Here is a 57,671-nt window from a genome sequence, read left to right as displayed (position 1 = left end):
GGACCAATAAGATTAATAATCATCGTACGGATTTCTTGCAGTTTGCTTGTTGCTTCTTGATCAATAACATTCAGCACCGCACCATCAAGCATGATACCTTCTTTTTCCATAGCATATAATATTTGAACAAGCGGCAATTCAATATCATAAAATAACGCTTCTTGTTCATATTTTTTTAATTCGCTGTGCAAGAGCGGCACTAGTTGAAACGTTTGGTGGGCATCGGCTGCTGCATATTCAACGGCCTGGTCATAGGGTACTTCTGCAAAGTTTTTATATCCCTTTTTTTTAACAATATCATCAAAAAAAATCATCTCTTCATTCAAAAATGATCGTGATAAATACTTAAGGCCAATCCGCTGCCAGTCTTGCGTCACTAAGCTTGCCGCTACTAACGTATCAAAAACAATATTATGTACTTCCGCACCAGCCTTATAAATGACCAGTTGATCAAATTTTGCATGATGAAAATATTTTTTAATGGACATGTCTAAAAAAAGCGGTTTCAATGCTTGCATTACAACATTTTTTTCAAGTTGAGGCCCACTGTTTTTATGATCAATGGGGATATAAAAAGCAGTACCTACTTGTACACATAGAGAAATACCAACAATGCGTGCTTGTAATGGATCTAAACCATCAGTTTCTGTATCGATAGAACATACTTTATGCGTTGCTATAAGAGCACACAGTTTATTAAGTTGCTCGTGCGTTGTAACCACTTCGAAAGAATAGTTTTTTTTCTCTGATAATGGTAGTTGCACCTGCTCATGCGCTGGAAAATCTTTGAGTAAAGATTTAAACTCAAGCTTTTCAAAAAAAGCACGCGCATTAAAAATCGTATCACGATTAAACAAAAAATCATCGCGCTTAAGATGTAATGAGTAATACCGTAACGCAAACAGTTGCTCGCTTAACAATGCATTATCTTGGGCTGCTTGCAATAATTCCCGCGTGCGCTCTTTAGATACTGTATCAATGCGTGCATACAATTGTTCTAGAGAATCAAACTGGACAACAAGATCATGGGCGCCCTTTGGACCAATGCCACGTACCCCAGGAATATTATCAGAGGTGTCGCCTATTAAGGCAAAATAAAATACGAGTTTTGATAATGGAAATCCATATTTTTCTTCTAATAATGTTTGTGTTAAAAAAATATCTTTAAACGGATCAAAAATAACAATATCTTCGGTGACTGCTTGTCGCATGTCTTTATCAGACGTTATAAACACTGTCGTATACCCATGCAGATGAAAATCTTGTGCGATTGAATACATAAGATCATCGGCTTCAATACCAGCAACCTGCACTTGCTTGAGGCCTATAATATCAGCGTATTCTTGTATCATTTTTTTTTGTTCAAAAAGATCGCTCGGCGGCGCTTGACGCGTTGCTTTATATTCCTGAAATAATTCGTGACGTACTGTTTTTTGAGGCGAGTCCCATACAACTGCAATGTTTTTTGGATCAAACTGTTTAATTAATTTTAATATCATACGGCAAAAGCCATAGACCGCTTGTATTGTTTGCCCCGAGCTTGTATGCATAGGCTTAAGACCATAATAAGCCCTATACAAAAAAGAAGACCCATCGATAACAAAAATTGTTTTTTCTTTAATAAATTTCATAAATACCTTTGTGCTAATATATTTCTTTATAGTATATAGAGTGTGCTTTAAAACGCAGTACTTATATTAAGCCAATAAGCGTATATTTTGGTATTAAATCTTTGTGCATGACCTATATTAAAGCCTGCGCCCAACAATAGTGGTATTTTTAACACAGGAAATTCTTTAAACATGCGACTATACGTTGCATATGCACTTTGACGTATAAATAAATGTGTTGTTATTTTTTGAGGCGGCACAACAACCGCTTGATTGCTAAACAACGTTACGTTATAACCTGTTTCAAAAATATTTTTACCTCTTCTGTACTGTACAGAAGCAAGAATATCGGTGAGGTTGCCCGGTTCAATTTGAGCATTGCATGGTAAAATGGGATACCACTTTCTATTGAAAAAATGCACAAATCTTGCCTGACCTATCATAATTAAAGATTGCTGCACGCTTTGAATAATGGCATAAGAAGCTTCTGCCCCAAGACCCAATCCAAAAAACCTTGTGCCCACCAATGTATCATATCTTTCTGCTAGCGTAAGTTTTCTGCGCGTCGGAAAACCCGCAAGCCCATATACTACATATTGTGTTTTTTTATTGGGGAAAAATGCCCGTCCACCGGACAAAATAATGTCATCAATACCGAGTCGAGAGGCGCAAATATTTGTTGTTCCGTGTGATTGCACGCGTTCCTTTTCTAATCCGGTGGTAATTTCAAACCACCATGACTGTTGCGGCCCAATATAACGTAGGTTAAAAAGCGATCCCCCGGCTATCCTTTTATCATAAACATTAACACCCAACGCCGGATCAACAATATGCCTACTTCTGGTATAGGCTATGGGAAGAGCCGTGGCGATCCATACCGGCTTATCTTTTTTACCCAAAATTGCAGAAACATTAAATACTCTTCTGATTTTCATGTTATACACAAGCGTAACTGCATGCATATGCAAACTGGAGAAACTCAGTACAAAAAAGATAAGTTTTTTCATGTTCATATAACTACAATAATCCTTCTAAAACCAACAAATCCCTATATAACATGGAAAGCACTCTATCTACTTCTATACCTAAAGCAAGCGGCGATAACAACTTAACAATTTCATCACGCGTAAAATCATGCGGTATGTTTTGCAGCGAATACACATGTTCAGCGATTTCTTTTTTGCTTATATCTTTTAACAATTCTATTAAAAGATAATCTCTGTCTTTAACCATTTTTTCAATAAGTTTCCTACTAAATAAATTTAAGACTCCATCTAATAAAAAAAACTTCTTATTCAATGTTGTTTCAGAATTTTTATCAAAATAATGCTGTATCATAATAAGCATAGTAAGCAATTTGTAATAATTATTTAAATTTCCTTCAGATTCTTCTTGGTCTGACGATTGGGCATTTAGATAATCCGGCAATAATAAAAACTTAGTATTATTGATACTTGTTAGCTTTTCCAATAGCTCCGTATCTTGTTTAAAAAAAACATATTGAGCCTTTTTCTCATTTTCCTGTATCATATTCCTCAGTGCGCGCTCCAAGCTATTGTTAAGCTTAAAAATGGTTCTGAAACTAGTCATAAAATAAAGGCTTATATAAATTTTGGCATAAACAGGCCTAAATGTATTTAAAAGCGCTTTCCGCATAGACGCGTTTTGTGTATTTGAAATTATTTTTGCTATTTTATTTTTATATTCCAATTCTTTTTTCAGTTGAACCAAATAACCATCATGCTGGAAATCAATCCATAAAATTCCATCTACAAGACCATGCAGGAAATTTTCATATTCAGCGGGCGTTGTAGGGGGATCAAACTGCTCTGATGGTTCGCCTTGCTGTGCATTCCTTAACGATGCCGCAAGATAGAATAACCCAGAAGCACTTTGTTGACACATAAAAAAACTGAATAATAATATTTTTATTTTCATACAGTCCCTCATAAAATTACAACCAAAATGCTTTTTTATTTTAAATAGGCAAACACGAAATATGCAAGAAATTGACAAGATATACAGTTTATTTACTTATCAATTATTTTTATTGAATGCTTATAATAATTATCAAATGTATAGAGAGAAAATTATGAACAAAAATATTATCTATTTATTATCCATAACATGCTCATCACAATTATTTTGCGCACAGGATAAAGAAATTCTAGTGATGATTGATCATGTGGTGCAAAAAATTAGCCCGCAGACGACCTGCGCTGTTACAGAATGGGCAAACAAGCTAGAAAATGCATGCATATGTTGCTTGGTTAAACAGGCGCCTCTACTCGCAGAAAAAACAATTACCGCTTCAGAAATTATCAACAACTGCATAACCAATGGCCTGTGCAATGAAACTATTATTGATACACTTTCTGAAAAGCATGGCGGAGCCAATAAAACAGAAGATGTTCTTAAAAAATTAATTATGGATCTTTACGAAAAATCAGTAATGATAAAAGAAATAGAAGCAACCGATACGATGGTTGATAAATTTTTGGGAGGCTATTTTACGCCAGAAGGCCTCAAAATTTTTTTAGAGACAGCACATGCAACAGGCAAATTACCTAATCCAGACTTTAAACAAGTTGCATGTCTCAACACTAACAATATTCAAGACGCCGAAGCGGGCAAATTTACCAATCAACTGTTTTCTATAACATCTTCTTGCAGCGTACCATCCGGCAGGCAATATATTCTTAAAGAAGTTGGCCCTATTGAAGGCGATATAATCGCCGAACCATACGCATTATTACAAGCATCGCTTATGCCGGGCATACAAGAATTTGTGTATTCGCATGACAAAAAAGATAGCAATAAAAATTTCCCATCTATTGTTTTACCTGAAGCTTATTTTTCTTACACGTATGATAATATGCTGCATATACTCGAGCTTATGCCAAAAGCTCCGGGAATTCGTTTGTATGATTATCAAATTAATTTTGCAAACAACACTGCAAAAGCGGCTCATGCGTATAAAACGTTGGGCTCGCAAATGGCGCACTTTTATAAAAAATTTATGCAACATGAGCCAGGTAAAATATTGGGACCTACTATCACGCATGGAGACTTTCACAATAAAAATATATTTTTCGATGAAGCGAGCGATAAAATAAGTCTTATTGACAACGTAAATCTTATACTGTCAGCAAAGAAACATAGAGATATAAGCGAAGATATCGCCAATATATTTTATACATTTATGAACATTAAGAAGAAAGACGAAAAAAATTTATGGTTTTATACAATTACCAAGAATTTTATTGAAGGTTATCTACAAGCTTATGAACAAGAACCTATTACCACCAAAGAAAAAATAGTTGATGAATTACATAAAAAATTGCACAGCAAAAAAGATCAATATTCTATGTATAAAGAATATATAGATCGAGCCGTTCAGGATGTTTTGGCAAGTATGCAACCGAACATTCCATTTGATGTGCAGCCATTAGAACAATGTGCTCAGGATCTTGCACTATTAGCAGAAATACTTACCGTATCTTACTCTGCATAAATAGGGAATGCATCACACAAACGAAGTACGCTTTGTTTAATTTTTGCTAAATATATTTCATCAGTGTGGTGCTTAATAACGTCATCAATAAGATCAACCATGGCAATACATTCTTGTTCACGCATGCCACGAGTTGTAATAGCAGCAGAACCGATTCTGATCCCACTCGTTATCCATGGCTTTTCAGGGTCTCCCGGAATACAACTACGACTCACACTGATTCCAGCTTTTTCTAAAGCAACTTCTGCAGCACGTCCAGTAATATTTTTATTGCGCAAATCTATAATAAAAAGATGATTATCTGTTCCACCAGTCACTATGACATAACCACGATTGATAAATTCACGCGCCAATAATGCACAGTTTTTTATCACCTGTTGTTGATACGTAATAAATGCCGGAGTTAAAGCTTCTTTAAAACATACCGCCTTTGCTGCAATAACGTGCATAAGAGGCCCACCCTGCGTACCAGGCATAATTGCTTTATCGATAGCTTCTTTAAAATTATTTTTACAAAGAATAAATCCACCACGTGGACCACGCAACGTCTTATGAGTAGTACTTGTCACGCAATCAGCATACGGCACCGGAGATGGATGAACGCCAGCCGCTACGAGGCCAGAAATATGTGCCATATCAACTAATAATAATGCGCCAACTTGTTGAGCAATCTGGGCAAATTTTTCAAAATCAATAATCCTAGAATAAGCAGACGCTCCGGCTATAATTAATTTTGGCTTGTGTTGATCGGCCAGTTCATAGATAGCTTGATAATTCAAAAGACCTGTTTCTAAATCAACACCATATTGAATAGCGCGATAAACAGACCCAGAAAAATTAACCGCATGTCCATGAGTTAAATGACCGCCAGTCGCCAGACTCATTCCCATAATAAGCTCTCCCGGTTTTACAAGGGCAGTATAAGCAGCCATATTTGCCTGAGATCCAGCATGCGGCTGCACATTAACATGTTGAGCATTAAAAAGCGTTTTGCATCGTTCTATGGCAAGCAATTCCGCCTGATCAACTACCTGGCATCCACCATAATAACGCTTGCCAGAATAACCCTCGGCATATTTATTAGTAAGAATTGAACCAGTAGCTTCTAATATTGCCTTACTCGTATAATTTTCTGAAGCTATTAAATTTAACTCGTGCTCTTCACGCAATAATTCATGAGAAACGATAGCTGCTATTTCTGGATCATTTTTTATTAAATATGACATATGCCCACCTTGTAAAAATTTTTTTTAGTTTATCTTAAAGATCCAAGAATTTATAGTTTTGCTCAAATATTGCATTAATTATTAATTTTTTTTTATAATAAAAATAAAAGCATTATGCAGGATACATAATATGAATATGATAAAATTTTTTTTTACAATTTTTATACCATGCACTGCAATGATCGTGAACTGCTCTCCAAAATACATTGGAATAAAATCGCTTGCAAAAGACCCTCAGGCATTGCGCATCATGTCATTTAATATTAGGCGCGATGGTGCAGAACCAAAACTTGAATATACATGGAATAAAAGAAAAAACGTCTTGATCGAACTCATAAGAGATTTTGATCCTGATATTATCAGCCTACAAGAAGCAAAAAACAATCAAATTAAAGACATTATACAAGCCTTCAATCAAAAATATGATTGGATCGGCGAAGGCAGAAAAGATAAAAAATGGCTTATTTTTTCTGAACCAGGTGAGCATGCACCCATATTATATAAAAAAAATATATGTAAAGTCGCCAATTCAGGGACCTTTTGGTTAAATAAAGATCAAAAAAAAGGAAAACCGGGATGGGGAGCCACCCTCAATAGAATTTGCACATGGGGAAAATTTACTCTTAAAAATCAGCCACAACCTCTCTTTGTTTTCAACACACACCTTGACAATAGCTCCCAAGAAGCACGAACACAAGGATTACAGCTCATTTTGAATTTTATTGATGCAAAAACAAGAGGAGCTGATCCACTTATACTGACGGGTGATTTTAATGAAGATCGTGTCGCTTCAAAATATAGTACTATCATAAAAAATAGAATATTTGATACCGACCATCTCGCCGATCTTAACAACGCCGCATTTGGGGTAAGCGGGTCATTCGGATGGGGCAAGCCGAGACCAGGCATTATCGACTATATTTTTATTAATAATAAGAATTATTTTGATGTTTTACACAGCATGAGAGTAAGCAGAACAGATGAACGCCCAGTAAGTGATCATAGCGCACTGGTTGTTGATGTTGTTATTAAAAAGTAATATACAGGTTTTTATTGCTTTTTCACCGAGTCTTTTTATACTTAATATAATGCGTATTACTATGAATTTTAAGCGTTTCTGAGGATAAAAATATGGTTTCTGCATCTGAATTTAAAAGAGGGACTAAAATTCTTTATAAAGAAGAGCCCTATTCTGTTTTAGAATATGTGCACGTCAAGCCTGGTAAAGGCGGTGCGTTCATGAGAACAAAAATGAAAAATCTAATATCAGGATTGGTACATGAGGAAACGTTTAGATCTGAAGAAAAGTTTCCATCTCCTGATTTAGAACGCCACACCATGATCTATTTGTATGATGAGGATGGGCTATATCAGTTTATGGACCAAGACAGCTATGAACAAGTTGCTCTCAGCAAAGATCAATTGCAGGACGTCCTCGATTATCTTAAAGAACAAGTGGTTTACGACATTCTTTATTTCAGAGACCGACCTATAGCAGTTACCTGTCCAGTTCATATGGAACTCAAAGTTAAAGAAACACTTCCTGGCGTTCGTGGAGACACAGCTCAAGGTGGTGGCACAAAGCCGGCAACTTTAGAAACAGGTTTAGTTCTACAAGTTCCTTTATTTGTTAACGAAAATGATATCATCAAAGTTGACACCCGTGACGCTCGTTATATAGAGCGAGTAACAAAAAAATAAGGAAGATATTCATGGATAGGCCAGAAGACAGTTTATTTGAAGCTTCTGGAGAGTTGGATGCAAGCAAAGAAATTATTATAGAAAATTTGTCAAAGCGCGATGAAAGAATTTTTATTTTTCATTTATTATACGCAATGGATTCTTTTGACTATCAAGCAAGTCTCGAATCAATTGTCGATAATTTTTGTCGCGAATTTAATCTTTCTGTGGCAAGAGATGGCTCGGTCATAGAACAGGTTCGCTCAATTGTTGATAATCGCCTTGCGCTTGATGATCAAATAAAGCCACTTCTTGATAACTGGCGCTTTGATCGTTTGGGCGTTTGTACGCGACTCATTATTCGGCAGGCAATTTGGGAATTGAGAAATACGGATATAGATTCTGCTATTATCATTAACGAAGCGATAGAACTTTCTAAGTGCTTCGCTGAAGATGACGCATATAAGTTTATTAACGGCTTACTTGATGAGTGGGTTAAAAAGAACAAAACGGCTGAATAAGATTATTCACTTTTTAATAATTTATTTTTTTTCATAAACCAATACGTACGGCGTATTGGTTTTTTCGTCGCCGATTTGCAACGAATGCATCGGCGTCACTATTTTGTCATCATCACAAAAATACCACCGTTCCTGTTTCTTAACCAGCGTTACGCAATGACCACGATTTGTATCTGTACCGTTATGCAAGATCACACTCCTCAGCTCATATGATTTTTTTTCTTGCTGATTAGACATAGTATCTACATAGGCGCCAAGATCTAAAAACGGTGGTATTTTTACCGTATTTTTAATTTTTTCTGGATTGCCATTATTTTTATCATACGCATATGGTTTCAATGCAATAACAAAAGAATGCGGCATTGCATTAATACTTAACTGAGTGCTTTGCTCTGTTTTTTGCTTGCAGTGATCACAATCAGCTTTATCATTCGATTCTAAATTTTCAATTTTAAAATTGCTCTCTAAGCAATCCAGCAAATTATCATGGTCAGCATTAACTGCCACATGCAGAATATTATGTTGAGTTAATTTACGCTTAGTAATCTTGCCACATCCCCCTCCTTTGCATCGAGTGGTTTGCCCGAGCAAGAAATGAAATGGTGCTACCATTCTAGGACTACATTTCTCAAAATCTTCAAACATAATACCGATAGCCTCTGCTGGGTCACCCTGCGTGTGAATTGATATCTGATCTTGTCTTTTTTTACCATTGTTATATTTTGCAATAAATGCATGACAAAACTCTCTATGCACATCGATCGCATTTTTTTTATTACTCATTATCTTATCAAACATAGTTAAATAATGTGACGCAAGTCCCTTATCTTGAGCCTTATACAGCGAACTTTTTATATATTGAGGTAAATATCGATCATTAAGCAGGGCTTGAAGCATCGAACTCAAATAGCATATATTGCCAAAATTCTGCAACCGAGGCGGCAATCATGCGATTTTCTTCTTTATGCTTAATAACAATTGAGTTTTTAAATCGAAATCCATTATAAGCAACGAAGGGCTTATTATGAATAATGTCTTTTAATTCAATATTTTCTGTTGTGAGGGCGTCCGCTAGACCTATGCCATTAATGACCCCAGAGGTGGCAAAAAATAAACCGAAAATAAGTTTTGATATTTGTTTTATAGTGTTCTTCATATAACTAATTGTACTACAATTTGACTAATTGTCAATTTTTCAAGCAAGAGAAAATGGGGTATTTTGGGGTGCCTGGGGGTCAAAATTGACCTGGGAGACCTGATAATTTAAAAGAGTGTTTTTTTTGAGGGAATTTGTTTTTTGGTTGCGGGGGCTGGATTTGAACCAGCGACCTTTGGGTTATGAGCCCAACGAGCTACCAGACTGCTCTACCCCGCGATACATTTCAATAAATCAAAGAGATACTTCATATTGTACGCCCTTTTTCATCATTGTCAATTGATTATCGCATGATTAACAGAGAATAATCAGAAAAATAGCGTTAAGTTACGCTTTGCCCCCGATCTAGCTCAATCCCGACTTATATATTTATTGACAAATAGTATATATATGATAAAATTACTCTATATATAAATATATAAAAATGGAGTAAATTATGAAAAAATATCTAATATTAAACACGCTTTTATTGTGCGGCATTCAGGCCTTTGCGCAAGAAGCACCAGATTATTCGATATGCGAAGAAATAAAAAAGCTTGATCCAAATGCGTCAGCAGAAACTTATAGAGAATTTTTTGAAAAAATGCAAAAAAATAGCGTAAATACGGCCGCCTGTGGTTCATATATTTTATTTAAAAAATCTGAAAAAGCTTATAAGCAAATCGCTTCAGAATATAATTTCTCTGATGAGGTTATTGGGGATATGAAAAGTTTTGGATTAGCTTATAGTTGCAGACCATCTGCATCAAACGTTAGGGTTAAAACAGGTAATGCGGTTCAAGAAGAAGTCAGACGACATATGCTTAATACGGTAAAACTGTCTAAAGAAGTAAGAATGGAGCGATTCCCTACCTTACAATCCAACGTAGCTACACAAAACTCTGAATCTTTGGATATTAAGGCTAAATATCCAGAGTATACATTCACTGAAGATTATTACAAAAAACATACTGATCGTACTTTTTCTGTAAATAAAAATAATCAATATAAACATAAGATCATTGTTGATAAAAATAGTCCCTTGGAAGAACAAAAAGGTGCCTTTAATCATGAACTAGGTCACTATTTCTTTGGGGATCATATGCATGATATACTTTTATCAAATATATTTTTCGGTAAAAATATACACGATTTAATACAAGCAAAAAATGGTATACAAAAATTTTATTTTGTACAAGAATATCGAGCAGATTGGTTTATCGGCCTAGTTTCTCCAAAAAGCGATAATTTTGAATACACAAAAAAATCCCTGGAATCAGATTATGACATAGGTGATATTCATCCTAACGACGAACATCCACCGATGGGCAAAAGAATCGATTGGCTTTCACGATGGATTAAGCTTAAACAGGCTGAAGAAAAATCACAAAATGACGGTCCTGCAGCGTAATTGCTAAATTTCTATGATAACAACTGCTGCGGCGGTGGTGCGAGAATGAGTGATACTCGCTGTAGTAGAATACTCAGGTAGTTCCAGCGCCTGCCAGTTGACCTGCAAGCACTGTACAAATTCAGTATTTTTACAAAATACTAAAAATGGTTTTTTATGAATAATAAGCGGGGTTACCGCTTTATAAAAAGCCTCTTTTACCGCAAAACGTGCGGCAAAGCGTTCTGCGCTTTTGCACGGTACCAATAAACAATAATTAATTTCTTGCTGAGAAAAAATACGTAAAAGCTGAGTATTTGTTTTGAGATGCCAGAGAGAAAAACGTTCAATTTCCACAAGATCAAGGCCGATGCTAGCCATTGTTGCGTTCGAATGTTTGATCAAGCGAGCGATACATAATAGCTTCTTGAATATGAGTATGATCAATAATATCGCAATCTTCTAAGTCTGCTATAGTGCGAGCAACTTTGAGCAATTTATGATAACCGCGCATGCTTAAACGTAAGCGTTCAAATGCTTTTTTTACCAACACCTCAGCACGTTCCGTTAATACGCAATAGATTTCCACTTGACCCGACGGCATAGAAGCATTCCATGTATAATTATTTTTAAAACGAGCCTCTTGGCGCTTAATTGCTTTTTCCACTTTTTCAAACAATTGTTGCGAAGAAATATTCTGATCTTTATTTGCTATGGTTTCATATTCTATAGGCTGTACTGCAATTTGCAAATCTATTCTATCAAGAAGCGGTCCCGACAATTTATCTAAATATCGTGCAATATTTTGCGGGGTACAGGTGCAATTTTTTTTCTTATCACCCAAATAACCACACGGACATGGATTAAGCGCCGCTATCAATAAAAATGAAGCAGGAAACGTTAATGAGTGCTGCGCACGCGCTATCGCAACCGTTTTATTTTCTAACGGCTGACGCAATACTTCCAGCGTACTTCTTTTAAACTCCGTTAATTCATCTAAAAAAAGAATGCCGTTATGTGCAAGACTAATTTCTCCGGGCTGCGGCATAGAGCCGCCCCCAACAAGCCCTGCCTGACTCGTTGTATGATGTGGATTGCGCAACGGTCGCTCTGTTACCAAAGCCTGATTACCCAATTTACCACTCACCGAATAAATTTTACTGGTCTCCAAAATTTCATCAAACGTCATCGGCGGCATAATAGTAGAAAGTCGTTTTGCTAACATAGTTTTACCGGACCCAGGCGAGCCAATAAACAGAATATTGTGTCGCCCTGCTGCTGCAATTTGCAATGCGCGCTTGCACTGGACTTGCCCCTTAACCTCGTCAAAATCAACATGATAATGGTGCTTATTTTTTTGAATGACAGGTGCTTGAGTTGGGCTGATATGTTGTTCTTTTTTTATATAAGCAATCAAGTCTAATAAATGACCAACGCCAATCACTTCTATCTCTTTAATAAGCGCCGCCTCTTGTGCATTTTCTAACGGAACAATCAATCGAGTTTTATTAATTTTGTGCGCATCATAGGCTATAGGCAAAGCGCCCTTTATAGGTTTTATTGTTCCATCAAGCGACAACTCTCCCAAAAACAATGTCGTTTGTAAAAAATCTTGCGGTATATCAAGAACCTGCGCTGCATGCAAAATTCCAAGCGCTATAGGTAAATCAAAAATAGTGCCCTCTTTTTTCAAATCAGCTGGCGCCAAATTAACCGTAATTTTACGTTCAGGAAGTTTTACTCCACAATTTTTAAGCGCTGTATGAATTCTTTGGCGGCTTTCTTTAATCGCCGCATCAGGAAGACCAACGATATTAAATTGAAGCATTCCAAAAGAAAGATCGACCTCAACATCGACAGGATAGGCGTCAACGCCTATTGTGGTAGCAGAATATATTTTTGTATACATAATAATATAATAATAATAGCGTATTTAAAGATTTTGATTTTAATAAAATTATAACAGAAAATTTTTATTCTGCAAATAACAAGTAGCCAAAAAATGCGTTACTCGCTATTATTAGATGATTATAAATATCTTTTACCAAAAAAAGGCGCGCATGATGAATATTATTAAGAGCTATTTTTATGTGATATTTCTTTTTATTGCGTTTTTTTCGCAAGAAGCACACAGCATGCGCAATAAAATGATCACGCTTAACAATAGCGCAGAAAAAATTCCCAACCCTTTATTAACACCCTCAAACATCAAATATGCGAGTAAAATAGAGAATAGCAATGCACTATTTTTCGTAAAAATTGATGAGCCGGACACATTGTATTATGCACATGAAGACAGATGCGTTTCGCATTCATGCGCTGATAAAGATGGCGAGACTTCTATTGTCACGCTACAAGGAGAAAATTTCAAGCCCCATGACGACTCAGAAAATCTAACGTTCTTTTTGTGCATGTTAGAAAAAAAGGTCGAAAATAATATTAATTACCAGTGTATGATTGGCACGGTAAAAATTGAAAGCGTCCCTTCTGGCGAAAAGCAAAAAGACTCAGAAGAAGTTCAACAAAACACACTCAAGATATCTTTACAGCCATGGATAGGCATTACTTCTGGCATAAAATCTTCTTCACTTCAAGTTGCTGGAAATACATATGTTCAACAAAAGCTCAAAAGCCTCTATAACCCATTTTACGTTTCTACAGATAATAATAACGACAGTATCGCGATCGCCATTCAACACATTCGCCTACAACACAACAATGAAAAAAAAACGTTTGAGCTTGTAGCACAACCGTTGGTATCGGCCAACGCAATTACTGACAATTGCATTATTGGCGCACGTGGAGCGCATCTGCCCGTATCTATACATGACATTAACAGCATGGAAACAAGTACCGGACTGAGCTATCTACTGGTGCTCGGCGGCTCTGGTTTACCCGAAAACACAAAACGAAAAGTATTTGCGCTGCCTTTAGTTAATATGCCTGGTCATGAGCACTCTGGCATGCTTGCCAAAAAAAATTCGATTCCTTATGAAAGCTTTGTCAATCAACAACCATATCGCTTTATTGGCCGATATTTTGATACGCCAGCAGAATATCCTGGAGATTTATTTCAAGAAGATGATGCACCGGCACGCGTCGGCGGCACAGTACATTTGAATAGCGATATACAATATATTGCTTTGCACGGCGACACCATACACGCCGTTATGCAAGATGATAAACATTATTATTCGCAGGCATTATTTGACCATTATGGGCGCATAAAGAGCTGGACTGATTGGGCTATTATCAATAAAAAACCATTATTTAATGATGCTGATAAAAAAATTATACTCAATGAAAAAGTTACTTCGCTTATTCAGTGCAATTATCTTAATTGCTACAGCGCCACAACAACAGACAAGCTTATATTTATTGACCAACTCGACCACACCAAAACAATAGTATATGACCACAAAATACTCGCAGAAATTGCACCACTATCATCAATAATCAGTGTCGATGATGGGGATCAGCAATGGATTATCGTTGGTGGCGCACATGGATGCGCTGTGCTTATGCAAGAGAATGGTTCTGGCATCGCGCATGAAATTTCTTACCAAGATTTTACTACAATGCAAGAGCATTATTCATGCAAAAAAATTGGGCAATTTTCTCATGTTAAAAAATTATTAGCCGATAACAACACGCTCTATATTATGAATGCCAATCGCCTTGATCGCGTTACACTGTCACCTGAAGCTCTTAAAAACCAATCTTTAACCATAACAGAAACAGCAACCGCAGGCTCCATTACACAACAAAAATATGGGCTCTTTAACGACTGTTTAATAGCAAATAAATTATGCTTACTTGCCACAACAGAAGGGCTTTTTAGAAATAATAATGGCAGTGATATCGCACAATTAGACACGCTATCTGACTGGCACAAGATTCCCCTGGAAGAACACGTAGGACCCATAACAAAACTATTTGCTATAAGTTCTTCTCATCATCATGATAATATCTATGTCTTGAACGCTCATAGAGGTCACAACCAAGCAAGAATTTATCGATTATCAGTAGACATAGCTGATGAAATAACTGACACAACCGTGCAACAACTTCCTGATTGTTTTATTAAAAATAAAAAAAGCTTTTTTATAAATGTCGGCGATTATAGAACTGGATTATACACCAATGGCGGAAACATTTTTTTATATAATAATGCACATGCACCGACAAAACAAAGTCCATTTTGCGAAGTATTACAATCGGGGTGGCAATCAGGCAGGCCATTTGCAACGCGCTCCTCTATAAAGATGCTGCAATTTCCTCATGCACATTGTATCGGCAATTTATTACGCAGTCATGTTACCGGAAATATGGTAATATATGGTGATTTTGGCGTATATACCTATGAATAAAAAGGAATTACATGAACTTTATGAAATGTGTTGATAAAAAATTACTTTTTATTGGTATGTGCCTATTCGGGCATATAAACGGCGGCATGCCGCCGCTCAATCTTTTTGCACCTTACGATTTTTTACTCATTCCACGAGTATGGCCTTATACCAATTTTCAAATAAATATTGCCGATGAACTACTTGTTCATGCGCGCGCTTATCAGGCAGATGATGATGAATTATGTGATACATGGCGTAAGCGAAAAGACGTTCTACAGTTATGGCAAGATGATCAAGATGCACTAGCAGCCGTTAAAGGTGATCTGAGCGATAATTTGGGTCAATTTGCACCGCTCTTTGCTGTTGACGATAATGGAACCATTGGCCATATTATTCCGTATGGAAAACTTGAAGTTAATAATTTTATGCTGTCTGCATGGTACAATTTTTCTTGCCTTAACCTCAGAATTGCAGCACATCTTCCTATTTTTGACGCTCGTCTTAAAAATGTTGTATGGAAAGATGTCACACCTGCACCAGCCGGCATGACCGCCAACGACTACGTTAACGCCCTAGAGGTCTTGGGCAACGTCGATTTAGGCGGATGGCACCGCCAAGGCATTGGCGACCTTGCAACACTTGTATATTGGTTTGGAGATAATCCTCAAGCAAAACAGTATTTAAAAAATGTACGCTTAGCTTTACGAGGCGGATTAACCTATCCAACCGGTAAAAAAAGTGATGTAAATAAACTATTTGCGATTCCATTTGGTTATGGATCCGGCCTAGGCATTATTGGCGCGGGAACCATTGAATTATGGTTTAATCATCATATTCGGGGTGGCATAGACGGCCAATTTCTTCAATTATTTGGATCAACTGCTCGACGACGTATTAAAATTGATCAGGCTCAGACAGACCTATTGTTGTTAACTACAGCAACCACCTATCGTGAATTTGGCTTTAACCAGCACTATACCATATTTATTGAAGCAGCACATTTCTGGCGTGGCTTATCTGCAAAAATTGCCTACCAATATACTAAGCAGCATGAAAGCAAATTATTTGTATGCTCTGATCATTTTGATCCCATAATCGTAAACTCTGCTGAAAATTTGGATGAATTTACCACGCATCATATGGTTTTCAATCTTTCATATGATTTTTATAAAGGCGAAGAAAGAACATTAAAACCATACCTACAACTCTTTTATAAGCATGGTTTCAATGGTAAACGAGCTGTGCTTGCAGATACTATTACAGCGTCTCTCAGCGTCAGCTTTTAAAGCCTAGATTTGAGACTCAATTGATTGATGACGTAAGCTTTCCAGCCATATTTTACTACCACATGTATCTCTTGCAATGCAGCTTTAATTTCATCATGCGACGTTGTACCAAGATGACCAGCAGCTATCTTCCAAAAAATGGTATTAGATAATGATAGGGACGTTTGAGATTGTATAAAATTCATACATTCTGGTGATTGTTTTACATCTTTAAATATTTTTTCAAGAGCTGCATTCTTAAGAACATCGTGTGTATCGAGCGGAATTCGAGTACAGGCAAATTCTAACGTTGCAAATTTTTTGGCGACTAATAACTTTAAAAACTCACCTTCTTTAATATCAAAAATTTTTGTTGGTATCATACACATAACAGCTGTATGAAAACTAAGACAAGCGACATACAACAATACACTATTATAAAAATAAGCTGTCTTCATTATCTCTCTCTATCTCTTTTTTTAATAACACAGGGGCGGGTTTTCACCCGCCCCTTAATTGTTTTAGCAATTTTCTAAGCTTGCTACCAATTCAACGGCTCTGTCAGGAGTAATTTCGCCTGCATCAAGCAATTCTTGAATTCTTTTAATGAAAGAGTTTTTAACTTCTTGTCTGTCTTCGCCATTGTGAACACGTTTTACAAAGCACACTTGCAATTCAGCTGGTGTAATATCTTTTACCAACTCAGGATATGCAGATAATGCACATGTAGAAGCTAATAACACGAAAGAAAGTAATTGTTTTTTCATAATAATCCTTATGGGTTTTTTGTTAAGACTCAAATATGGTTAACAATTCATAAACGTGACTGAATCGCATAACCGCGCAAGAAGTATAGTCCAGTTTTTGATTTTTTGCAATGATCAAGTGATTAATACTAAATTTTTCAGCTTCTTTAACATGCAAGTTTATATAATTTATTGGCTTTATTTGCCCCGTCAAACTAATCTCTCCCAAAATAATGCATTTCTCTGGAATAGGCTTTTGAAAAAAACTTGATAACAGAGCAAGAGCGATACCAAGATCAGCGGAGCTGCCCTTTATTTTAAACCCACCACTTACTTTAAAAAAAATATCTTGCGTACTTAACTTTACTTGCAAATATTTTTCCAAAATTGCTGCGATAAGCACCACCTGAGTGTGATCAATACCTGATACAACACGTTGCGGCATACCAAATTTGGTCGTAATAGTAAGCGCCTGCAACTCCAAAATGAGCGGACGCGTTCCCTCAATATAACTAATTAAAACTGATCCAGGATTATAAGAAACTTCTTGCAATAAGTGCTCATTAATATGTGGTACTTCTTGCAGCCCCGTCTCTTGCATTTCAAAAAAACCAAGCTCATTAATGGTACCAAAACGATTTTTAACAGAACGCAATATACGCGTCTGCCAACGATCTTCACCTTGCAAATAAAAAACGGCATCAACCATATGCTCAAGCGTTTTTGGCCCCGCCATGGCACCATCTTTGGTGATATGACCACTTAATAAAACTGCTATCGTATTATCTTTTGCGAGTCTCATTAATTTGAATGCAGCTTCTTTTAATTGGCCAATACTTCCTGGCAATAGATGGGTATTTGATATAAAGCAATTTTGCAAAGAATCTATAACGACCATAGCCGGCTTATGCTCTTGACTAGTCAAAATAATTTCATCAAGATTTGCCTGATCTGCAAAAAGGAGTTCGGTACTCAAACAATTGAGCCGCTGCGCGCGCAATTTTACTTGCTCCAGCGATTCTTCTGATGAAAAATAAAGCACTGTGTGATGCTTTGCCAAGTTATGCGCAATCTGTAACAAGAGCGTCGATTTACCGATACCAGGGTCTCCCGTCAGCATAATAAAAGCCCCCGGCATAATGCCACCGCCAGTAACTCTATCCCATTCTTGAATACCAGAAAGCATTTTAACTGCCGGTTTTGTTATAACTGCAGAAAGAGCCGTCATCGCTAAAACGCGGCTATGCTGCGCTGGCGCATACACCTGCTGTTTTTGCTCTTCTATAGTGTTCCATTCTTTACATTCAGGACAACATCCCAGCCACTTGGGGACAATATGATCGCACTGCGTGCAGACAAAGGAAACTTTTTGTTTACTCATAAAAATACTTACTCAATAGAGTTATAGGCGCTTTTTTAAGAGCTTGTATTTTATATGTTAACTTTTCCATACTACCTTTTCTTTCATAATTCTTGTTTTAAAATCTTCCGGAATGGCATTAATATCGACAATATCGACGGTATACGGAACGTTAAGATTATCGATAGTATTTAACAGATGTGAATGCACCGACATTGGTATTTTTTCTGTATCATCAATGGCAATATCAATGTCAGATGATATTTTTGCGGTGTTGGTTGCCTGAGACCCGAAAAGATAAATTTTCGCCTCCGGCATATGATACTCGATTGCCTTAATGAGTTTAGCTTTATAGGGCAAAATGGCATTATTCATATATGAACTCACTTTTTTATATTTTTATACTACGTCGATTTGATAACATTCGCGGCAGCGGGCCTGGTAGCACTCTTCTGCACCAATAACAATTACCGGATCACTTGATCGCGCAGGGCTTCCGTTAACAAGCCGTTGTGTAAAATGGGCGTCATTTCCACATGTCATGCATACAGCTTGCAATTTGGTGGCAGAGTCTGCAAGAGCAAGCAACGCAGGCATGCAACCAAATGGTGTGCCTCTAAAATCTAAATCGAGGCCTGCAACAATAACACGCTTGCCTTGTGCAACAAACTGCTGGATAACGGGTATAATATCGTTAGAAAAAAATTGCACTTCATCAATGCCGATAACTTCTGTTGCATCCAAAACGTATGATTGTAACGTTACAACACTGTCGATTGCAATTGCCGCAAGTTTATCGCCGCTATGCGCATTAATATGATCTACAGTTTTTCTATTATCCAGACAATGTTTAAATACTTGAGTGGATAAGTGGGCAAATTCCGCCCGACGCACCCTACGGATCAGTTCTTCTGATTTCCCAGAAAACATGGAACCACACACAACCTCTAATTTGCCGACACGATTTTTTTTATGCATAATTTTTCCGGGTAAAAGAGTATCTTTTAAAAGAATATCTTTTTATAATGTACATGATTTTTTTTATTTTGGAGATGGTATGAAAAAAAATATTTTTTGTTTATTACTCATAACTCTGCCCCTCTGCGCCAGTTATGACGAGCTAGAACAACGCATTAAAAAAGAAATTATTAATTGTCCCGACAAAGAAACGGGACAATGTTACGTCAATTTTAAACGCATTATAGATCGCGCCGAGCGCGGGATCATAAAGAATAATTGGGCAAGCACTTACGCTCAATTAACCACAACAGAAAAGCAAAATCTTAATCGTCGTATTGTTGAACTTATGCAAGAGCACTGCCGCGACAAAACTTTTAGATTTTGCATTGCTGAAGCTGATTATGAAAATGTCGAAATTAAATTAAACTCTAACAAGCCACTCATGAAACATTTACAGGATATAGTCGATAAAGACGAGCTGCTCAAAAAATTTACCAAATAACCAGTTGATTTCTAATAATGGCGCCCGCCATATGACGGGCGCCATTATTTTATTATCTCATTCAGCCTTCATTAAGAGTATCGACAATATTTTGAAATGTTTTTACTCGGGCGTTTACATTTTCGAGGTTTTCTTCCGCATTTTCAATCTGTCTTCTATGCATATGACGCGCCAACCACGAAGATTGCGTTGGAAGTGTTTCTCTATTCGCACGTAATCTTTCATACTGAAGTATTTTTTGTTGGTCTTCTGCGTTTTCGAGTTCTTTTTGCGCTATCTCCAATGCCGACTTTTTATAAGAAGGATCGATAAAGCCTAGTTTTATGTTTGGATGTGCTCCACGCGCAATTAATGTTTTTACGGAATCAAGGTCTCCTGATTCTACAGCATTTATAAGGGCTTTTGTCTTTGGTGCAATGTACGATTGCACTTGGCGTTGAATGTGAGAAGGAATTTCTTGGAGTCGTTCATTCCAAATTTCTGGGTGTAAGGCCATTGTTCCTAAGTAATCAGAAGGGAGATAGCCGGCAGTATAAAAATTAAAACCGTGGTGACGTTCTTGATATCGAGGATCACTGATTGCCTTCTGATATATGCTTCTAGGATACAATGTTGGATCTTCAAAACCAGGTTCAACGTTAAGCGCTTGTTGCCTTGGATCCTCTAGTCTTTTTTGGTCTTCAAGATCTTTACGGGCCCATATTGCTTCTTGCTTCCATTGTTCCTCGGTTCTACGCGAAGGTTGTGTTCGCCATCCCGCATAATCTTTGGCTCGCTGCCACCAACTCGCATCGGTAGTGCCGCTGTAGAATGCTGCAATGCTTGCGAGTATTAATAATCTGTTTTTCATGGTTTTCCCTCTGTTTTTCATGGTTTTTTCCTATCTATGTATAAAAATTTTATTTTTATAATATTATACTCTCAGCATACGCAATTTACTTGCCATTTGTCAATAATTAACAAATTGTAATATAGAAATAACAGATACTATACTATATTTTATAACCATTTGTCAATAATTATCATGAGATCCTTCTCTTTTGTATTTACTTGAAATAACCTCTGGAAAAAATGTGCGCAAGATCGCTCCCGACTTCGTCCTGCGGACTTACGCCTACGCCAAGGCTACGGCGCACAGGCCTATGGGTAGGCAGGGCGAGCGAAATTATAAAACTTTCTTTTTGCTTATTACGCATAAGGTCTAATAGCATTGCCCAAGATGAAATTTTTAAAAAATTTGATAAAATATAGGAAGTATTTTTTAAAAACAATTTCTTAGGAATAATTATGAATAAGCATTATATATTTACACTACTCTTTGTAGCATTGCCACACTTTTGCATTGCAGCTACTGATGAAGAAATTATCGCCGCCCGAGTAGCAAGAATAAAACAACAGATTGAAACGCTCACTCAAAATTGCGCTGATTCTGACAAAGAATTCTGCGCTAAATTTAAAAAAAAGTTTTTGAAGGGCCTTGCAAAAAGCAATCCGATGATTAAGGCGTATCTCGTATTGTCGCCAGAACATCAAAAAAACATTGATGCTATTGAAGAACACTCTATTGAAATGGGATTTTACCTTGCAAAAGAGATGAATGAACTTAATAAGCGCATGGCACAAATTCAAGCTGACGAAAAAAAAATTATATTGCAATTTAATGAAGAGGGGGCCAAGTTTGTGTCGCAGTATAAAGGATCTATCGATGCACTTCAAAATGAACTAGAAAAAATTCAAAACAAAAAGATGGAGCAATTTGAAAAAGAAGCTCAAAATACAATCAAACCAATGATTGGTTCTAAAAAATTTAAACCAAAAAAATAAATTCTAGAATGTATGAAGGGGGGCTTACGCTCCCCTTCATTTTTTAATCAAGAAAGCGATTTAACCGTTGTGGGAAGCGCCATTTCGCCACCGTGTTTTTTCTTAACAATCACATAATCAGTAATAATACCACTCGCATGCGCGCGGGCTTTGAGCTCACCCTCCACCAATGCCTTGTGCAATCTATCAACTTTTGTGGTAATAAAATCTTCTTGCTCTTCTAAATATAAAAAAGCAAGAGAAGCATTAGTCAAATCTTGCTGTATCGCAGAATATGTTTCTAATGATAATGCAGGTCCCGTAGATTCAATAAAATAACAATAGCGATAAATTAATGACCAGTAACATTGATTAAGCATTTTTGTATCAGGGATAATAGCAGAGTCATACAGCGCATCTAAACAGCTACCCAATGTTTTTACATTTTCCCATGTTTCTAGCTGATCACGCGGATCCCATATTAATTTATTAAGCCCTGATTCTATAAACCTCACAATGCACCATTGCAATTGCTGAACGGTAGGCTCGCCATCAGAGCCGTGCGTGGTTACCATAATTTCATCAGCTAAATTGTCGATAAAGCCGCTGGGGTCTTGCTTAAGTTCTGTAAAGCGCGTGAGCAAAGCATGTTTTATAATTTTTTTGATTAATTCTTTTTGAGCTTCTTTATAATTTTTTGTAATTGGCTCAAATAACCGTGGGAATTCTTTAAGCATAATGTGCAATGCAAACGGATTGACCCATTGAGACTCTTTAAGTTTTTGATGAAAAATGTCTAATGATGATTCAAGAAATCCATTGGGCTGATCAAGTTGCACGCCAAATTCTAAAAAGTCGAGACAGTGCAAAAAACAAGCGGGTAAAAAATGTTCTGAATAGCTTGTTTGATTAAACGTATGCTTAAAAAAACAACGCACGCCCGGCTGAGTAAATTTTACTGGCTTAAGAAATGAGACAAGGTCATTATTGGTAAATGCTTCATGCGATGCATGCACATACAAACAAGCGCAACCCAGGAGCCTCATAAGAATTGTTCTTTTTTTTATAATCAAAGAGAAGATCATGTAAAAACCTTTCATAGTTCACAGAGCAATCACTCTACGGGCCACTGCCCCGTTTTATAGTTTATTTTTTTTAAAAGTATAAGCAAATGTTTACTTAATAAAGGGGTTTATTGTATTTTTGTATATTGACTAACCAAAACATGGTATCATAAGCATAAGAATAGATTCAAGATTCTTTATAGGACATCAGAATGGCCTTATACACGTATCAGGCACTATCGCGCGACGGCGGAAAAAAGATAAGTGGTACTCTCGACGCACCTTCGATTACATCCGTACGCGAGCAGTTAACTCAACGCGGCTTATTTGCAACAAAAATTGAACTTGCAACTGACGCCTCATCTACTACCAGCGGTTTTTCATGGAGAACGCTGTTACAAAAAAAAGTATCTTTTAAAGATAAAATTTTTTTTACCAAGCAACTTTCCATGCTGCTCAAATCAGGCGTCCCTTTATTAAATGCCCTAGAACTTTTAACCGATCAAACCGAAGGCGGATTGCGCTCGATAGTTGTTCAACTGAAAGATGGCATCAAAGAAGGCCGCTCTCTGGCCGATGGTTTAAGTAAATTCCCCCGTACGTTTGAAAATATTTATATCCAATTAGTACGCGCTGGCGAAGCAAGCGGGCGCTTGGAAATCATTCTTGATCGCTTAACAAGCTATATTGAACGCCAACAAGAACTGCGTAAAAAAATAAATAAAGCGCTGACCTACCCGATGCTTCAACTGTCCGTTGTAGGATTGGTCGTCATTGTATTATTAACGTACGTTGTTCCACAAATTGCTCAGACATTTGAAGGCCAGGGGGCTATGCTGCCGCTTTCAACCCGTATATTGATGGGCATGTCGAGTATTTTGGTCAACTACTATTATATTTTGTTACCGATCGTTATAACATTGGTTGTTATGTATCGTTTATGGAAAGCGACACCGCAAGGTGCACGTGCTATTGATATTATCAAACTCAAGCTCCCTATTATTAAATATTTTACCCGTACCGGCGCTGTCGTACAATTTAGCAGAACGTTGGGAATGTTGATTGAAGCGGGCGTTAATTTAGCAGAGGCATTATCGATTGTCGTTAAAATTGTTGATAATAGAGTTTTGGCTGATGCGTTGCAAGAAGCACGAGAAAATATTCTCAAACAAGGTAAAGTTGCTGAATATTTAAAACAAACGGGCATTTTCCCACCCGTTGCTATTTATTTGATTAATACCGGCGAGCAAAGTGGTCACCTTGATACGATGTTATTAACCGTCGCTGAATATTATGAAGTTGAATTGGCCGACCTTGCTGATAGTTTGGCATCAAAAATTGACCCGATTATGTTGCTGGTTATGGCTGTTATTGTTGGATTTATTGTTATGGCAATCGTTACACCAATGGTTGGTCTCAATGACATTATAGGTGCATAATTATGAAAGGTTTATATGAATATGCAAAGTAAGTCTGGCTTCTCTTTAATCGAACTTGTAATTGCTATTACGATCATGGCAATTTTTGCAGGGATAGCTATCCCCTCATATTTAGGGATCACGAGAAAAGCAAAAAAAGATTCGACGGTAAGTATATTAAAAACATTAGATACAGCTGTTTCAAGTTTTCATGGCGATACGGGAAGTTATCCCAATAGTATTTCTGAGTTGGTACACAAACCATCAGATGAAAAAATAGGAAAACGCTGGGAAGGTCCTTATATAGATAAAGAAATAACCAGTGATGGCTACAAAACTGATCTCGTCTATCGCGTGACAAAAGGTGGAAAACATCCGTATGAATTATACTCATGGGGCCCGAATGGCGAAGGCAGTCCAGAAGAAGAATGGATTAATGTCTGGGATATCTAGAGGCTTTAGTCTTTTAGAACTTGTTATTGTTATCGCAATTATAGCGATCATTGGTGTTGTCGCCATCCCGCGTTTTTCTGCCAAGAAAACCGAAAAAATTGATACATTTTTCTCACAGCTCAATGTATTAACCAAGATGGCGCACACCAATGCGCAGATAACCGGCGCCGTTCATCGCATTCTATTTGATGTTGCTCACGATATCATTATCATTGAAAAAACGACCGGCGCAAAAACTGCCAGTGGTGATCTTGTATTTGAGCCGATAAAATCAGAATACCTCAAGAATAGTATTGCGTGGCCAGACGATTATGATCTGCGTAATTTTTATATAAAAGGCGCAGACGAGTTAAAGGGCGGAAAAACCAACAAAGTATGGTTTTATATTGTACCAGAAGGCGTTGGCCAACAAATTGTAATTAATATCGCAGCAAGAAATGATAGTGGGTTGTGGAGTTTTGTATTAAATCCTTTTACGCTTCAGTTTAAAAAATATGATGAAATCCAAAAGCCCTCAGCCTAACGGCTTTTCACTCGTAGAAGTTGTTATTGCACTGACCGTATTTGCAATGATCATGACATCATTGCTCGCCCTTCAAGGAACATTGACAACAACGCTGGCAAGAGCGTCGCGCAGAATCAGTTCTTGCATGCACGTAAAAAACTTTTTTTATGAAATAGAACGCAAAAAAAAAGAATCTGATGCAAAAATATCTTCAGAAGAAAAGAAAACTGAAGCAGGAATATTGACCTATTCTGAAGAACCACTGGGCAAAGACTCTGCTTTTAAAAAACTAAAAAATCTTGTTATTAATAAAGTTGAACTGCGTAGCACATTAGGGGGCAGATCCCAGCTTGTATATATAAAACATGCAGGAGAAAAGCATGAATAAGCGCGGGTTTAGCTTAATAGAACTGGTAATTGCTATGGCCGTAGGTTCAGTCATTCTGTTTGCCGTATATCAAACATTTAATCAAATACAAAAGGCTGCACTACGCCTTGACGCAGTACTCATCAAAGATACCATGATCATGCCACTCTATAACCAATTAGAAAAAGATATTTCTGCTATCTACGTACCCGTGCCACTCCCAGCAGGACCAGCGCCAGCACAGGTAGCACCTGTACAGGCGTCGCCTGCAAAACCAGAAGAAAAAAAAGAATTAGAAAAAATATTTTATACAACAAGCAAAGATTCAGGGCTACAAGAATTAACGTTTATAACAACGACGCCGTTAGTTGGCTATGATGAAGTCGCACCACGACTTGTACGTGTAACATACGCTTTAAAACAAGAACCTGATAACGTATACACACTCACGCGCACTGAATCCTCACAGCTTGCGTACAAACCAGAAAAAGCAACACCTACAAAATCGTATGATATTGCCCAGGGGATTAAAAAAATTACCCTAACATTATATGTTTTTTCTGAGCAAAAAAAAGATGAAAAAACAGAATACAAAACAGTATCAGAATGGTCATCTGAAGAACAGTTTAAAAAAATAAAAAAACACGTTCCCGATTATATTAGTCTTACTATTACATGGCATGATGCTGTGTTGCGCAAAGAACGGAATTTTATTATTGAGTTGCCTATTATAGCGCAAGAAAGAATTGCAGAAGAAAAGCCAGCGGGCGCTGGACCAACACCTACTGAGCAGGCGCCAAAACTACCACAAAAACCACTAGGGTCATAAACGTGAACAAAGCTCTACATACAACACGTTCGGGATACATTTTAGTACTGACATTACTCATCATGTCCGTGTGTATCATAATAATTTCTCGTTTTGCAAATGGCATTATTGCCCAAAACAAAGTGTCCGTATTATTTGTAGAACGGGAACAAGCGCGCATGCTTGCCCTGAGCGGTATCCAGATCGCCATCAGTCAATTAAGTCCAGAAATAGATGAAAAAGAAAAATCAGATCCAAACAAAGTGCTGCAAAAAAAATATGGTGCCTATCTTGAACACGCAGCGCATTGGCAAAGTTATACACTCAAAGAATCTACCGACGGCATCGATGGAACCTTGTTGGTATATATCACTAATGAGTCTGGCAAAATTAATATTAATGGCTTGTATAATCAGAAAGAAAAAAAGTTTGTTATTGCGGCAGAGGCAAAAAAAATACTCACGCTCATAGGTGAAAAGCTCCAGCCATTTACAAAAAGTAGCAATGTATATGATTCATTTGAGCGTTTTCTGCAACAACGCGAGGACAAACCGCTTGATGACGTGAGCCAATTATTAGCAATAGAGAGTTTAAAATTACCATTATTTTTGAGTAAGCCGGAAAAAGCAGAAAATAATATTCCAGCTATCACCGATATTTTTTCTATCGATATACAAACACCACCCCTGCAAGCACTGGCATTATCACAATCATTGGCACAGCTCTTTGGTTTTAAAATGGTAACGGCTGCTGACGAGCAAAATAATAAGCGCATTCAAGACGTAGCAAAAAAGCTTAAGCCAACTATGGACTGGGCAAAAGAATGGGAAGCGACAGGGGCTCAGTTGCTCGGCAAACCGTATACCGAAGTTACGCCGGAACTCAAAGCACTTTTTGATCAAAAGCTTGAGCTCAAAATGTTTTCGGTCATCGCCCACGCTACAGTCGGTACGGTCACGCAAAAAGTGTACGCCGTTATCGAACTCGTAACTGACAAAGACAAGCACGAAAGCTTTGCTATAAGAAAAATATATTGGATATAATTACTTGCTGAATTTACTTGTAAAAGTATATACTTATATAGAGCAAACTAAAAATATCAAAACTTATAACAATACCAACGGGCATATGAAATTGCAGCAAAAAGTAATTACGTTTTTTTCGATTATGTTGTTCTGTTTTTTTACCGCCCTCCCCTATCCCTATCGCTTTCAACGCTTATTATTACTTGATAAAGATACTCAAGATATAAAAAACTGCGTCGATATCATATATGACCATCATATAGCAGTCGATGATTTTGCTAAAAAACCATCGATAAGCAAAGTCAAAGAAGGGTTATTGCAATTAGATGAGCAGCATGCTTTATCAACTCCTGATCGAACATTACTTGCTGCATTCAGAACGTTGAATAAACGAAAATTTGAGAGTGGTAATGCCAAGAAGAAGGGTGGAGTAGAGGGGAAAATTGATCTTTTGTGGGAAAGCACTGAACCCCAGTCCGTTAATCCCAATGCCGAAAAATTCATAAAATATGCTGCAGGGCTTTTTTCAAAAGAATTTACGGGAGCCAATAATATTACATTTATAGATTCTGATACGTATAGGCAGAACTCGTTCATTTTTCTTGCATTCGAAGCAATGCGAAAAGAACTTGTGCCAATGCATAGTACAGCCGAACTATCATGGATTCCGATTGGTGTAACCGAATATTTCAAAACTACGTCCTGCGACATTACCACTAGCCGACAATATTGCGATTTAATGAACATTAAAGACACGGAGAGCCGCGAGAAGGTGGCAAAAAAATGGTCTGCTTTACAAGATGAGTATAAAACAAAAATACTTCCCTTTTTTACAAAACTCTTACAAAGTAACGATAACGCACAGTGAAAGATTTAGCTGAAGAATTTAAAAAACCAGTTAACAAAGACTTTGTATTACAACTTACATCTTTTGGGAATTCTATAGCAGATTTTGAATTTCTCATTAATATATTACGTTCAACTAAAGAGCATGTCATCGTATATGCTGGTGGCCTTCATTGCGAAAAGGTTTCTCAATGGCTCAAAAATCTTGATGGATATGGGTATAATCTTATCACCGACCTTGGTTTCAATGTACCAAACGTTTATGGTATAACAATTTCTCATAGGGCATGGGATTATTTACTCGAAAAACCAATTCAATCATTCAATAATTATAAACGACATGGAAATCGCCCTTTTATTAATGTTGTGACAGAGCAATCGGATGTATTTAAGAAGTTTGTACAACTTTGTAATCTCCTTGACCCTAAACCAAACACAAAAACGCTTGAACGATTGCAGCTCATTAAGAATATTTTCAATCCTAGATCAGACACAAAAATACTTGAACAGTTACAACAATTTTTTAAAAAAGCTGACACAACATTTGTTAATTTTATAGAAGCACGCATACCAAAATATGATAACCAAACCCTTTTATTCGCTACCGTTAATCGGGGGTTAATTAAATCTACCGATTTTTTACTCAAACATGGTGCACGCGCTAATGTACGAGATGACAAAGGGCAAACGCCACTTTTTTATGCAGGGCCATATCCAGAAATCGTTAAACTATTACTCGAATCCGGCGCCGACACTTCTGTAAAAAATAATGCTCATCAATCAGTTATCGACTATTTAGATTTGCAAGCCAACACTACCGCTGAAAGCAGAGATTTAGTTGAAAATAAACCACCGCTTCCAAAAGAAACTAAACCTAAAATCAAGCCCGTATTTAAAAAACCATCATTTGGTTGGTATGCATGGCTTGAAAAAACAAAAAGATCTTTTGCCAGATGGATTGGCTGGTCAAAATCCCAACCAAAAGCATCAACGACCAAAAAAACACAAACAACTCTACGCGATCTTGATTAAGCTTGCAAAAAACAAAAAAATATACCGAATATAATTACTTGCTGAATTTACTTGTGCAAGTATATACTTACATAGATCTAACTAAAAATATCAAAACTTATAACAATGCAAGGGAGGCAGTATGAGTTTATTGAAACAAAAAGTAATTACGTTCTTTTCGATTATGTTGCTCTGTTACTCTTTCATAACCCTCTCCTATCCCTATCGATTCCAACGCTTAATATCGCTTGAAAAAGACGGTAAAACTATAAAAAAATGTGTCGACTTCATATACGATTTTCATATTAAGGTACCCGATTTTGCCAAAAGGCCATCGATAAAAAAAGTCAAAGAAGGTCTCTTGAAAGTAGACGAACAACACGCGTTATCAACAACAGAACGAACGTTACTGGCTGCATTAAGAACTTTGAATCAACCAGGGGACGCAAAGATCGATCTTTTGTGGGAATTTGTACCTGGCTCTGAAAAAGTTTCTGCAGCAGAAACACACTTTCTACTTTACGGCGGTAAGATTTTATCACAAGAATCCAAAGACGCTAATACTATTACATTTATTAATTCCGATACATATAGAACGAAGAAAGCCTTCGGTGCTCTTTTCAATCTTGCATACATAGATTCTAAGCACGGTCTTTCATCTGATGCACTTAATGCTATTACCATTAAAGAGCTCCTAGAGTCTTTAGATGCATTTTTTGATGATACGCCGTGCGACACAAATACCGATCGACAATTTTGTGATTTATCTAAAATTACAGATACAGAGATCTATGAAGTTGCAAAAAAAAATTGGCTTGATTTTAAAAAGATTTATGAAACAAAAGCGAGGCCCATTTTTAGCAATATTTTACAACGCAATAGCAATGCTACCGGAGAAGAGCTCAGACAACAATTGCTTAAAGAAAAAAATTTAAATGAATCAGGCAACATAGCTACTATGTATAACTTTATGGCGAATTTTGAATTTATTATTAATGTATTAAGCACTTCTAAAAAACATGTCATAGTATATGCTGGTGGTTTGCATTGCGAGGCTATTTCTCGGGGACTCCAAAATAAAAATGCATATGGATACAATCTTATTATTGACCTTGGCTCTAATAAAATTAGTTTTATTAGTCCTGTAATTTCTTATAGAGCATGGGATTATTTGCTCGAAACGCCTCTTCAATCATTTAATAATTATAAACGACATGGCAATCGCCCTTTTATTAATATCGTGACACCGCAATCAGATGTGTTTCAGGATTTTTCAAAAGTCCGTGAACTTCTTGTCCAGACATCAAACAGAAGAATGATTGAACAATTACAAAGCGCTGCTAAAAATATTGTTAATCCTAAACCAGATACAAAAATGCTTGAACAGTTACAACAATTTTTTAAAAAAGCGGACAAAACATTTGTTAATTTTATAGAATGGCGTATACCAGAATATGATAATCAAACCCTGTTATTTGCTACCGTCATCCTGGGATGGGTTAAATCAACCGAATTTTTACTCAAACATGGTGCACGTGCTAATGTACGGGACAACAAAGGACAAACGCCCCTTTTTTATGCCGGACCGTATCCAGAAATTGTTAAACTATTACTCGCCTTTGGCGCTGATGTCTCTGTAAAAAACAACAACAATCAGCTCATTGTTGATTATTTAAATATGCAAAAAAACACTGCCCCTGAAAGCAAAGATTTAGTTATAAATAATAAACCACAACTTCCAAAAAAAACTGCGCCTAAAAGCAAAGTTTCTGTTACAAAAGACCAACCGCCCTCGGCGCTCAATGATCTTGATTAAGCTTTGCAAACAGGGGAATGTGTGGACGAACTAAAAATACCAAAACTTATAATAATACAGAGGACAGTATGAGTTTATCAAGGCAAAAAGCAATTACGTTCTTTTCAATTATTTTGTTCTGTTGCCCTTTTATCACCCTCTCCTATCCCTATCGATTCCAACGCTTAATATCGCTTGAAAAAGACGGTAAAACTATAAAAAAATGCGTCGACTTCATATCCGACGCTCATATTCAAGTACCTGATTTTGCTAAAAAACCATCGATGAAAAAGGTCAAAGCGGGTCTATTAAAAGTAGACGAACAACATGCCTTATCAACTCCAGAACGAACGTTACTTGCAGCATTAAGAACTTTGAATAAACCAGGGCGCAAAGAGATCGACCTTTTATGGGAATTTGTACCTAATTCTGAATATTATTCCATAGCAGAAGTAGATTTTATAGCCTACGGGGGTAACATTCTATTACAAGAATTCCAAGATGCAAATAATATTACGTTTATTAATTCTGATACACATAGACGCGGGAAAGTAATCTTCGATGCTCTTTTCAATCTTGCATTCATACATGCTGATCGAGGTCTTTCATCTGAAGAGCTTAAGTCCATTACAATTAAAAAGCTCCTAGACTCTTTAGATGCATTCTTTGATGATACGCCTTGCGACACAAATACTAATCGACAATTTTGTGATTTATCTAAAATTACAGATGCCGAGAGCCATAAGATCACACAAGCAGATTGGCTTTTTTTTAAAAATCTTTATCAAAAAGAAGCGAGGCCCATTTTTAGCAATATCTTACAATGCAAGGTTAATGCTACCGCAGAAGATCTAAGACAACAATTGCTTCAAGAAAAGAATTTAACTCAATCAGAAACAATTACTACTATGTATACCTTTATGACAAATTTTGAATTTCTTATTAATATATTAAGCACTTCTAAAGAACATGTCATCGCATATGCTGGAGGCGACCATTGTGACACTATTTCTCAGGGGCTCAAAGGTCCTTATGGATGGAATCTTGTTATAGACCTTGGTTTCAATATACCGGACATTTACGGTGTAACAATTTCTCATAGAGCCTGGGATTATTTACTCGAAACACCTCTTCAATCGTTGAACAATTATAAACGACATGGCGATCGCCCTTTTATTAATATCGTGACAGCAGAATCAGATGTGCTCAAGAAATTTGTACTACTTATTAGTATTTTTAATCCTAGACCAGACGCAACAAGGCTTGAGCGGCTGAAACGCTCTTTAAAGAATATTTTTTATCCTAGATCAGATGAAAAAACACTTGAGCAATTACAACAATTTTTTACGCAAGCTGACAAAACTTTTGTTCATTTTATAGAATGGCGCATATCAAAATACGATAATCAAACACTTTTATTTGCTACCGTCAATCAAGGCTTGGTAAAATCCACCGAATTTTTACTCGAGCACGGCGCTCGTGCTAATGTGCGTGATGACAAAGGACTGACGCCACTTTTTTATGCTGGACCGTATCCAGAAATTGTTAAACTATTACTCGCATCCGGCGCCGACGTCAATGTAAAAAACAACGACAATCAGTCAGTCTATACCTATTTAAATAATCAAAAAAATACTAAACCTGAAAGCAAAAATCTGGTTGCGCAAAATAAGCCATCACCTCAAAAAAGCCCTGAACCTAACGTCAAAGCTCCTGTTGCAAAAGATCAGTCGCCGCGAGAAAAAATGAAACATAATTACACGTGGTCTGAATGGCTTAAAAAAACAAAAAGATCTTTTGCCAGATGGATTGGCTGGTCAAAAGCTCAAAAAACACCGGCTGTGCCGGCTTCAACGCGACCTTGATTAAGCACGCTGTCGCCCTATGGGCTATGGCGCACCAGTCTTCGCTACTTCGTAGCTACGCCCGGCGAGCAGGCTGGGATGAGCTCCCTCGATACAAATTTCTTCGAAATTCACTCGGGATGAGCGGGATTGGTTGACAGGCCAGTTTTGAGTTTATAGTCACTCATCCAAGTTAAAAAAGTAGTTTTGATAACTGCTAGATGCTCAAGCCGCTGCTCAAAGAGTTTCTTTAATTCTGGGTTATAACAAGAAAACGGCGCGAGATATATTTTCTCCAACATGCCACCAATCACAATAAATGCTCGCAACTGCTTTTCTTCAGTTTCAATATCTTTCATAAAGCAAATAAGTGGTCTTATTGCATCGGCAACCGTTGCAGGCGTTGTATACCTTTGCTGTATCGCCGCCAGTAATTGTTCAGTTATAAGATGATCATTATATTGCTTCCACAGCGACCAGCAGTTTGGTCGCGAAAGCTGATAGCGCAGGTACGTGCCGTACACCTGCAATGCTACGTAACCTATAATGCATGAGTTGATCCCAATTTTTAGCTTATTCGCGAGCAGCCACGTCTTACTTTGGACACACAGCGTGCTTTGTTTTTCTTGCAGCAGTGCATACTTGCCATCAAACTTGTTTCTCAAATATTGAAAAAGCTCTTTGGAAATAGTCTGATTATAGATATTGATATTGTTATAATTTATTTGTGGCGGCTCCGCCATAAGACAAAAGATAATGCATGCAAAAAATAGTACGCTCAATTTATTCATAATACTCCCCTTTTTTTTAATACCCACCTACCATAATGATAGCTATAAACTTATGTATCTCACAAGTACTAAAACGCACCGACCCAATTTAAAAAACCATACAACGCGCCATGCAATTGCGGAGTGTCAACATGAGCACCGCATCCAGGCGCAGGACACGTAAATGGCTGATGACATGTTTTACAATGCTGTGCTTGTTCTTGTGCGCATGATCTGCACAAAAAATGCCCGCAAGAAAGTTGTAAGAGATCAACGCCATGATTATCAGCTAAACAACATTGTTTGCTATATGTAGCTTGCTGAACAACCGGCTGACTGACAACACTTATTCCCTGAGCAAGCAACCTTACCAACCCTTCTATTTTTTGATCAAAATTCTGGGCATTGCCTAAAAATTTCTCATAACCTGCACCGGGATTTTCAAAAATAATGTTCAATTCCTGTACAATATTTTCTTTTGTCCGTAATACAATTTGATCTTCAATAGTGCTCGGCAGACGATATTTTTTAACATACTTGCGTGCTAATTCCGCCCCGCTTTCTTGCATATTACCCGCAATTTTATTAAAGGTTTCTCGCTTAATGCATTCTCTATTAAAAAGCGGTTTACCATCTTTGTAGCCCATAACACACTTTTGTATATTATTTTCTGCATTTTTTATACACAGCTGCTTGCCTGAATAATTTTTTCTACCAAAAAAAATAGCTACAATATGATTAACAACTGTTTTTGCCTCACGTTCATACAGATCTTCTGCCTGAATAGCTGCACACAATGCCATACATGTGAAAAAAAAAGCTCTTTTATTTACGTTATACATAGCATCCTCGCTTGTTTTAAAAAAATGTAATCGCAATATACTGTATAACAAATAGTTATGATGTCAAAAATAAGGGAGATGAACATGAAAGATAGAGTAGCAGAGCATTCTATTGATACAATTTTCATAAAAAGGCATTCAGCGCGAGCAATGTCCGGTGAGAAAATCACACACGATGAATTAATGTCACTTTTTGAAGCAGCACGATGGGCACCATCGTCATACAATAATCAACCATGGCAATTAGTCTATGCTGTACGCGAGACACCGGCATGGGATAATTTTTTTAATGTATTGGTCCCCGCTAATCAAAGCTGGGCAGTGAACGGTGCCGTATTAATTATGGTGGCATCGCGCAATAATTTTGAATTCAACAACAAGCCTTCTCGTACCCATTCATTCGATACAGGCGCCGCTATGGAAAATTTGGCACTACAGGGGTCTCTCATGGGACTGGTTGTTCATGGCATGGAAGGCTTTGATTATGACAAGGCGCGCCAGGTTGCACATCTTCCGGATGACTATACCGTTGAAGCAATGTTTGTTGTTGGCAGACCTGGCAATATCACAAACCTACCGATAGATCTACAAACTCGAGAAGAATTATCGGATAGAAAAAAAATTGAAGAATTTATTTTCGAAGGTATATTTAATAAATAAACTAAACTTATGTATAGGGAAAATATTATGAAATCTGTTGTATACGGCATCGCAATTTTAATAACGATGTCTGCATACTTTTACTATGCAAGCCTGACTTCATGCTCGGTCGACAAAATTTTTATCAACCGCCACTCATCACGGGCAATGTCTGGAGCTCCCGTCCCGCACGATGAGTTAATGACCCTATTTGGCGCAGCTCGCCTTGCCCCTTCTTCATTCAATGATCAGCCATGGAGATTCATTTACGCACGCAAGGGAACACCGGCTTGGCAAAAAATGTTTGATCTATTGGTACCCTTCAATCAAGCATGGGTTGGCACGGGTGACGTACTTATTCTTATCGTTTCTCATAATAACTTTGAACATAACGGACAATTTTCACGTACGCACTCATTTGATACCGGCGCTGCTATGGAAAATTTGGCGTTACAGGGCTCTCTTATGGGATTAGTTATACATGGGATGGCCGGCTTTGATTACGACCGCGCCCGCGTAGAATTTAACATTCCTGAGGATTATACCGTCGAGGCAATGTTTGTTGTTGGTAAACCGGGAAAAGTGGAAGTTTTGACGCAAGAATTGCAAGAAAAAGAAGTTCGCTCCCCACGCAAATCACTGAGCGAGATAATTTTTGAGGGCGCCTTCACAGCACAATAATTTTTAAAAAAATCGTATTATTTTTTACACATAAAGGATCATCTCATGATGAAAATGAATAACAATACAACTGCAGCTTTAATAGCTTTCATGTTTTGTGTGCCGCGCGTACACGCTATGGAAAGTGCATTTATTAGACAAATGCAACAATGCACTCCAAATCAGGCGTTTGTTGCAACTGCGGGAATTATAGGTATTGGTTTTGCGGGTAAAGCAGTATACGATTACAAATCGAATACGCCGCCCGCAACTACCACCCCTAAACATTACAGACGCTCTGATGCAACGAATGCCGGCATTGGATTACTAGCTCTAGCAACGGCAAGAAGCGGCGTATTAGAGTGTCCTCTTAATAAAATACACAATACAACATCTACGTTGGTACAGAATCATCCATATGCAACAGTTATTGGACTTACCGCCTTGGTAGTAATAACTGGGAGAATAAAAGCAAACTCTGATTACAGACAAAAAAGCAATACTTGGAACAATCTCCCAAACGATGAGAAGACAACCAAAATAGCTGAAAAACCAAGCCGCCCTGTCGAATCTTGGTGCTGGAAAAAAATACGCAATATGTGTTCATAAAAAACATAAAAATTTGAGAGTAGTAATGCCAAAGCACATAGTATCAGCAAAAAAATGAAAGTTATTCTTGTGAATAAAAATATAACAGCAGCTTTGACGTTTTTTATGCTCGGCGCATCAAGCATGCACGCCGTAGATATAAATATAACTCCCAATCAGGCGTTTGTTGCTACCACGTTTATCATGGGTTCATATCTTTTGCATGAAGGAATAACCTTTTACAAGACAATTAGCGGCGTAAAAACCTGCACAAATTGCCGCCCAGAGATCGACAGATCTATTTTCCCAGATACCCTTAAAAGATCAATTACACTATCAGCAACCCATATTGGAGGGGGCGCTGCATTGCTGACGGTAGCAGCGGCAAAAAGTGGTGTTCTAGATTATACCCTTAACACAATAACTTATACCCTGCCGATTATCACAGAGCGCCCTGTATTAACTTCAGCTGCTGCATTGGGCGGATTTGCTTTCTGGAAAACTGGATTACCACAACAAATTCCCGCTTACTCTTGTCAATTTTTAAAGTATTGCAAAGAAAGGTTATCGCGTGATTAAAAAATGTTCTTTTTTATTAAGCTTCTTAACAACGAGCGCAGCATATGCAATAAATGCGGATTTTGTTAAAAACATTAACTGGGCGAAGCACGGTCAAACGGCAAAAAATAATCTTATAAGCACGCCATACGACAATTTTAATACACTTCCTGCAACATGTTTTTTGTTTGGCGGAGCAGTCGTCGCACGAGAAGGCTACAAATGGTACAAAGGGAATAATGATCAACTAGCTAGTGTAAATAAAATAGGCGCCTCGAGCCTGCTTATGATTACTGGCGGCGTGCTTGCATATTCTGGCAAATGTGATTCCTGGAGTAACCAACTTGGAAGCTATATACCTTCATGGGCACAGACGGTGTATAATAATCCATTAGGGGTTGCCATTATCGGTACGGCTGGTTATTGGTTTTTGATAAAACCATACATTGCATCACGCAAAGAGAAACATACGCAACCACAAAATTAATAATATATACCCACAAAAGAGAATCTCATGATTAGACATAATAAAAAACGCATTCTTATTATCGCTTTAACTATCGCAACCGCCTGGACGTTTGATAGCAGAGCGAATGTTATTCAAGACCACCCGTATCTCACCGCCATCGGCTGCATAACTGGCTTAACGATACTTGGTTGTTACAGAGCTAAAAAAAATGCACAAGCTGGATCGGATATTACAGATTTAATAAAGGATCCGGAAATATACTGTACCGACGAGACTGAAACACTGGCGGCTTCGCTTAATATCAGTAAGTTGATTGATCATACCATTGTCAAAAAATATGTGCCTAGCGAATCGATTAGTACGATCGCATCCAATATATGTAAGAACTATAATAGTAACATGACTAGTGAAACGAGAACGCCTGAAAACCTCCGTAATGCTTTTCAACCGCTGAGAGACAAGTCGACAGTTGAGCGCAAAATGCTTGCATGGACGAGAAATTATTTTACTAAGTTTTCTTCAAAAAAATAACTTAACAATCACTGACATAAAAAAGAGCAACTCATGATTAGACACAATAAACAACGCCTTCTTATTATCGCCCTAACTATTGCAACCGCCTGGACGGTTGATAGCAGAGCGAATGTTATTCAAGACCACCCGTATCTCACCGCCATCAGTGTAGCCGGCTTAACGATACTTAGTTACAGAGCTATGCAAAATATACAAGCTGGATGGGATATTACAGATTTAATAAATGATCCGGAAATAATACATAAGATCCGTAATGATTGGTTTGATATGGATAAATTTACTGGCCATAAAATTGTTAAAAAATATGGGCTTAACCAGGCTCCTAATTCTATCGTCGACCAGATTAACACTAAAATGCAGAGGCAAAAAAAAACACCTGAAACCATGGCCGAGCCTTTTCAACTAGCAAGAGATACTACAACGGTCGAGCGCAAAATGCTTGCGTGGGCGAGAAATTATTTTGCTAAGCCTTCTTCAAAAAAATAGTTTAACAATCACTGACACAAAAAAGAGCAACTCATGATTAGACACAATAAACAACGTCTTCTTATTATCGCCCTAACTATCGCAGCCGCCTGGACGGTTGATAGCAGAGCAATATCAATTCAAGACCACCCGTATCTCACCGCCATCGGCTGCATAACTGGTATAACTATACTTTTCAGAGCTCAACAAAATATACAGGCTGGGCGAGATGTCACAGTGCTCGTTGATTTTACCCAAAAAAAGCTTATAAGTCCAAATGGGTACCTCTCTATTGGCGATTTAAAACGTCATGTTACTTTCGAAAAAATAACTGGATGGAGAGACAACAAAGCCGCCGAAAAAAATGCTGATGATATCCTAGATCAAATCAGAAAAAAATATATTGAAACTAAAAATAAGAAAGACCCACAAGATGTAGATAACGCTTTTCAACCGCTGAGAGATAATGCGACGGTTGAGCGCAAAATGCTTGCGTGGGCGAGAGACGGGATATTTGGGACTTTTTCAAAAAAATAATTTATAGGGGGCAGATGATGCACGGGGATGTTCAAAAAAAATTAATAGCATATTTAGAGCAATTTACCACAGCGCATAAGGTTGAATTAATTGATAGCGTGCTCGAAAAGCGCACGCGGCATGTTACCATCGCGCTGGAAGATATTTTTCATGGGCACAATATTAGCGCAGCCGTACGATCAGCCGAAGGCTTTGGGGTACAAGATGTGCACATTATTGAACAACGTCACCGATATGCATTCAAAAATGGCATAGACAAAGGGGCTTCAGAGTGGCTTTCTGTGCAACGCTTTGATAATAAAGCTATTAATAATACACAGGCCTGCTTTGAATATCTTAAAAATAATGGTTATGCCGTAGTAGTAACATCCCCACATGCTCAAGGATACACGCTTGACACCCTGCCTCTCGATAAAAAAATTGCCCTTGTCTTTGGCACCGAACAAAGCGGCGCAACGCAATATGCCTTAGAAAATGCCGATATGCATGTGCGCGTACCTATGTACGGGTTTACAGAAAGTTTTAATATTTCGGTCTGCGCGGCTCTGTGTTTATATGATATTACTACTCGTTTACGTAAGTCTGACGTGGTGTGGCAATTAACTGAACAAGAAAAGGCGGCTATAAAGCTTGATTGGCTTAGGAATATTGTCCGCGGCGCTGACGAACTTGAAAAGCTTTTTCTCACACAGGCAGAAGTTCTGCCGTAGATGCTGATGGACGCGGGACGTTAAGAATGTGCGCGAGCGTTACGGGTAACTGTTGAATAATAACCGGCGTGGCAATTTTTTTATGCATAAAGCGCCCGTACTGATAAAGCATAAGAGGCACGTGCGTGTCATCATCATACGGAATATTATGCTTGGTTCCCCATGTCTGTTTACTAATATCGGTATACGGGTCGAGTTGAAAAATAATTTCGCCATTTCTATTGGGATACAGTTGTTGCTTAAAATTATATTCTAAACTATGTGGTTGATAATCGGCGCGTATCAATTGACGTTCTGTCCATGCCCGTTTAACACCAGGATAATTCATTAATGATTGACATACGGCTTCAGCAACTTCAGATTTTTTTTCTTTGGTCAAAGCACTAAATATATCTTGCTTAAGATAAATAAAGGGCGTCTTGATATGCTCTACAATATTTGAATATGCATACTTTTTTTCGATATACGCATTAATTGTTGCCTTAAGATCATGACTACTTATTCTGTGCGCAAAATCCAAACCCTGCTTATTAACCAAACTCGTAATAGGGTGCACCCCGTGATCAGCAGTTAAGGCGATCAGCACATCTTTTTTATCAAAATTTTTGTAAATAGTGGCAAATAATTGTTTGAGATCATGGTCCATATGATACAGCATATCGCTTATTTCTTGTGCATCGGGACCATATAAATGACCAATTTTATCAAGGCTGCTCAAGCTTAACCAAAAAATCAAATGTTCATCTTTTTTTTTATTTTTGATCCAATCACGCAGAGCCGCCTGAGCGCACTCACATAATAATTTATTAGCTGCAGGAGTTTTTTGAAAAAGAGAATAAGAAAACAGTTTATCTTTTTTTGGTATTTTTTTACCGATAAGACTTGTTTTTGTTTTTGCAAAATCATAATTATTATAAAAATTATAATGGGGCATTTTTTTATTTTTAGAAACAGGCCAAGTTATTTGTGATAATGTATGTATCTTTTTTTTATTATTAAATGCGTGTAGCCATGCGGGAAGAGCTGCATAATAACTTTTACTTGAGGTAAAAAAACCACTTGCATCATCAAACCATACCGCTTTGCCTAATTTGCCGGCCATGATAGTAGCGGCTCGGCTTTTAAGCGATAGAGCAAAGCTCGTCATTTTGTTATTTTCTGAAGACGATAACGTAATTTGATCAGAAAGCGTATCGGTCATAACATGATGCGATGATCTACCATATGCATAGAGGCCATGCGGTGCAAATACGGCAGCGGCGGGATCATTATCATCGTCACATTTGATCTTCTGTTCACCAGAAAACCACGCGTTATTAACTATGCCGTGTTCTGATGGAAAGGTTCCTGTCGCCAGAGCAGCATGACCAACTCCGGTAACAGGTGCACCATGTGGTTGAAACGCCTGCGTGTACGTAATGCCATTATCATGTAAAAATTTTATCCCACCCTTAAAATGCGTCTGCAATTTTTGCAACTCATGATACGCAAACTGATCGATCACGATAATAAGTGTCAGTTGCGGTGTACCAACCTGGGCACATATTACACGACCAATAACAAGTAAACATAAAAATATTTTTTTCATCGTTTACTTTTTAACACCATTATATGATATGCCCGATAGTAAGTTGAACGTTGAAGCACTTGGTCGAGGCACTCGGAGCATTTCTGCCAATGATACGGTTAATTGCGGAATATACGTTGTTTCCATAATTGTCTTATTAAAAAGCTTCCCTTTTTGATACACAATCAGCGGCACATGCGTGTCATAATCATATGGCGTGCCGTGCGCGGTCCCTGAGGTAAAAATATCGATATAATTGTACGGTTGCACTTGGCATATAATATGTCCTGTTCTATTTCTATAAAGCTGATTTTTAAAATAATTCGGAAGCACGTTGCATGCATACGGTGACCATGATAACTCATCAAATGTCCAAGCATACTTAATACCAGGATGATTCATCAGGATATTTTTAATGTCATACATAATCGTATTTCTTTGTGATTTTGATAATTCTAAAATGTTCTTATTACAATAAAAAGACGGCATTCTAAAATGCTCTAGGGCATTTGATATACCATGTTTTTTTTCTATGGCTTCATTTACTGAACTCATTAATGTTTTAGAATCAATACGTTGTGCAAAGGTTAATCCATTTTTTTTAACTTCTTCTAGAATGGGCACGATACCATGATCTGCTGTCAGTGCAAAAAGCACATCTTCTTGGGGCACCGCTTCATATACTTTATCTATAAAATCTTTGAGTTGTGTATCAATTTTGTATAACATATCAAGCGCTTCTAAACTATTGGGGCCGTACACGTGGCCTATTAGATCAAGGCTACTTAAACTGAGCCACAGAACAACGCGCTCCTGAGGATTGTTAGTAATGGTATTTTTTAAACACGCTGTCGCACAATCTAACAAAAGCTTATTCGCGAGGGGTGTCTTTTCAAAAAACAAAAATGGGTCATGTTCTTTTTTATCAATTTCATGCTTAACCCCTATCCAACTTTTTTTAACACTAGAAAATTCATAATCATGAGTATTAGAAAAATTATATGCTGGACTTGACGCGGGATAGGTCAAATCCCATGTATAATCTTTGAGTTCTGATATATTTTTTTCTTGATTAAAATCTTTCACCCACTGTGGCAGTTCATCAAAATACACTTTGCTTGAGGTAAATGCCCCAGATTGCGCATCAAACCACACCGCTTTTCCCAATCGCCCTGCCATGCCAACCGCAGACCTGCTTTTCAGTGATAAAGAAAATACTATATTTTTTGCATGAGGATATGAATTCATAATTAATTGATCAGATAATGTATCAACCATAATATTTTTTGGAGAAACGCCAAAATTGTATAACCCGGTTGGCGAAAAAACAGCTGCATGCGGGGCATTATCAGCATCACAGGTAATACTATTACCCTGCGCATCAAGCCAATTATTACCTATTATGCCATGCTCTTTTGCCAATGTTCCGGTACCAATACTCGTATGCCCAACTCCAGTTTCTGGCATACCATGCGGATGAAACGCATTAACATAGCGTACGCCATTATCATGTAAAAATTTTATTCCACCTTTAAAATAGGGCTGCAACTTTTGCAACTCATGATACGCAAACTGATCAATAACAACTACTATAGTTAACTTGGGCGCCTTATCTTCTGACCGCACAAAATATGAACAAAAACATATAAACAGCATAAAAACTTTATGTACCATTGTATTTTTCATACTCATCACGCCCCTTAATAAACGTACCAGTTACAACTATTAGTTATAGACTATCACGTAATATTTCCAAATTGCAATATTTATCAATTATTGCGTAAAAAAATATAAAATTAATCACACAAAACTGCAGCTAGGCTGGATGTATCACAAATACCTGGTATAGTTATGGTATTGACAATAATAATGTGCAAAAAAATACAGAAAGACACTATGAAAAATATAATAAAAATGTATATAGGTATGATCATTTTTTCGTGCCCGATGCAAGCAGTGAAGAAAAGTATTTCTATCACTAATCACGCTGGTAAATGGACTAGGGTCGGTATTAATACTGCACCATGGAACAAATGGGAAACAATTGCTATAGAACCTGGAGATACCGGCATATTTAGAGTTACAGAACATGACGAATGTGTAGGAATCTTTCTATGCGGCAATAGTAATAACTCGATTAATATTCATCGTGATAATACAAAACATGCATTCTTTGTTCACAATGCACAAAATGTGGCAAAAATACGCGTAAGCGCCGAATAAAGTAAAGTTAATCTACAACTATGCGTTTAATAGTAGAACTAATTCTTGTTGTTATTTCTATGTTAATAGTGCCGGTTAATTGAGCTAATGCATCAGCAGATATCTGAGTATCGGGCCCGAGTAGCGTAACGTGATCGCCTATGCACACGTCTGGCACAGGCGTAATATCTACTGCGGTAAGATTCATGCTCACAATACCAATGACCGGTGCATAGTGATTACCAATTTTCACGATTCCTTTATTGCTGAGCGCTCGAGGATAACCGTCTGCATATCCAATAGAAATAACGGCAATTTTCATGGGATTGGCTGCAATAAAAGTTTTGCCATAACCAACGCTGCTACCTGCGGGAATATCTTTAATCTGTATAATACGGCTTTTCCACGACAAAACGGGTAACAGTTCTAATCCTGGCATGATGCATTGCGCGCGTTTTTTTGAATTATCTGAACTCCAGAGACCATATATATTTGTTCCACAGCGAGCAAGTGAATATTTTTTATCATGTGCATATTCTAATACACCTGAAGATAATGCATGCGTTAGGGGAATACGTATGCCAGCCTGATGTAACTCAGCAAGCATTGTATCAAAAAGCGCTAATTGTTTTTCTGAAAAACTGATATCAGTTTGATCTTTATCACCAAGATGCGTAAAAATCCCAGCAATAGTAATGCGTGGGAAATGCTTATGCACAAACTGTATAAATGCTACTGCTTCTTGAGGCGCTATGCCTAAGCGAGACATTCCAGTATCTATTTTTACATGCACTACGGCCTGCTTGTCTAATAATAACGCAGCCTCATGCAGACGTTGTGCGTCATGGAGATTATACAGCGCAAGTGCAATAGTATTTTTGATCGCATCGTGACAATTTTCAGGCATATAGGCCAATGATAAAAATGTCTTTTTAATACCACTTTTTTGCAACTGCACAGCTTCTTCTACCTGCGCCACACATATCATATGAACATCAGGAATAGTATCGACAATCTGTGCTATTTCCAAAATACCGTGACCGTAGGCATTTGCTTTAACAACAACCGCAAGATGCGATGGATAAATAAGCTGTTTAATAATAGTACTATTGTGAATAAGCGCTGAGCGACTTATTTCTACCCAACTGTGATTCATAGATAACATGCACGCTGTAAAAAATTAATAATATGGTAATAAATAGTGTATATAATTTAACGCTTTTTTAAAGACATTTACGATTTTTCCAAGCACTATCAAAAACATGCACATCCATTCGCGTTCATCGATCAAAACGCATTATCCAAAATTTTGCATTAATATTTCAATCCGAAGTTGTTATAGAAAATATATTTAATTTTTTTGATTTTTTAAAAAATATCGATACGTTTATCTAAAACAGCAGTGAATTTTCTCAATCAAGAAAGCGTATTACATGAACATTTCTTAAATATTATTTCTTGCCAGTCAACAATATCTCTATCTCGAGATTTAAGTCATATAAAAATTGAAAATTTAATTATATTTATCATCATAGTTACACAGGATCTATTTTATGAAAAAATTACTATTACTATGCACAATCGCAACCAATTTCGGCTCACTTCACAGCATGAATCCGGCACGGCCAGTGCAGTTACAAGAATTACACAAAGCAGCGGGTGGATATTTCTTTGGAGGAGATTATTTCACCAAGCAACTCGATGTATTTGATAATACATATAAATTAACCAAGAAAGAAGCAAGGGGTATCGCGCAAACTGCTCAGTCATATCAGATTTTCCATTTTAAAAATGAAGTAGCATCTCAAATGCAGTGTGGACTTGGTATTTTAACAGTTTTATATATATGTATACTCCCAGCAATGCTTGGAATTGGGCGCCCGTCAGTTACCACCGGATCAATTGGCGTGGCGGGTCTTTTGGGTGGAACAATAGCTATTACAGAAATAGCAAAACGAATAAATTCAAAAAATAATATGAGAATATGTGGGATTATGAACGATCTCCAAAGAAAAGTTCCTAACTATTATGAACGATCTCTAAAGAAAAATTCCCAACTATATGAATTCTAAAGATTAAACAACAAGCATTTCAAAGGGTATTTTAAAAATGTTATTACATATTTTATTTTCAATAGTCTGTATTTTAGCTCCACTGCATAGCATGGAGCAGAAGAATGTTCTTTTCGAGCCAGAAAAAAAACCACAAATGGTGTTTGTGCAACAACCTAACTTTAATATCGGCATGAATAGCACTCCTATATTACCGCCCATAAATCAATAATATACAAAACAACAATCAAACAGAATTTATTATGAAGAAATTACTATTACTATGCACAATCGCAATCAATTTCGGCTCACTTCACAGCATGAATTCGGCACGGCCAATGCAGTTACAAGAATTACACAAAGCAGCGGGTGGATATTTCTTTGGAGGGGATTATTTCACCAAGCAACTCAATGTATTTGATAATACATATAAATTAACCAGGCCAGAAGCAAGATGTATCGCGAAAACTGCTCAGTCATATCAGATTTTCTCTTTTGAAAATGAAGGAATTTCTTACAAGCAACTTGGACTTGGTTTTTTAACGGTTTTATGTGTATTCCCAGCAATGTTTGGCGTAGGCCATCGCTGCCCTTCAGTTACCGATGCATCATTTAAAACAGCAGGTGCTTTGGTTGGAATAATCGCTGTTATGGAAGTAGTAAAAAAAGTAAACGAAAAAAATCAAGATAGAATACACGGAATCACGGTTGATCTTACTGAAAAAGTTGGTGATTACACTCATTCTCAAATTTAAATAATAAATATTTCAGAAGGTATTTTAAAAATGTTATTACATATTTTATTTTCAATAGTCTGTATTTTCGCTCCACTACATAGCATGGAGCAGAAGAATGTTCTTTTTGAGCCAGAAAAAAAACCACAAATGGTTTTTGTGCAACAACCTACCTTTAATATTGGCGTGAATAGCACTCCTATTTTACCGCCCATAAATCAATAATATACAAAACAACAATCAAACAGGATTTATTATGAAGAAATTACTATTACTATGCACAATCGCAACCAATTTCGGCTCACTTCACAGCATGAGCACAGAGCAAGCACGTCAAGAGCGATTGGCAAAATTACACGATGCAGCGAGTGGATATTTCTTTGGAGGAGATCGTTTTACACGCAATATGAATTCTAAAGATTAAACAACAAGCATTTCAAAGGGTATTTTAAAAATGTTATTACATATTTTATTTTCAATAGTCTGTATTTTAGCTCCACTGCATAGCATGGAGCAGAAGAATGTTCTTTTCGAGCCAGAAAAAAAACCACAAATGGTGTTTGCGCCGCAACCTAACTTTAATATTGGCGTGAATAGCGCCCCTATTTTACCGCCCATAAATCAATAATATACAAAACAACAATCAAACAGGATTTGATACAATTGCACATAAACACCGTAGCAATACGTCTGACGCGGCTTTAATAACGATGAATGCGCTACTTGTTGAATTGCATAAACAAAAACATGATCCGGCGATTTTTATTTTTGCAGAAACAAATGATAAAAATTGGCTAGATGGTGCAATAATAAAACAATTTAATAGTGTTGAAATAACGCCGATGACTGATGCACATAGAAAAATTTATATAGAAGATAGATTAAAAAATTTCGTTATTGCTAATAAACAAAATGCTATACATATAGTTTCAAAAGAAACAAAAGGCCTTTCTCGTCGCAAAATACAAATGGCACTGAATAGTGCTTTTTTTCTCAGTATAAGAACTCAACGAAAAGACAACGATGTTGATGAATACTCTCAAATCCCCGAACCAACTATTGTGTCAATTAAAGATCTAGTTACCTGTATACGACAAGAGCAGACAAGTCGTGCCGTTCCCTATTCGATTACAATAGATCGGTTCGTGAGAGATTCTCAGCCTTATCTTGCATGCATAGATGTTTGTATCATTTTTGGGAAAATAGTATTAGGCCTATACAATCTTTCACAAAATAAATAAATTTAGATGTTTTTAAACGCACATCAAGCAACTGGATATTAAACAACAAAAGAATTATTGCGATGTCTGATTGAAACAAGAATAATAAGCAAAAAAGAGGCTCTTAATATCAAAATATGCTACGCTTATATGTCTCTATTTTAGTCTTTCATTAATAGTGCGTATAAAAGAGTTTGTGTGGATAATCAGATACATCAAGGCGTTGTTATATATTCCGGTAAGCCGTATCACAAGAAAATTATTATTTTAGATGATAATCTTGGCAAAGTTGAAGCAGTTCTTGATGATAATGTACTTAAAAACAGGCTCATACATGGGGCACTGATAGAATATACCTATCGCCCATGGCATCATATGTATCAACTTTTTAATACCACATATGTCTCTGCTCCTGCTGATTGGGTTGATCTGGTTTTTTTGCACCATATTTTGGAAATGAGCAATTATTTTTTGGCAATACATTGTAATGCACATGCTGTTTTTAATCTTTTTACGTTATTATACCAGCCTTACGTGCATCACAATGCACTCATATGGAAAAAAATTTTCATGTGTCGCTTTTTTTCACTTCTTGGTATTTGCCCTATTAATGCACTTGATTACGATAGTGACTTTTTTCACTTGATTTCGCAACCCATCAATATTATGTTGAATATTCAGAAAGACATTCGTTTTGAAAAAAAAATTGATAGGTGGCTTTTAGGATGCATGCATACTCATCCTCATGCACACATGTTTAAAACGGTTAATTTTATAACTAAAAATGGGCATTTATGAACAATATTTTTCGTATTTTTATAAAAACTTTTTTGGGAATTCTGTTGATGCCGCCTATACTTATAGCGGGACCATTTGATAATTTTATTAAAACAGACAAACCCAATGAATCTCATCAAAATTCTTATACCAGCGGCTATGAAAAACAACTTCAAATTTTAGAAAAAGAAAAAGTTGATCAAGCAGCTCACGATCAAATTAAAGGCAATATAGAAAAAATTTCTGCAGAAATTGCTGCGGTCAAAGAGAAGATGAAAAATGTTTCTGGTAGAGAACTTGACCTTCTTAATAAAAAATTCTCTGATATAAGTCAAAGCTATCAACTTTTGACAGAAACAGAACACCTGCAGCAACAACTCATTGCATTGACCGAACAGCACATTAAGCTTTTGCAAGAATATAAAGCTGATCCAGATTTCAAAAATTTTAAAACTCCTGTTAAAACAACAACAACATATACCGACTTTCAACAAGTTTCTGGAAAAATTTTTGACCACAAATTACGCCTTACTGAACTGGAAAAAAATAAAAAAAGCACCGCGTATGATCTCAATAAGCGCAAAAAGGCTGCAAGTAGCGCTCAAGATGATTATAGAGAGAAGAAAAAACAGCAAGAAGATTTTAATCTTATTAATAAAAAAACTGAAACGAAGGGTGAAAAATTCAGTTTTAAAGAGCAAGGCGAATTGCTTGATGAACAGGTAAAACTCTCATTAATTAGAAAAGAATTAGCTGATTGGAAAGTAAAAGAAGCGGAAGCAAAACTTTCACTCTTAGACTCTCAAATAATGATCATTAAAGGCCAAACATCAGCGCTTAAAGATGATTATACGAGAATTAAACGCTCATTAAACGTTGATGCCCGCTTTGTAAAAAAAATCGAAGATACATTAGATGAAAAGCGACAACTGTTTGTTGATAAAAATGATCAAATTAATGACAAGTTACGTGTTTTGGCAACATTGCGAGATGAATTAAAAACATCAATAGCAAGCTTAATGCAACAATATAATCTTTCTTCTATTGATTTTACAACGCTCACTGAATGGAATAAAGAGCCAAAAAGCACCAATGACTGGATTGTGCTATGCACCATTGGAAGCACGAGCACCAAACAAGTGCTTATAAATACAGAACGGGAATACTTAGAAGCCCAGCTTGAGCTTGAAAAAGCAAAGTTTCATCATGAAGAAATTGAACGAGATATTATTAAGTCCTGGCATAAAATGCTTAATAATAAATTTAGAACAGATACCGAAGAAGAAGTTGATCAAGAAATTAAACGTTATGAACTAAAAAGGCTTGAGGTTCAAACGGACCTTACAGCATTAATTGATCGAAGAGCTGCTGTCATTAATTTATTATCTGAACTTAATAGCTCACTCGATAAAGTAAAAGCCCTCGCCAATAAACTACGGGAGCAAAAAAATCTTTTATTTCTTGATAATTCCAATGATTATCTCAATGGGGTACGCCTTCTTAATAAATCTGAAGAAAATATTAGAAAACGTATTGATATCACAGCAAAATCTATTGAAGTCTACTCTTCAACAATTTCATTTTTAACCGACATTAATAAAAAAATAGAAGAAATCACCGAAGAATTAAGCTCAAAAGGATTTTGGCGTAGAAGTATGCAATCAATAGAATGGGGAGAACTACAAAATTTCATTCCTGATCTACGGCAATTTTGGAAAGATATTTATGCAACTATAGTTGCCTCTTTTTCAACGTTATCATTAAAAATGATACTGTCTTCTTTATTTGCCTATTTTTCTTCATTCGGCATTCTTACCCTGCTTTTGCTTGTAGCAAGTTTTTTGGGTATAAAAATATTTTTACCAAAAATACGAGATTACGTTGCTCTTTATAGCGCACAACGTATAAGAACAAGTAGTATAATCACTTTTTTATCTATTGTTATGTCGTTTACCGGTGATTATATTAATATTTTATATTGCTGGGTTGCATTATTCTTTTTATTGGTAAATAAGTCTTTTTCACAGCCGTTTGTTATATCAATTTTCTATTTACTCTCTATCCCCTATTTGATATACATAGCGTGGAAATTTATTAATTATCTATTAACGATAAATGCTCAGCGCAACTATCAACTCATCAGCCAAGCATATCAAAGGCGATTTTTGTGGGTTATTGCACCGTTAGTATATGCTACCATCTTTATATTTTTACTCCGCCAAGCATTTTTAATGGGCGGTTATAATTCTTCTTACGTTCCGGTCATTCTTCTGGCGCTTAATTTTATCTTACTACAAATTGCGTTGATAAGTCTTATTAGTAAAGAACAATTATTAAGTATTATTCCGACAGATACGCCTCTATGGGAATGGATTATTGAACACGTTAATAAATATTATTATGTTTTGCTGCTCGGCATTATCGCAATTATTATTATGAGCAATCCTTATGTGGGATACGGCAGACAGGTATTGTATGTACTTTCAAGAATGCTCATTACTATTTTGGTAATACCGCTTTTTTCATGGTTGCATAATCGTATCAAAAAAACATCGTCAGACTTGTTCTTTTATTACTCTGATGGCGAAACTATCAAAGAACGTTTTTCTTCTGGCAGAACATGGTACGGACTTTTTGTCATTGCCACTTTTTTTATATTTGCACTGGTCGGCATTATTATTTGTTCTGGAATTTGGGGATATAGCGTTACTTGGTTAGATATTACACATTGGCTTGAACTTCGTTTGTATTCTCCAGGAATTGATGAAGCAACGGGAAAAGCGATCGAAGTTACCGCCCTTTCATTAGGCAAAATTTTTGTTTTTGTCATCGGCGGCATTGGCGTTACCTATATTGTTAATCATTTTGTTCTGCAACGTATATTTGATCCATTATTGATAGGTTCAGGGGTTCAAAACACTATCCTAACTCTCACGCGTTACGGCATTATTTTGTTTGCACTGCTTATGGGTCTACAAAGTGCCGGCCTTGATGCTATGACAACAAAACTCGTTGTCCTCATAGGTATTCTTTCATATTATATAAAAGAGCCCGTGGCGGATTTTTGTGCTTATTTTATTATTTTAGTTCAACGCCCTATCAAGATTGGCGATCTCATAACTATAGAAAATGAAGTTGTTGGCGTAGTACGACAAATAACCCCGCGCTCCACGGTCGTTAGAAGAAAAAATAGCGTCATGCTCATTATTCCTAATTCACATATTATTACAAAAACAGTAATTAATTGGAACTACACGAGAACCTTTTTCGCCTTTGAAGATATTTTATTTACCATTCCCTACTATCATGATCCTATCATTGTAAAACAGCTGATGAGTAAAGTTTTGGATGAGAATATTAATATCCTCAAAAACCCCGCCCCTATTATTTGGCTCAATGGTTTTGTCGATAATGGCTATCAATTTTTGGTACGTGGATTTTTAACCGCAGATAAAGTTCTGGAACAATGGGAAATTTCATCCCATATCAGATTTGAAATTGTTAAAAAACTCAAATCTGTTAATATTGAGCTCGCATCTCCAACATTAATTAAAATAAATCCTCATGACATTAACATACAAAAAGCTCTAGACAATTAACGCAAAATGCAAGAAATAAACCCCCCTTGGATACAACACCCAGAGTTCCCTCCTTATGACTGCTTTTGGCGCCAATCAGGAGAATTCTGGTATCTAGATGTTTGGCTGCCCTACTGGCGCAGCTTGTCTGAAGAAGAAAAAAAACATTATTTAGAAAAATGGAATGCGCCAGAAGAATGGCTTCGTCATTATGATGTAACAGATTTTGATCCAGATTGGTTTGATGACGTAGTCAATGCTTGGATAGAGCTGCAAGAAGAAGACAAGATGAAAGAAGAAGAAAACATGCCTACCTATAAAAAAATATTTAATAAAATATTTAAAAAATATCGCTATCACATACTACTTATTCTTATGTTTGCCGGCTGCTCAGGCATGTATATGTATTATCATGTATCACCATATGACATTAACATACAAAAAGCTCTAGACAATTAACGCAACATGCAAGAAATAAACCCCCCTTGGATACAACACCCAGAGTTCCCTCCTTATGACTGCTTTTGGCGCCAATCAGGAGAATTCTGGTATCTAGATGTTTGGCTGCCCTATTGGTGCAGCTTGTCTGAAGAAGAAAAAAAACGTTATGTAGAAAAATGGAATGCGCCAGAAGAATGGCTTATATTTACACCTCTTGATCCAGAACGCTTCGACTACGCAGCCAATGTTTGGCTAGAAGAAGACAACATAAAAGAAACAGAAAGCATGCCTACCTATAAAAAAATATTCAATAAATTAAAAAAATATCGCTATCACATACTACTTATTCTCATGTTTGCCGGCTGCTCGGGCATGTATGTGTATTATCATGTATCACCATCTACAACACCCAAAGACTTGCTCTATAACAACAAGCCGATTCCAAGGCTATCCGATCAAATACCCAATGAACTTGATTTAGAACAAGCATCCTGTCATAATAAAAAATTACCCAAAAACTTGTTCTATAAAAACAAACCAATTCCAGATGCATGTATGAAAAAACTTACTCCAAGACCATCCGATCAAATGCCCAATGAACTTGATTTAGATACATTCATTCCAGGACAGGACGACGCCGAGCATGACATATATCGGTGGAAATATATCGGCACATTGCCACATGGACCTCATCTTGTATATGCTTACTATTCATGCCAAAGCGATGACTGCACATATACCGAAATTAGTATCATACGACGCATAGGGAATATATTAAAAATTGCTGATAATGGTTGTAATAGTATCCGTGAAGAGCATGCTTCAACATCTATAAGCGAAGAGTGTACTCTTGATGGAGATACGCTTACGTACTCTCAGAAAATGCCCTATTCTCTACTGTATGATGAAATCATACAAAAGTATCCAGAACTTGAAGAAAAATTACAAAATAAAAAGGGGACAGATTTATCTTCTGAAAACGCTGGTCATGTAGGTTCTGGTACCTTTGAAGTAACAATTACGGGATGGGGTCAATTTTCTAATAAACGCTGTATCTCGTTTACTCCTGCACAAGATAATAATGATTTTGATGCTCAAAATTGGCTAAAAAATACACCGAAAGCCTCTTTGGATTTGGGAGACGCGACATTTGGTGTTTTTGCAGTATATGCTTCTCAACATCCCCATGAACCACTCACTATGGAGCAGCTTAAAGAAATCGTGCTTGAAGCAATAACTTATACAGCAGAACAAGCATCCTGTCATAATAAAATATTACCCAAAAACTTGTTCTATAAAAATAAACCAATTCCAGATGCATGTATGAAAAAACTTACTCCAAGACTATCCGATCAAATGCCCAATGAACTTGATTTAGATACATTCATTCCAGAACAGGACGACGCCGAGCACGACATATATCGGTGGAAATATATCGGCACATTGCCACATGGACCTCGTCTTGTATATGCTTATTATTCATGCCAAAGCGATGACCACACATATACCGAAATTAGTATCATACGACGCATAGGGAATATATTAAAAATTGCTGATAATGGTTGTAATAGTATCCGTGAAGAGCATGCTTCAACATCTATAAGCGAAGAGTGTACTCTTGATGGAGATACGCTTACGTACTCTCAGAAAATGCCCTATTCTCTACTGTATGATGAAATCATACAAAAGTATCCAGAACTTGAAGAAAAATTACAAAATAAAAAGGGGACAGATTTATCTTCTGAAAACGCTGGTCATGTAGGTTCTGGTACCTTTGAAGTAACAATTACGGGATGGGGTCAATTTTCTAATAAACGCTGTATCTCGTTTACTCCTGCACAAGATAATAATGATTTTGATGCTCAAAATTGGCTAAAAAATACACCGAAAGCCTCTTTGGATTTGGGAGACGCGACATTTGGTGTTTTTGCAGTATATGCTTCTCAACATCCCCATGAACCACTCACTATGGAGCAGCTTAAAGAAATCGTGCTTGAAGCAATAACTTATACAGCAGAAGAAGTCTCCTATCATAATAAAGAATTGCCCAAAGACTTACTCTATAACAACAAATCGATTCCGGATAAATGGATGAACCGACTTACCCCCAGAATATCCTATCAACTGCCCAATGAACTTGATTTAGATACATTTGTTTTACCCTGGGACTCTGCCGCCAATCAAGACATATGCTATTGGAAATATATCGGCACATTACCGCATGGGCCTCACCTTGTATTGGCTAATTGGACACCTCGATATGGCTCCGGATCATTTACCGAAATTAGTATCATACGACGCATAGGGAATACATTAAAAATCGCTGATGATAGTATCGGTACAGGGTATCATTCAACGTGTATATGGGACGACGCGTGTACTCTTGACGGATATACGCTCACATACGTTCAATGTATGACTAGTTATTCACTCCTGGATGATGTGATCATACCAACGTATCCAGAACTTGAAAAAGAATTACGGAATAAACAGTGGGAATGCGACCTTGGAAGCCTTTGGGATAGAAGAGGCACTCATGAAATAGGTTATGGTACATTTGAAGTAACAGTTACGGAGCAAAATAAATTTAAAAATAAACACTTGATTTCACTTACTCCTGAAAAAAGTTATGATGGTTTTAACGCTCAGAAGTGGCTAAAAAATACACCAAAAGCTTCTTTGGGTTTGGGAGACGCGCTATTTGGTGTTGTTGACGCATACGCCTCTCAACACGCTTATAAACCGATCACTATGGAACAACTTAAAGAAATGGTGCTCGAAGCATTAACGTATGCGGCAGAAAAAGAAAAATAATTACACGTCATGAAAGAAACAGAAAGCATGTCTACCTATAAAAAAATATGTAATAAAATATTAAAAAAATATCACATGATACTTATTCTCATGCTCCCCGGCTGCTCGAGCATGTACAATTATCATGCATCACAATCTGCAACGCGGATAGAACAAGCATCATGTCATAATAAAAAATTACCCAAAGACCTACTCTATAATAACAAACCAATTCCAGATGCATGCATGAAAAGACTTACTGCCGACCTATTTCAATTTAAATGGCCCCACGAAATTGATTTAGATACATTCATTCCACAACAGGACAATGCAGGACGCGGCATGCACCAATGGGAATATATCGGCACATTACCGCATGGATCTCATCTTATATATGCTTATTTGTCACCTCAAGATGGTACCCGTAAATCCAGTTCAATTCATATCATAAGCCGCATAGGAAATATATTAAAAGTTGCTGATCATAATATCATCGGCTACGATGCAGGTCCAACAATGATCTTAGAAAAATCAAGTACACTTCGCAAAAATACGCTCACGTACTGTCAGGTCATGGCCGATTTTTTACTGTATTACTTGATCATAGAGCAGTATCCAGAACTTGAAAAAGAATTACAGAATAAACAACTAAAAGGTTTATCTTGTGGAAGCCCTAGTTATATAGGTTATGGTACCCTTGAAGTAACAATTACGGCACAAGATGAATTTAAAAACAAACGCTTAATTTCGTTTACTCCTGCAGTTGATGATGATTTTGATGCTCAGAATTGGCTAAAAAATACACCAAAAGCCTCTTTAGGTTTGAAAGACGCGATACGTGGTGTTATTGGAGTATATGCTTCTCAACATGCTCATAAACCACTCACTATGGAGCAGCTTAAAGAAATTATGCTAGAAGCAATAACCTATATTGCAGAAAAAGAAAAAGAAGAAGAATAATTACATCTCATGAAAGAAACAGAAAGCATGTCTACCTATAAAAAAATATGTAATAAAATATTAAAAGAATATCACATGATATTTATTCTCATGCTCCCTGGCTGCTCGAGCATGTACAATTATCATGCATCACAATCTGCAACGCGGATAGAACAAGCATCCTGTTATAACAAAAAATTACACAGGGACCTACTCTATAACAACAAACCAATTCCAGATGCGTGTATGGAAAAACTTACTCCAAGACTATCCGATCAAATGCCTAATGAACTTGATTTAGATACATTTATTCCAGAACAAGACGATGCCGAACGCGACATATATCGGTGGAAATATATCGGCACATTGTCACATGGGCCTCATCTTGTATATGCCCATTGGAAGCCTCGATATGGTGCCGGAACATTTACCGAAATTAGTATCATACGACGTATAGGGAACACATTAAAAATTGCTGACAACACGATAGATGGAGGAGAGTATGCTTCAACATCTATAAACGACGCGTGTACTCTTGACGGAGATACGCTCACATACGCTCAACGCATGACTAATTATTCACTCCTGTATGATGTGATCATACCAACGTATCCAGAACTTGAAGAAAAATTACGGAATAAACAGTGGGAGTGTGACCTTGGAAGCCTTTGGGATAGAGGAGGCACCCATGAAATAGGTTATGGTACCTTTGAAGTAACAATTACAGAGCAAGATGAATTTAAAAATAAACACTTGATCTCATTTACTCCAGTAACAGCAGGTGATGAATGTTGGTATCGTCATGATTGGTTAAAAAATACACCAAAAGCTTCTTTGGGTTTGGGAGACGCTATACGTGGTATTATTGTAATAAATGCTGCTCGACACGCTACATTCACTATAGAACAGCTTAAAGAAATGGTACTAGAAGCATTAACTTATACTGCAGAAAAAGAAGAATAATTATATCTCATGAGCAATATACAAACATTTGAGCACGATATAATTAAACTCCTGCGTAAGCTTGCTCAGGAATATCCTGCGCCATCACATGCACTCTTGGTAAGCGCAATTGCACAGCTCATGGCTCAAAAAACCGTGCGAAAACAATTGCGCACTATTTCCAAAAATTATCGTCAATTATTAAAAGGATATCGTGGTTTTCACAGTCCAAAAATGATTGATTGCTGCAGAATTGGCTGCTGCGATCATCATGTATACGACAAACTGCTACGGTCGGAACGTTTTTTAACCGCCCATATCCTACCACAATTGCGTGAACAATATTCTACAATAGAGACCGTGCATCTATTAGGCATTGCTAGTTTTGACGAGGACGGATACATTCGTCAAGCAGCGCTGGAGGAAATGGAACGGTTGCCGACAGATGCAATATT

At 37.0% G+C, this 57,671-nt stretch carries 60 protein-coding genes and 1 tRNA gene (1 of these 61 running past the window's edge); 40 read left to right on the top strand and 21 right to left on the bottom strand.

Translation table 11 applies throughout. The features are described 5' to 3' along the window. The 3 genes in view from polA to WC707_06590 are tightly spaced (at most 47 nt apart) and all read right to left on the bottom strand, a layout consistent with a single transcriptional unit that may run on beyond the window. A protein-coding gene (polA, locus tag WC707_06600; GenBank protein MFA6066822.1) for a DNA polymerase I crosses the window boundary here: on the bottom strand, nucleotides 1-1,631 show its 5' portion. It extends 1,075 nt beyond the left edge of the window; the window shows 1,631 of its 2,706 coding nt (coding positions 1-1,631); its start codon is at nucleotides 1,629-1,631; its stop codon lies off the left edge, out of view. Nucleotides 1,632-1,678: 47 nt separating this feature from the next. Further along, complete coding sequence (locus tag WC707_06595) at nucleotides 1,679-2,623, bottom strand: hypothetical protein (protein MFA6066821.1); 945 nt, start codon at nucleotides 2,621-2,623, stop codon at nucleotides 1,679-1,681. 4 nt (nucleotides 2,624-2,627) lie between these two features. Beyond that, entirely contained in the window at nucleotides 2,628-3,548 is a 921-nt protein-coding gene (locus WC707_06590; GenBank protein ID MFA6066820.1) for a hypothetical protein, read from the bottom strand. A 154-nt stretch (nucleotides 3,549-3,702) separates the two neighbouring features. Between WC707_06590 and WC707_06585 the strand changes: the two genes are divergently transcribed. Continuing rightward, nucleotides 3,703-5,124, top strand: coding sequence for a hypothetical protein (locus tag WC707_06585; protein ID MFA6066819.1), 1,422 nt, complete (start codon nucleotides 3,703-3,705; stop codon nucleotides 5,122-5,124). Here the strand turns inward: WC707_06585 and glyA are convergent. Further along, complete coding sequence (gene glyA, locus WC707_06580; GenBank protein MFA6066818.1) at nucleotides 5,112-6,350, bottom strand: serine hydroxymethyltransferase; 1,239 nt, start codon at nucleotides 6,348-6,350, stop codon at nucleotides 5,112-5,114. The genes WC707_06585 and glyA overlap by 13 nt on opposite strands. A 130-nt stretch (nucleotides 6,351-6,480) precedes the next feature. Between glyA and WC707_06575 the strand changes: the two genes are divergently transcribed. From WC707_06575 to nusB, 3 genes are all read left to right on the top strand, one after another. Then, nucleotides 6,481-7,389, top strand: coding sequence for an endonuclease/exonuclease/phosphatase family protein (locus WC707_06575; GenBank protein MFA6066817.1), 909 nt, complete (start codon nucleotides 6,481-6,483; stop codon nucleotides 7,387-7,389). A 92-nt stretch (nucleotides 7,390-7,481) separates the two neighbouring features. Continuing rightward, a complete protein-coding gene (gene efp, locus WC707_06570) occupies nucleotides 7,482-8,051 on the top strand; it encodes an elongation factor P (protein ID MFA6066816.1) in 570 nt (189 codons plus the stop codon). Nucleotides 8,052-8,062: 11 nt separating this feature from the next. Continuing rightward, nucleotides 8,063-8,551 carry a transcription antitermination factor NusB gene (nusB, locus tag WC707_06565; GenBank protein MFA6066815.1) on the top strand — a complete coding sequence of 163 codons (489 nt, stop codon included), beginning with the start codon at nucleotides 8,063-8,065 and terminating at the stop codon, nucleotides 8,549-8,551. A gap of 21 nt (nucleotides 8,552-8,572) precedes the next feature. Here the strand turns inward: nusB and WC707_06560 are convergent, their stop codons facing one another. The 3 genes from WC707_06560 to WC707_06550 form a co-directional block, all read right to left on the bottom strand. Beyond that, nucleotides 8,573-9,448 (bottom strand): ubiquitin carboxyl-terminal hydrolase family protein, encoded by an 876-nt coding sequence (locus tag WC707_06560; GenBank protein ID MFA6066814.1) that lies wholly within the window; start codon nucleotides 9,446-9,448, stop codon nucleotides 8,573-8,575. Continuing rightward, the gene (locus tag WC707_06555; protein ID MFA6066813.1) at nucleotides 9,429-9,707 is read right to left on the bottom strand and encodes a hypothetical protein; all 279 of its coding nucleotides are present in this window, start codon (nucleotides 9,705-9,707) and stop codon (nucleotides 9,429-9,431) included. Before WC707_06555 ends, WC707_06560 begins: the two co-directional genes overlap by 20 nt. A gap of 142 nt (nucleotides 9,708-9,849) precedes the next feature. Continuing rightward, nucleotides 9,850-9,926 (bottom strand) — tRNA-Met (locus WC707_06550). A 217-nt stretch (nucleotides 9,927-10,143) separates the two neighbouring features. On the opposite strand from WC707_06550, the gene WC707_06545 reads away from it, so the two are divergent. Continuing rightward, nucleotides 10,144-11,097 (top strand): hypothetical protein, encoded by a 954-nt coding sequence (locus WC707_06545; protein ID MFA6066812.1) that lies wholly within the window; start codon nucleotides 10,144-10,146, stop codon nucleotides 11,095-11,097. A gap of 3 nt (nucleotides 11,098-11,100) precedes the next feature. Here WC707_06545 and WC707_06540 read toward each other — a convergent pair whose 3' ends face one another. Beyond that, nucleotides 11,101-11,457, bottom strand: a complete 357-nt coding sequence (locus WC707_06540; GenBank protein MFA6066811.1) for a 4'-phosphopantetheinyl transferase superfamily protein — start codon at nucleotides 11,455-11,457, stop codon at nucleotides 11,101-11,103. After that, on the bottom strand, nucleotides 11,450-12,985 hold the full coding sequence (locus WC707_06535) for a YifB family Mg chelatase-like AAA ATPase (protein ID MFA6066810.1): 1,536 nt from the start codon (nucleotides 12,983-12,985) through the stop codon (nucleotides 11,450-11,452). The genes WC707_06540 and WC707_06535 overlap by 8 nt, the downstream gene beginning before the upstream one ends. A 154-nt stretch (nucleotides 12,986-13,139) precedes the next feature. On the opposite strand from WC707_06535, the gene WC707_06530 reads away from it, so the two are divergent. Further along, nucleotides 13,140-15,446 (top strand): hypothetical protein, encoded by a 2,307-nt coding sequence (locus tag WC707_06530; GenBank protein MFA6066809.1) that lies wholly within the window; start codon nucleotides 13,140-13,142, stop codon nucleotides 15,444-15,446. An 11-nt stretch (nucleotides 15,447-15,457) separates the two neighbouring features. Then, nucleotides 15,458-16,714, top strand: coding sequence for a hypothetical protein (locus WC707_06525; protein MFA6066808.1), 1,257 nt, complete (start codon nucleotides 15,458-15,460; stop codon nucleotides 16,712-16,714). Here the strand turns inward: WC707_06525 and WC707_06520 are convergent. The 5 genes from WC707_06520 to WC707_06500 all read right to left on the bottom strand — a co-directional run bounded on the left by WC707_06520 (nucleotide 16,711) and on the right by WC707_06500 (nucleotide 19,777). Continuing rightward, nucleotides 16,711-17,151 (bottom strand): hypothetical protein, encoded by a 441-nt coding sequence (locus WC707_06520; protein MFA6066807.1) that lies wholly within the window; start codon nucleotides 17,149-17,151, stop codon nucleotides 16,711-16,713. The two genes, WC707_06525 and WC707_06520, sit on opposite strands and share 4 nt — an antisense overlap. A 63-nt stretch (nucleotides 17,152-17,214) precedes the next feature. Further along, nucleotides 17,215-17,460, bottom strand: coding sequence for a hypothetical protein (locus WC707_06515; GenBank protein MFA6066806.1), 246 nt, complete (start codon nucleotides 17,458-17,460; stop codon nucleotides 17,215-17,217). Nucleotides 17,461-17,482: 22 nt separating this feature from the next. Next, on the bottom strand, nucleotides 17,483-18,820 hold the full coding sequence (gene radA / locus WC707_06510; protein ID MFA6066805.1) for a DNA repair protein RadA: 1,338 nt from the start codon (nucleotides 18,818-18,820) through the stop codon (nucleotides 17,483-17,485). A 57-nt stretch (nucleotides 18,821-18,877) separates the two neighbouring features. Next, a complete protein-coding gene (locus WC707_06505) occupies nucleotides 18,878-19,174 on the bottom strand; it encodes a nucleotidyltransferase domain-containing protein (GenBank protein ID MFA6066804.1) in 297 nt (98 codons plus the stop codon). A 24-nt stretch (nucleotides 19,175-19,198) separates the two neighbouring features. Further along, nucleotides 19,199-19,777, bottom strand: coding sequence for a thymidine kinase (locus tag WC707_06500; GenBank protein ID MFA6066803.1), 579 nt, complete (start codon nucleotides 19,775-19,777; stop codon nucleotides 19,199-19,201). 79 nt (nucleotides 19,778-19,856) lie between these two features. On the opposite strand from WC707_06500, the gene WC707_06495 reads away from it, so the two are divergent. Next, nucleotides 19,857-20,261 (top strand): hypothetical protein, encoded by a 405-nt coding sequence (locus WC707_06495; GenBank protein ID MFA6066802.1) that lies wholly within the window; start codon nucleotides 19,857-19,859, stop codon nucleotides 20,259-20,261. A gap of 61 nt (nucleotides 20,262-20,322) precedes the next feature. On the opposite strand, the gene WC707_06490 is transcribed toward WC707_06495, so the two are convergent. Next, nucleotides 20,323-21,111 carry a hypothetical protein gene (locus tag WC707_06490; GenBank protein ID MFA6066801.1) on the bottom strand — a complete coding sequence of 263 codons (789 nt, stop codon included), beginning with the start codon at nucleotides 21,109-21,111 and terminating at the stop codon, nucleotides 20,323-20,325. Nucleotides 21,112-21,548: 437 nt separating this feature from the next. On the opposite strand from WC707_06490, the gene WC707_06485 reads away from it, so the two are divergent. Next, the gene (locus tag WC707_06485) at nucleotides 21,549-22,085 is read left to right on the top strand and encodes a hypothetical protein (GenBank protein ID MFA6066800.1); all 537 of its coding nucleotides are present in this window, start codon (nucleotides 21,549-21,551) and stop codon (nucleotides 22,083-22,085) included. A 47-nt stretch (nucleotides 22,086-22,132) separates the two neighbouring features. On the opposite strand, the gene WC707_06480 is transcribed toward WC707_06485, so the two are convergent. After that, a complete protein-coding gene (locus tag WC707_06480; protein MFA6066799.1) occupies nucleotides 22,133-23,149 on the bottom strand; it encodes a hypothetical protein in 1,017 nt (338 codons plus the stop codon). 191 nt (nucleotides 23,150-23,340) lie between these two features. Here WC707_06480 and WC707_06475 point away from each other — a divergent pair, with 191 nt between their 5' ends. The 10 genes from WC707_06475 (at nucleotide 23,341) to WC707_06430 (ending at nucleotide 33,221) form a co-directional block, all read left to right on the top strand. After that, nucleotides 23,341-24,567, top strand: coding sequence for a type II secretion system F family protein (locus WC707_06475; protein MFA6066798.1), 1,227 nt, complete (start codon nucleotides 23,341-23,343; stop codon nucleotides 24,565-24,567). Between the two features lie 15 nt (nucleotides 24,568-24,582). After that, complete coding sequence (locus tag WC707_06470; protein MFA6066797.1) at nucleotides 24,583-24,999, top strand: type II secretion system protein GspG; 417 nt, start codon at nucleotides 24,583-24,585, stop codon at nucleotides 24,997-24,999. Then, entirely contained in the window at nucleotides 24,950-25,522 is a 573-nt protein-coding gene (locus WC707_06465) for a prepilin-type N-terminal cleavage/methylation domain-containing protein (protein ID MFA6066796.1), read from the top strand. Before WC707_06470 ends, WC707_06465 begins: the two co-directional genes overlap by 50 nt. Continuing rightward, the gene (locus tag WC707_06460; protein ID MFA6066795.1) at nucleotides 25,497-25,892 is read left to right on the top strand and encodes a prepilin-type N-terminal cleavage/methylation domain-containing protein; all 396 of its coding nucleotides are present in this window, start codon (nucleotides 25,497-25,499) and stop codon (nucleotides 25,890-25,892) included. The genes WC707_06465 and WC707_06460 overlap by 26 nt, the downstream gene beginning before the upstream one ends. After that, nucleotides 25,885-26,700: a prepilin-type N-terminal cleavage/methylation domain-containing protein gene (locus WC707_06455; protein ID MFA6066794.1), complete on the top strand. Its 816-nt coding sequence runs from the start codon at nucleotides 25,885-25,887 to the stop codon at nucleotides 26,698-26,700. Before WC707_06460 ends, WC707_06455 begins: the two co-directional genes overlap by 8 nt. 2 nt (nucleotides 26,701-26,702) lie before the next feature. Beyond that, nucleotides 26,703-27,722 (top strand): hypothetical protein, encoded by a 1,020-nt coding sequence (locus tag WC707_06450; protein MFA6066793.1) that lies wholly within the window; start codon nucleotides 26,703-26,705, stop codon nucleotides 27,720-27,722. 85 nt (nucleotides 27,723-27,807) lie between these two features. After that, nucleotides 27,808-28,572, top strand: a complete 765-nt coding sequence (locus tag WC707_06445) for a hypothetical protein (protein ID MFA6066792.1) — start codon at nucleotides 27,808-27,810, stop codon at nucleotides 28,570-28,572. After that, on the top strand, nucleotides 28,569-29,582 hold the full coding sequence (locus tag WC707_06440; protein MFA6066791.1) for an ankyrin repeat domain-containing protein: 1,014 nt from the start codon (nucleotides 28,569-28,571) through the stop codon (nucleotides 29,580-29,582). Before WC707_06445 ends, WC707_06440 begins: the two co-directional genes overlap by 4 nt. A 121-nt stretch (nucleotides 29,583-29,703) precedes the next feature. Next, the gene (locus WC707_06435) at nucleotides 29,704-31,377 is read left to right on the top strand and encodes an ankyrin repeat domain-containing protein (protein ID MFA6066790.1); all 1,674 of its coding nucleotides are present in this window, start codon (nucleotides 29,704-29,706) and stop codon (nucleotides 31,375-31,377) included. Between the two features lie 68 nt (nucleotides 31,378-31,445). Further along, nucleotides 31,446-33,221 carry an ankyrin repeat domain-containing protein gene (locus WC707_06430; protein MFA6066789.1) on the top strand — a complete coding sequence of 592 codons (1,776 nt, stop codon included), beginning with the start codon at nucleotides 31,446-31,448 and terminating at the stop codon, nucleotides 33,219-33,221. A 110-nt stretch (nucleotides 33,222-33,331) separates the two neighbouring features. On the opposite strand, the gene WC707_06425 is transcribed toward WC707_06430, so the two are convergent. Both WC707_06425 and WC707_06420 read right to left on the bottom strand, forming a co-directional pair. Further along, nucleotides 33,332-33,991 carry a hypothetical protein gene (locus WC707_06425; protein MFA6066788.1) on the bottom strand — a complete coding sequence of 220 codons (660 nt, stop codon included), beginning with the start codon at nucleotides 33,989-33,991 and terminating at the stop codon, nucleotides 33,332-33,334. Nucleotides 33,992-34,059: 68 nt separating this feature from the next. Continuing rightward, complete coding sequence (locus tag WC707_06420) at nucleotides 34,060-34,812, bottom strand: hypothetical protein (GenBank protein MFA6066787.1); 753 nt, start codon at nucleotides 34,810-34,812, stop codon at nucleotides 34,060-34,062. Nucleotides 34,813-34,896: 84 nt separating this feature from the next. Here WC707_06420 and WC707_06415 point away from each other — a divergent pair, with 84 nt between their 5' ends. The 9 genes from WC707_06415 (at nucleotide 34,897) to WC707_06375 (ending at nucleotide 39,972) form a co-directional block, all read left to right on the top strand. Beyond that, a complete protein-coding gene (locus WC707_06415; protein MFA6066786.1) occupies nucleotides 34,897-35,472 on the top strand; it encodes a nitroreductase family protein in 576 nt (191 codons plus the stop codon). A gap of 27 nt (nucleotides 35,473-35,499) precedes the next feature. Next, nucleotides 35,500-36,132 carry a nitroreductase family protein gene (locus tag WC707_06410; GenBank protein MFA6066785.1) on the top strand — a complete coding sequence of 211 codons (633 nt, stop codon included), beginning with the start codon at nucleotides 35,500-35,502 and terminating at the stop codon, nucleotides 36,130-36,132. 45 nt (nucleotides 36,133-36,177) lie between these two features. Continuing rightward, nucleotides 36,178-36,720: a hypothetical protein gene (locus WC707_06405; GenBank protein ID MFA6066784.1), complete on the top strand. Its 543-nt coding sequence runs from the start codon at nucleotides 36,178-36,180 to the stop codon at nucleotides 36,718-36,720. A 69-nt stretch (nucleotides 36,721-36,789) separates the two neighbouring features. Then, nucleotides 36,790-37,278, top strand: a complete 489-nt coding sequence (locus WC707_06400; protein MFA6066783.1) for a hypothetical protein — start codon at nucleotides 36,790-36,792, stop codon at nucleotides 37,276-37,278. Further along, entirely contained in the window at nucleotides 37,271-37,744 is a 474-nt protein-coding gene (locus WC707_06395) for a hypothetical protein (GenBank protein ID MFA6066782.1), read from the top strand. Before WC707_06400 ends, WC707_06395 begins: the two co-directional genes overlap by 8 nt. Nucleotides 37,745-37,771: 27 nt before the next feature. Next, nucleotides 37,772-38,257, top strand: coding sequence for a hypothetical protein (locus tag WC707_06390; GenBank protein MFA6066781.1), 486 nt, complete (start codon nucleotides 37,772-37,774; stop codon nucleotides 38,255-38,257). A gap of 33 nt (nucleotides 38,258-38,290) precedes the next feature. Then, entirely contained in the window at nucleotides 38,291-38,746 is a 456-nt protein-coding gene (locus WC707_06385; protein MFA6066780.1) for a hypothetical protein, read from the top strand. Between the two features lie 33 nt (nucleotides 38,747-38,779). Then, nucleotides 38,780-39,262, top strand: a complete 483-nt coding sequence (locus tag WC707_06380; protein ID MFA6066779.1) for a hypothetical protein — start codon at nucleotides 38,780-38,782, stop codon at nucleotides 39,260-39,262. A 14-nt stretch (nucleotides 39,263-39,276) separates the two neighbouring features. After that, complete coding sequence (locus tag WC707_06375; GenBank protein ID MFA6066778.1) at nucleotides 39,277-39,972, top strand: RNA methyltransferase; 696 nt, start codon at nucleotides 39,277-39,279, stop codon at nucleotides 39,970-39,972. Here the strand turns inward: WC707_06375 and WC707_06370 are convergent. Continuing rightward, nucleotides 39,947-41,560 (bottom strand): alkaline phosphatase family protein, encoded by a 1,614-nt coding sequence (locus WC707_06370; protein ID MFA6066777.1) that lies wholly within the window; start codon nucleotides 41,558-41,560, stop codon nucleotides 39,947-39,949. The genes WC707_06375 and WC707_06370 overlap by 26 nt on opposite strands. Nucleotides 41,561-41,563: 3 nt before the next feature. Further along, nucleotides 41,564-43,225, bottom strand: coding sequence for an alkaline phosphatase family protein (locus WC707_06365; protein MFA6066776.1), 1,662 nt, complete (start codon nucleotides 43,223-43,225; stop codon nucleotides 41,564-41,566). A 210-nt stretch (nucleotides 43,226-43,435) separates the two neighbouring features. Between WC707_06365 and WC707_06360 the strand changes: the two genes are divergently transcribed. Then, the gene (locus WC707_06360) at nucleotides 43,436-43,762 is read left to right on the top strand and encodes a hypothetical protein (protein ID MFA6066775.1); all 327 of its coding nucleotides are present in this window, start codon (nucleotides 43,436-43,438) and stop codon (nucleotides 43,760-43,762) included. A 7-nt stretch (nucleotides 43,763-43,769) separates the two neighbouring features. Here WC707_06360 and alr read toward each other — a convergent pair whose 3' ends face one another. After that, entirely contained in the window at nucleotides 43,770-44,897 is a 1,128-nt protein-coding gene (gene alr / locus WC707_06355) for an alanine racemase (GenBank protein ID MFA6066774.1), read from the bottom strand. A 397-nt stretch (nucleotides 44,898-45,294) separates the two neighbouring features. Here alr and WC707_06350 point away from each other — a divergent pair, with 397 nt between their 5' ends. The 11 genes from WC707_06350 to WC707_06300 all read left to right on the top strand — a co-directional run. After that, on the top strand, nucleotides 45,295-45,813 hold the full coding sequence (locus WC707_06350; GenBank protein ID MFA6066773.1) for a hypothetical protein: 519 nt from the start codon (nucleotides 45,295-45,297) through the stop codon (nucleotides 45,811-45,813). A gap of 242 nt (nucleotides 45,814-46,055) precedes the next feature. Beyond that, nucleotides 46,056-46,547 carry a hypothetical protein gene (locus WC707_06345; GenBank protein MFA6066772.1) on the top strand — a complete coding sequence of 164 codons (492 nt, stop codon included), beginning with the start codon at nucleotides 46,056-46,058 and terminating at the stop codon, nucleotides 46,545-46,547. Nucleotides 46,548-46,782: 235 nt separating this feature from the next. Continuing rightward, nucleotides 46,783-46,950, top strand: a complete 168-nt coding sequence (locus WC707_06340) for a hypothetical protein (protein MFA6066771.1) — start codon at nucleotides 46,783-46,785, stop codon at nucleotides 46,948-46,950. A 286-nt stretch (nucleotides 46,951-47,236) separates the two neighbouring features. Next, nucleotides 47,237-47,767: a hypothetical protein gene (locus WC707_06335; protein MFA6066770.1), complete on the top strand. Its 531-nt coding sequence runs from the start codon at nucleotides 47,237-47,239 to the stop codon at nucleotides 47,765-47,767. A gap of 177 nt (nucleotides 47,768-47,944) precedes the next feature. Then, nucleotides 47,945-48,544, top strand: coding sequence for a hypothetical protein (locus WC707_06330; protein MFA6066769.1), 600 nt, complete (start codon nucleotides 47,945-47,947; stop codon nucleotides 48,542-48,544). Then, nucleotides 48,541-52,122, top strand: a complete 3,582-nt coding sequence (locus tag WC707_06325) for a mechanosensitive ion channel domain-containing protein (GenBank protein MFA6066768.1) — start codon at nucleotides 48,541-48,543, stop codon at nucleotides 52,120-52,122. The genes WC707_06330 and WC707_06325 overlap by 4 nt, the downstream gene beginning before the upstream one ends. Nucleotides 52,123-52,128: 6 nt before the next feature. Further along, entirely contained in the window at nucleotides 52,129-52,560 is a 432-nt protein-coding gene (locus WC707_06320; GenBank protein ID MFA6066767.1) for a hypothetical protein, read from the top strand. Between the two features lie 6 nt (nucleotides 52,561-52,566). Next, the gene (locus WC707_06315) at nucleotides 52,567-55,356 is read left to right on the top strand and encodes a hypothetical protein (GenBank protein MFA6066766.1); all 2,790 of its coding nucleotides are present in this window, start codon (nucleotides 52,567-52,569) and stop codon (nucleotides 55,354-55,356) included. Between the two features lie 9 nt (nucleotides 55,357-55,365). Further along, complete coding sequence (locus WC707_06310) at nucleotides 55,366-56,295, top strand: hypothetical protein (GenBank protein ID MFA6066765.1); 930 nt, start codon at nucleotides 55,366-55,368, stop codon at nucleotides 56,293-56,295. A 9-nt stretch (nucleotides 56,296-56,304) separates the two neighbouring features. After that, nucleotides 56,305-57,237 (top strand): hypothetical protein, encoded by a 933-nt coding sequence (locus WC707_06305; GenBank protein MFA6066764.1) that lies wholly within the window; start codon nucleotides 56,305-56,307, stop codon nucleotides 57,235-57,237. Between the two features lie 9 nt (nucleotides 57,238-57,246). After that, nucleotides 57,247-57,671: hypothetical protein (locus tag WC707_06300; GenBank protein MFA6066763.1), on the top strand; the 425-nt coding region annotated here is incomplete at its 3' end.

The sequence above is a fragment of the Candidatus Babeliaceae bacterium genome (assembly GCA_041660765.1).
In the GTDB taxonomy this organism is placed as follows: domain Bacteria; phylum Babelota; class Babeliae; order Babelales; family Babelaceae; genus JBAZVR01.
The sequence above is the reverse complement of the archived record's forward strand: the minus strand, read 5'-3'. Positions and strand labels throughout refer to the sequence as shown.

Bases quoted from the DNA above. Each gene is read 5' to 3' on its own strand.
- WC707_06595 (MFA6066821.1), bottom strand. From the start codon at position 2,623: ATGAACATGAAAAAACTTATCTTTTTTGTACTGAGTTTCTCCAGTTTG.
- WC707_06590 (MFA6066820.1), bottom strand. From the start codon at position 3,548: ATGAAAATAAAAATATTATTATTCAGTTTTTTTATGTGTCAACAAAGT.
- WC707_06585 (MFA6066819.1), top strand. From the start codon at position 3,703: ATGAACAAAAATATTATCTATTTATTATCCATAACATGCTCATCACAA.
- glyA (MFA6066818.1), bottom strand. From the start codon at position 6,350: ATGTCATATTTAATAAAAAATGATCCAGAAATAGCAGCTATCGTTTCT.
- WC707_06575 (MFA6066817.1), top strand. From the start codon at position 6,481: ATGAATATGATAAAATTTTTTTTTACAATTTTTATACCATGCACTGCA.
- efp (MFA6066816.1), top strand. From the start codon at position 7,482: ATGGTTTCTGCATCTGAATTTAAAAGAGGGACTAAAATTCTTTATAAA.
- nusB (MFA6066815.1), top strand. From the start codon at position 8,063: ATGGATAGGCCAGAAGACAGTTTATTTGAAGCTTCTGGAGAGTTGGAT.
- WC707_06560 (MFA6066814.1), bottom strand. From the start codon at position 9,448: ATGCTTCAAGCCCTGCTTAATGATCGATATTTACCTCAATATATAAAA.
- WC707_06555 (MFA6066813.1), bottom strand. From the start codon at position 9,707: ATGAAGAACACTATAAAACAAATATCAAAACTTATTTTCGGTTTATTT.
- WC707_06545 (MFA6066812.1), top strand. From the start codon at position 10,144: ATGAAAAAATATCTAATATTAAACACGCTTTTATTGTGCGGCATTCAG.
- WC707_06540 (MFA6066811.1), bottom strand. From the start codon at position 11,457: ATGGCTAGCATCGGCCTTGATCTTGTGGAAATTGAACGTTTTTCTCTC.
- WC707_06535 (MFA6066810.1), bottom strand. From the start codon at position 12,985: ATGTATACAAAAATATATTCTGCTACCACAATAGGCGTTGACGCCTAT.
- WC707_06530 (MFA6066809.1), top strand. From the start codon at position 13,140: ATGAATATTATTAAGAGCTATTTTTATGTGATATTTCTTTTTATTGCG.
- WC707_06525 (MFA6066808.1), top strand. From the start codon at position 15,458: ATGAACTTTATGAAATGTGTTGATAAAAAATTACTTTTTATTGGTATG.
- WC707_06520 (MFA6066807.1), bottom strand. From the start codon at position 17,151: ATGAAGACAGCTTATTTTTATAATAGTGTATTGTTGTATGTCGCTTGT.
- WC707_06515 (MFA6066806.1), bottom strand. From the start codon at position 17,460: ATGAAAAAACAATTACTTTCTTTCGTGTTATTAGCTTCTACATGTGCA.
- radA (MFA6066805.1), bottom strand. From the start codon at position 18,820: ATGAGTAAACAAAAAGTTTCCTTTGTCTGCACGCAGTGCGATCATATT.
- WC707_06505 (MFA6066804.1), bottom strand. From the start codon at position 19,174: ATGAATAATGCCATTTTGCCCTATAAAGCTAAACTCATTAAGGCAATC.
- WC707_06500 (MFA6066803.1), bottom strand. From the start codon at position 19,777: ATGCATAAAAAAAATCGTGTCGGCAAATTAGAGGTTGTGTGTGGTTCC.
- WC707_06495 (MFA6066802.1), top strand. From the start codon at position 19,857: ATGAAAAAAAATATTTTTTGTTTATTACTCATAACTCTGCCCCTCTGC.
- WC707_06490 (MFA6066801.1), bottom strand. From the start codon at position 21,111: ATGAAAAACAGATTATTAATACTCGCAAGCATTGCAGCATTCTACAGC.
- WC707_06485 (MFA6066800.1), top strand. From the start codon at position 21,549: ATGAATAAGCATTATATATTTACACTACTCTTTGTAGCATTGCCACAC.
- WC707_06480 (MFA6066799.1), bottom strand. From the start codon at position 23,149: ATGATCTTCTCTTTGATTATAAAAAAAAGAACAATTCTTATGAGGCTC.
- WC707_06475 (MFA6066798.1), top strand. From the start codon at position 23,341: ATGGCCTTATACACGTATCAGGCACTATCGCGCGACGGCGGAAAAAAG.
- WC707_06470 (MFA6066797.1), top strand. From the start codon at position 24,583: ATGAATATGCAAAGTAAGTCTGGCTTCTCTTTAATCGAACTTGTAATT.
- WC707_06465 (MFA6066796.1), top strand. From the start codon at position 24,950: ATGGCGAAGGCAGTCCAGAAGAAGAATGGATTAATGTCTGGGATATCT.
- WC707_06460 (MFA6066795.1), top strand. From the start codon at position 25,497: ATGAAATCCAAAAGCCCTCAGCCTAACGGCTTTTCACTCGTAGAAGTT.
- WC707_06455 (MFA6066794.1), top strand. From the start codon at position 25,885: ATGAATAAGCGCGGGTTTAGCTTAATAGAACTGGTAATTGCTATGGCC.
- WC707_06445 (MFA6066792.1), top strand. From the start codon at position 27,808: ATGAAATTGCAGCAAAAAGTAATTACGTTTTTTTCGATTATGTTGTTC.
- WC707_06435 (MFA6066790.1), top strand. From the start codon at position 29,704: ATGAGTTTATTGAAACAAAAAGTAATTACGTTCTTTTCGATTATGTTG.
- WC707_06430 (MFA6066789.1), top strand. From the start codon at position 31,446: ATGAGTTTATCAAGGCAAAAAGCAATTACGTTCTTTTCAATTATTTTG.
- WC707_06425 (MFA6066788.1), bottom strand. From the start codon at position 33,991: ATGAATAAATTGAGCGTACTATTTTTTGCATGCATTATCTTTTGTCTT.
- WC707_06420 (MFA6066787.1), bottom strand. From the start codon at position 34,812: ATGTATAACGTAAATAAAAGAGCTTTTTTTTTCACATGTATGGCATTG.
- WC707_06415 (MFA6066786.1), top strand. From the start codon at position 34,897: ATGAAAGATAGAGTAGCAGAGCATTCTATTGATACAATTTTCATAAAA.
- WC707_06410 (MFA6066785.1), top strand. From the start codon at position 35,500: ATGAAATCTGTTGTATACGGCATCGCAATTTTAATAACGATGTCTGCA.
- WC707_06405 (MFA6066784.1), top strand. From the start codon at position 36,178: ATGATGAAAATGAATAACAATACAACTGCAGCTTTAATAGCTTTCATG.
- WC707_06390 (MFA6066781.1), top strand. From the start codon at position 37,772: ATGATTAGACATAATAAAAAACGCATTCTTATTATCGCTTTAACTATC.
- WC707_06385 (MFA6066780.1), top strand. From the start codon at position 38,291: ATGATTAGACACAATAAACAACGCCTTCTTATTATCGCCCTAACTATT.
- WC707_06380 (MFA6066779.1), top strand. From the start codon at position 38,780: ATGATTAGACACAATAAACAACGTCTTCTTATTATCGCCCTAACTATC.
- WC707_06375 (MFA6066778.1), top strand. From the start codon at position 39,277: ATGATGCACGGGGATGTTCAAAAAAAATTAATAGCATATTTAGAGCAA.
- WC707_06370 (MFA6066777.1), bottom strand. From the start codon at position 41,560: ATGAAAAAAATATTTTTATGTTTACTTGTTATTGGTCGTGTAATATGT.
- WC707_06365 (MFA6066776.1), bottom strand. From the start codon at position 43,225: ATGAAAAATACAATGGTACATAAAGTTTTTATGCTGTTTATATGTTTT.
- WC707_06360 (MFA6066775.1), top strand. From the start codon at position 43,436: ATGAAAAATATAATAAAAATGTATATAGGTATGATCATTTTTTCGTGC.
- alr (MFA6066774.1), bottom strand. From the start codon at position 44,897: ATGAATCACAGTTGGGTAGAAATAAGTCGCTCAGCGCTTATTCACAAT.
- WC707_06350 (MFA6066773.1), top strand. From the start codon at position 45,295: ATGAAAAAATTACTATTACTATGCACAATCGCAACCAATTTCGGCTCA.
- WC707_06345 (MFA6066772.1), top strand. From the start codon at position 46,056: ATGAAGAAATTACTATTACTATGCACAATCGCAATCAATTTCGGCTCA.
- WC707_06340 (MFA6066771.1), top strand. From the start codon at position 46,783: ATGAAGAAATTACTATTACTATGCACAATCGCAACCAATTTCGGCTCA.
- WC707_06335 (MFA6066770.1), top strand. From the start codon at position 47,237: ATGAATGCGCTACTTGTTGAATTGCATAAACAAAAACATGATCCGGCG.
- WC707_06325 (MFA6066768.1), top strand. From the start codon at position 48,541: ATGAACAATATTTTTCGTATTTTTATAAAAACTTTTTTGGGAATTCTG.
- WC707_06320 (MFA6066767.1), top strand. From the start codon at position 52,129: ATGCAAGAAATAAACCCCCCTTGGATACAACACCCAGAGTTCCCTCCT.
- WC707_06315 (MFA6066766.1), top strand. From the start codon at position 52,567: ATGCAAGAAATAAACCCCCCTTGGATACAACACCCAGAGTTCCCTCCT.
- WC707_06310 (MFA6066765.1), top strand. From the start codon at position 55,366: ATGAAAGAAACAGAAAGCATGTCTACCTATAAAAAAATATGTAATAAA.
- WC707_06305 (MFA6066764.1), top strand. From the start codon at position 56,305: ATGAAAGAAACAGAAAGCATGTCTACCTATAAAAAAATATGTAATAAA.